The 57,069-nt window shown below is 69.3% G+C and carries 50 protein-coding genes, 1 pseudogene and 1 riboswitch (2 of these 52 only partly in view); of the genes and pseudogenes, 15 read left to right on the top strand and 36 right to left on the bottom strand.

Annotation, left to right across the window (positions count from 1 at the left end; translation table 11 throughout):
• The 12 genes from ACIA1L_RS17500 to ACIA1L_RS17445 all read right to left on the bottom strand — a co-directional run.
• On the bottom strand, positions 1-57 hold the start of the coding sequence (locus ACIA1L_RS17500) for an NADH-quinone oxidoreductase subunit G (protein ID WP_396073749.1). 2,466 nt of this gene lie to the left of the window's left edge; 57 of the gene's 2,523 nt are visible here — the first part of the coding sequence; its start codon is at positions 55-57; its stop codon lies beyond the left edge, outside the window.
• Positions 57-1,373, bottom strand: coding sequence for an NADH-quinone oxidoreductase subunit NuoF (gene nuoF / locus ACIA1L_RS17495; protein WP_396073748.1), 1,317 nt, complete (start codon positions 1,371-1,373; stop codon positions 57-59). The genes ACIA1L_RS17500 and nuoF overlap by 1 nt, the downstream gene beginning before the upstream one ends.
• Positions 1,370-2,536, bottom strand: coding sequence for an NADH-quinone oxidoreductase subunit NuoE (nuoE, locus tag ACIA1L_RS17490; protein WP_396073747.1), 1,167 nt, complete (start codon positions 2,534-2,536; stop codon positions 1,370-1,372). Before nuoE ends, nuoF begins: the two co-directional genes overlap by 4 nt.
• On the bottom strand, positions 2,537-3,862 hold the full coding sequence (locus tag ACIA1L_RS17485; RefSeq protein WP_396073746.1) for an NADH-quinone oxidoreductase subunit D: 1,326 nt from the start codon (positions 3,860-3,862) through the stop codon (positions 2,537-2,539).
• Positions 3,859-4,572, bottom strand: coding sequence for an NADH-quinone oxidoreductase subunit C (locus tag ACIA1L_RS17480; protein WP_396074068.1), 714 nt, complete (start codon positions 4,570-4,572; stop codon positions 3,859-3,861). Before ACIA1L_RS17480 ends, ACIA1L_RS17485 begins: the two co-directional genes overlap by 4 nt.
• 2 nt (positions 4,573-4,574) lie before the next feature.
• Entirely contained in the window at positions 4,575-5,246 is a 672-nt protein-coding gene (locus ACIA1L_RS17475) for a NuoB/complex I 20 kDa subunit family protein (protein WP_396074067.1), read from the bottom strand.
• Positions 5,247-5,251: 5 nt separating this feature from the next.
• A complete protein-coding gene (locus ACIA1L_RS17470) occupies positions 5,252-5,617 on the bottom strand; it encodes an NADH-quinone oxidoreductase subunit A (protein ID WP_396073745.1) in 366 nt (121 codons plus the stop codon).
• A 79-nt stretch (positions 5,618-5,696) separates the two neighbouring features.
• Positions 5,697-6,977 carry a geranylgeranyl reductase family protein gene (locus tag ACIA1L_RS17465; protein ID WP_396073744.1) on the bottom strand — a complete coding sequence of 427 codons (1,281 nt, stop codon included), beginning with the start codon at positions 6,975-6,977 and terminating at the stop codon, positions 5,697-5,699.
• Positions 6,978-7,075: 98 nt separating this feature from the next.
• On the bottom strand, positions 7,076-7,369 hold the full coding sequence (locus ACIA1L_RS17460; RefSeq protein WP_396073743.1) for a hypothetical protein: 294 nt from the start codon (positions 7,367-7,369) through the stop codon (positions 7,076-7,078).
• 122 nt (positions 7,370-7,491) lie between these two features.
• Entirely contained in the window at positions 7,492-8,187 is a 696-nt protein-coding gene (locus ACIA1L_RS17455) for a demethylmenaquinone methyltransferase (RefSeq protein ID WP_396073742.1), read from the bottom strand.
• A gap of 326 nt (positions 8,188-8,513) precedes the next feature.
• On the bottom strand, positions 8,514-9,749 hold the full coding sequence (gene mqnC / locus ACIA1L_RS17450; protein WP_396073741.1) for a cyclic dehypoxanthinyl futalosine synthase: 1,236 nt from the start codon (positions 9,747-9,749) through the stop codon (positions 8,514-8,516).
• 46 nt (positions 9,750-9,795) lie between these two features.
• Positions 9,796-10,542 carry a TetR/AcrR family transcriptional regulator gene (locus tag ACIA1L_RS17445; RefSeq protein ID WP_396073740.1) on the bottom strand — a complete coding sequence of 249 codons (747 nt, stop codon included), beginning with the start codon at positions 10,540-10,542 and terminating at the stop codon, positions 9,796-9,798.
• Between the two features lie 63 nt (positions 10,543-10,605).
• On the opposite strand from ACIA1L_RS17445, the gene ACIA1L_RS17440 reads away from it, so the two are divergent.
• From ACIA1L_RS17440 to ACIA1L_RS17430, 3 genes are read left to right on the top strand one after another with little or no spacing between them, the layout of a single operon-like run.
• Positions 10,606-10,986, top strand: a complete 381-nt coding sequence (locus ACIA1L_RS17440) for a VOC family protein (RefSeq protein WP_396073739.1) — start codon at positions 10,606-10,608, stop codon at positions 10,984-10,986.
• A gap of 51 nt (positions 10,987-11,037) precedes the next feature.
• Positions 11,038-14,079: an SNF2-related protein gene (locus tag ACIA1L_RS17435; protein ID WP_396073738.1), complete on the top strand. Its 3,042-nt coding sequence runs from the start codon at positions 11,038-11,040 to the stop codon at positions 14,077-14,079.
• A 1-nt stretch (position 14,080) separates the two neighbouring features.
• Complete coding sequence (locus ACIA1L_RS17430) at positions 14,081-14,911, top strand: SWIM zinc finger family protein (protein ID WP_396073737.1); 831 nt, start codon at positions 14,081-14,083, stop codon at positions 14,909-14,911.
• A gap of 1,090 nt (positions 14,912-16,001) precedes the next feature.
• Here the strand turns inward: ACIA1L_RS17430 and ACIA1L_RS17425 are convergent.
• Positions 16,002-17,594 (bottom strand): beta-1,3-glucanase family protein, encoded by a 1,593-nt coding sequence (locus tag ACIA1L_RS17425; RefSeq protein WP_396073736.1) that lies wholly within the window; start codon positions 17,592-17,594, stop codon positions 16,002-16,004.
• A 186-nt stretch (positions 17,595-17,780) separates the two neighbouring features.
• Between ACIA1L_RS17425 and ACIA1L_RS17420 the strand changes: the two genes are divergently transcribed.
• On the top strand, positions 17,781-18,734 hold the full coding sequence (locus ACIA1L_RS17420; RefSeq protein WP_396073735.1) for an aldo/keto reductase: 954 nt from the start codon (positions 17,781-17,783) through the stop codon (positions 18,732-18,734).
• Between the two features lie 55 nt (positions 18,735-18,789).
• Positions 18,790-19,923, top strand: a complete 1,134-nt coding sequence (locus ACIA1L_RS17415; RefSeq protein ID WP_396073734.1) for an alpha-hydroxy-acid oxidizing protein — start codon at positions 18,790-18,792, stop codon at positions 19,921-19,923.
• Here ACIA1L_RS17415 and ACIA1L_RS17410 read toward each other — a convergent pair.
• Complete coding sequence (locus ACIA1L_RS17410; RefSeq protein WP_396073733.1) at positions 19,914-20,768, bottom strand: menaquinone biosynthetic enzyme MqnA/MqnD family protein; 855 nt, start codon at positions 20,766-20,768, stop codon at positions 19,914-19,916. The genes ACIA1L_RS17415 and ACIA1L_RS17410 overlap by 10 nt on opposite strands.
• A 263-nt stretch (positions 20,769-21,031) precedes the next feature.
• On the opposite strand from ACIA1L_RS17410, the gene ACIA1L_RS17405 reads away from it, so the two are divergent.
• Together ACIA1L_RS17405 and ACIA1L_RS17400 are read left to right on the top strand one after the other, a co-directional pair.
• On the top strand, positions 21,032-23,185 hold the full coding sequence (locus tag ACIA1L_RS17405; RefSeq protein ID WP_396073732.1) for a HelD family protein: 2,154 nt from the start codon (positions 21,032-21,034) through the stop codon (positions 23,183-23,185).
• A gap of 131 nt (positions 23,186-23,316) precedes the next feature.
• Entirely contained in the window at positions 23,317-24,078 is a 762-nt protein-coding gene (locus ACIA1L_RS17400; RefSeq protein ID WP_396073731.1) for a VOC family protein, read from the top strand.
• Here ACIA1L_RS17400 and ACIA1L_RS17395 read toward each other — a convergent pair.
• From ACIA1L_RS17395 to ACIA1L_RS17385, 3 genes are read right to left on the bottom strand one after another with little or no spacing between them, the layout of a single operon-like run.
• Positions 24,068-24,832 (bottom strand): ABC transporter ATP-binding protein, encoded by a 765-nt coding sequence (locus ACIA1L_RS17395; protein ID WP_396073730.1) that lies wholly within the window; start codon positions 24,830-24,832, stop codon positions 24,068-24,070. The genes ACIA1L_RS17400 and ACIA1L_RS17395 overlap by 11 nt on opposite strands.
• Positions 24,829-25,890 (bottom strand): FecCD family ABC transporter permease, encoded by a 1,062-nt coding sequence (locus tag ACIA1L_RS17390; RefSeq protein ID WP_396073729.1) that lies wholly within the window; start codon positions 25,888-25,890, stop codon positions 24,829-24,831. The genes ACIA1L_RS17395 and ACIA1L_RS17390 overlap by 4 nt, the downstream gene beginning before the upstream one ends.
• A gap of 3 nt (positions 25,891-25,893) precedes the next feature.
• Entirely contained in the window at positions 25,894-26,814 is a 921-nt protein-coding gene (locus tag ACIA1L_RS17385) for an ABC transporter substrate-binding protein (protein WP_396073728.1), read from the bottom strand.
• A 66-nt stretch (positions 26,815-26,880) separates the two neighbouring features.
• Positions 26,881-27,023, bottom strand: a riboswitch (cobalamin riboswitch).
• A gap of 291 nt (positions 27,024-27,314) precedes the next feature.
• On the opposite strand from ACIA1L_RS17385, the gene ACIA1L_RS17380 reads away from it, so the two are divergent.
• A complete protein-coding gene (locus ACIA1L_RS17380) occupies positions 27,315-29,858 on the top strand; it encodes a YfhO family protein (protein WP_396073727.1) in 2,544 nt (847 codons plus the stop codon).
• Here ACIA1L_RS17380 and ACIA1L_RS17375 read toward each other — a convergent pair whose 3' ends face one another.
• The 6 genes and pseudogenes from ACIA1L_RS17375 to mqnE all read right to left on the bottom strand — a co-directional run bounded on the left by ACIA1L_RS17375 (position 29,859) and on the right by mqnE (position 34,862).
• Entirely contained in the window at positions 29,859-30,299 is a 441-nt protein-coding gene (locus tag ACIA1L_RS17375) for a GtrA family protein (protein ID WP_396073726.1), read from the bottom strand.
• A complete protein-coding gene (locus ACIA1L_RS17370) occupies positions 30,299-31,333 on the bottom strand; it encodes a glycosyltransferase family 2 protein (protein ID WP_396073725.1) in 1,035 nt (344 codons plus the stop codon). The genes ACIA1L_RS17375 and ACIA1L_RS17370 overlap by 1 nt, the downstream gene beginning before the upstream one ends.
• 228 nt (positions 31,334-31,561) lie before the next feature.
• Positions 31,562-32,851, bottom strand: a pseudogene (locus ACIA1L_RS17365) (M14 family metallopeptidase); the annotation flags it as partial.
• Between the two features lie 101 nt (positions 32,852-32,952).
• Positions 32,953-33,246: a DUF4229 domain-containing protein gene (locus ACIA1L_RS17360; RefSeq protein WP_396073724.1), complete on the bottom strand. Its 294-nt coding sequence runs from the start codon at positions 33,244-33,246 to the stop codon at positions 32,953-32,955.
• Between the two features lie 12 nt (positions 33,247-33,258).
• Entirely contained in the window at positions 33,259-33,687 is a 429-nt protein-coding gene (locus ACIA1L_RS17355) for a hypothetical protein (protein WP_396073723.1), read from the bottom strand.
• Positions 33,688-33,692: 5 nt separating this feature from the next.
• Positions 33,693-34,862 carry an aminofutalosine synthase MqnE gene (gene mqnE / locus ACIA1L_RS17350; RefSeq protein WP_396073722.1) on the bottom strand — a complete coding sequence of 390 codons (1,170 nt, stop codon included), beginning with the start codon at positions 34,860-34,862 and terminating at the stop codon, positions 33,693-33,695.
• Positions 34,863-35,206: 344 nt separating this feature from the next.
• Between mqnE and ACIA1L_RS17345 the strand changes: the two genes are divergently transcribed.
• A complete protein-coding gene (locus ACIA1L_RS17345; protein WP_396073721.1) occupies positions 35,207-36,961 on the top strand; it encodes an NlpC/P60 family protein in 1,755 nt (584 codons plus the stop codon).
• 239 nt (positions 36,962-37,200) lie between these two features.
• Here ACIA1L_RS17345 and ACIA1L_RS17340 read toward each other — a convergent pair whose 3' ends face one another.
• A complete protein-coding gene (locus ACIA1L_RS17340; protein ID WP_396073720.1) occupies positions 37,201-37,737 on the bottom strand; it encodes a hypothetical protein in 537 nt (178 codons plus the stop codon).
• 19 nt (positions 37,738-37,756) lie between these two features.
• On the opposite strand from ACIA1L_RS17340, the gene ACIA1L_RS17335 reads away from it, so the two are divergent.
• The 3 genes from ACIA1L_RS17335 to ACIA1L_RS17325 all read left to right on the top strand — a co-directional run bounded on the left by ACIA1L_RS17335 (position 37,757) and on the right by ACIA1L_RS17325 (position 43,185).
• Positions 37,757-39,955 (top strand): hypothetical protein, encoded by a 2,199-nt coding sequence (locus tag ACIA1L_RS17335; protein WP_396073719.1) that lies wholly within the window; start codon positions 37,757-37,759, stop codon positions 39,953-39,955.
• A 240-nt stretch (positions 39,956-40,195) separates the two neighbouring features.
• Positions 40,196-42,421: a DEAD/DEAH box helicase gene (locus ACIA1L_RS17330; protein ID WP_396073718.1), complete on the top strand. Its 2,226-nt coding sequence runs from the start codon at positions 40,196-40,198 to the stop codon at positions 42,419-42,421.
• 152 nt (positions 42,422-42,573) lie between these two features.
• The gene (locus tag ACIA1L_RS17325) at positions 42,574-43,185 is read left to right on the top strand and encodes a putative glycolipid-binding domain-containing protein (RefSeq protein ID WP_396073717.1); all 612 of its coding nucleotides are present in this window, start codon (positions 42,574-42,576) and stop codon (positions 43,183-43,185) included.
• A gap of 11 nt (positions 43,186-43,196) precedes the next feature.
• On the opposite strand, the gene ACIA1L_RS17320 is transcribed toward ACIA1L_RS17325, so the two are convergent.
• From ACIA1L_RS17320 to ACIA1L_RS17310, 3 genes are read right to left on the bottom strand one after another with little or no spacing between them, the layout of a single operon-like run.
• The gene (locus ACIA1L_RS17320) at positions 43,197-44,603 is read right to left on the bottom strand and encodes a hypothetical protein (RefSeq protein WP_396073716.1); all 1,407 of its coding nucleotides are present in this window, start codon (positions 44,601-44,603) and stop codon (positions 43,197-43,199) included.
• Between the two features lie 49 nt (positions 44,604-44,652).
• A complete protein-coding gene (locus ACIA1L_RS17315; protein ID WP_396073715.1) occupies positions 44,653-45,771 on the bottom strand; it encodes a PLP-dependent cysteine synthase family protein in 1,119 nt (372 codons plus the stop codon).
• A gap of 5 nt (positions 45,772-45,776) precedes the next feature.
• A complete protein-coding gene (locus ACIA1L_RS17310) occupies positions 45,777-46,238 on the bottom strand; it encodes an Lrp/AsnC family transcriptional regulator (RefSeq protein WP_396073714.1) in 462 nt (153 codons plus the stop codon).
• Positions 46,239-46,460: 222 nt separating this feature from the next.
• On the opposite strand from ACIA1L_RS17310, the gene ACIA1L_RS17305 reads away from it, so the two are divergent.
• A complete protein-coding gene (locus tag ACIA1L_RS17305; protein ID WP_396073713.1) occupies positions 46,461-46,736 on the top strand; it encodes a BldC family transcriptional regulator in 276 nt (91 codons plus the stop codon).
• Here the strand turns inward: ACIA1L_RS17305 and ACIA1L_RS17300 are convergent.
• From ACIA1L_RS17300 to ACIA1L_RS17290, 3 genes are read right to left on the bottom strand one after another with little or no spacing between them, the layout of a single operon-like run.
• Positions 46,733-47,368: a UbiX family flavin prenyltransferase gene (locus ACIA1L_RS17300; protein ID WP_396073712.1), complete on the bottom strand. Its 636-nt coding sequence runs from the start codon at positions 47,366-47,368 to the stop codon at positions 46,733-46,735. The two genes, ACIA1L_RS17305 and ACIA1L_RS17300, sit on opposite strands and share 4 nt — an antisense overlap.
• 3 nt (positions 47,369-47,371) lie before the next feature.
• Positions 47,372-48,268: a menaquinone biosynthesis prenyltransferase MqnP gene (gene mqnP / locus ACIA1L_RS17295; protein WP_396073711.1), complete on the bottom strand. Its 897-nt coding sequence runs from the start codon at positions 48,266-48,268 to the stop codon at positions 47,372-47,374.
• The gene (locus ACIA1L_RS17290; protein WP_396073710.1) at positions 48,265-49,725 is read right to left on the bottom strand and encodes a menaquinone biosynthesis decarboxylase; all 1,461 of its coding nucleotides are present in this window, start codon (positions 49,723-49,725) and stop codon (positions 48,265-48,267) included. Before ACIA1L_RS17290 ends, mqnP begins: the two co-directional genes overlap by 4 nt.
• A gap of 91 nt (positions 49,726-49,816) precedes the next feature.
• On the opposite strand from ACIA1L_RS17290, the gene ACIA1L_RS17285 reads away from it, so the two are divergent.
• Positions 49,817-50,716: a hypothetical protein gene (locus ACIA1L_RS17285; RefSeq protein WP_396073709.1), complete on the top strand. Its 900-nt coding sequence runs from the start codon at positions 49,817-49,819 to the stop codon at positions 50,714-50,716.
• Here the strand turns inward: ACIA1L_RS17285 and ccsB are convergent.
• The 6 genes from ccsB to hemL all read right to left on the bottom strand — a co-directional run bounded on the left by ccsB (position 50,713) and on the right by hemL (position 56,649).
• The gene (gene ccsB / locus ACIA1L_RS17280; protein WP_396073708.1) at positions 50,713-51,669 is read right to left on the bottom strand and encodes a c-type cytochrome biogenesis protein CcsB; all 957 of its coding nucleotides are present in this window, start codon (positions 51,667-51,669) and stop codon (positions 50,713-50,715) included. The genes ACIA1L_RS17285 and ccsB overlap by 4 nt on opposite strands.
• The gene (locus tag ACIA1L_RS17275) at positions 51,669-53,279 is read right to left on the bottom strand and encodes a cytochrome c biogenesis protein ResB (RefSeq protein WP_396073707.1); all 1,611 of its coding nucleotides are present in this window, start codon (positions 53,277-53,279) and stop codon (positions 51,669-51,671) included. The genes ccsB and ACIA1L_RS17275 overlap by 1 nt, the downstream gene beginning before the upstream one ends.
• A complete protein-coding gene (locus ACIA1L_RS17270) occupies positions 53,276-54,034 on the bottom strand; it encodes a cytochrome c biogenesis CcdA family protein (protein WP_396073706.1) in 759 nt (252 codons plus the stop codon). Before ACIA1L_RS17270 ends, ACIA1L_RS17275 begins: the two co-directional genes overlap by 4 nt.
• Positions 54,034-54,597, bottom strand: coding sequence for a TlpA family protein disulfide reductase (locus ACIA1L_RS17265; protein ID WP_396073705.1), 564 nt, complete (start codon positions 54,595-54,597; stop codon positions 54,034-54,036). Before ACIA1L_RS17265 ends, ACIA1L_RS17270 begins: the two co-directional genes overlap by 1 nt.
• Positions 54,598-54,661: 64 nt before the next feature.
• Positions 54,662-55,318, bottom strand: coding sequence for a histidine phosphatase family protein (locus ACIA1L_RS17260; RefSeq protein ID WP_396073704.1), 657 nt, complete (start codon positions 55,316-55,318; stop codon positions 54,662-54,664).
• Positions 55,315-56,649, bottom strand: coding sequence for a glutamate-1-semialdehyde 2,1-aminomutase (gene hemL / locus ACIA1L_RS17255; protein WP_396073703.1), 1,335 nt, complete (start codon positions 56,647-56,649; stop codon positions 55,315-55,317). Before hemL ends, ACIA1L_RS17260 begins: the two co-directional genes overlap by 4 nt.
• Before the next feature lie 146 nt (positions 56,650-56,795).
• Between hemL and ACIA1L_RS17250 the strand changes: the two genes are divergently transcribed.
• Positions 56,796-57,069, top strand: the 5' portion of a protein-coding gene (locus ACIA1L_RS17250; RefSeq protein ID WP_396073702.1) for an STAS domain-containing protein. Its footprint extends 56 nt past the window's final position; 274 of the gene's 330 nt are visible here — the first part of the coding sequence; the start codon lies at positions 56,796-56,798; its stop codon lies beyond the right edge, outside the window.

Here is a 57,069-nt window from a genome sequence, read left to right as displayed (position 1 = left end):
CTCGACGCCGTCGATGATGAGCGAGACCTCGTCGGCCTTCTTCGCTACGTCGGTCATCAGTGCGCTCCAACCAGGGCCTTGGCGGACAGCCGCGGGGCGGTCCGGCCCTCGATGTAGTCCAGGTAGTCCTGGCGGAAGAACTTCAGCGTGGACATGACCGGGGTCGCCGCGCCGTCACCGAGACCGCAGAACGAGCGGCCGAAGATGTTGTCCGCGGTGTCCTGCAACGTGTCCAGGTCCTTGACGGTGCCCTCGCCGGAGAGGATCCGGCGGTACGTCCGCACCATCCAGTAGTTGCCCTCGCGGCACGGGGTGCACTTGCCGCACGACTCGTGGTGGTAGAACTCGAGCCAGCGCCAGGTCGCGTACACCGGGCAGTCCTGGTCGGAGAAGATCTGCATCGCCGTGGTGCCCAGGATCGAGCCCGCGGCCGCCACGCCCTCGAAGTCCATCGCGGTGTCGATGTGCTCGGCGGTCAGCAGCGGCGTCGACGAGCCGCCCGGCGTCCAGAACTTCAGCTGGTGGCCGTCCTGCATGCCCCCGGCCAGCTCGATCAGCTCGCGCAGGGTGATGCCGAGGCCGCACTCGTACTGGCCCGGGTTCTTGATCCGGCCGGACAGCGAGTAGATCATCGGGCCGGACGACTTCTCCGTGCCCATGCTCTTCCACCAGTCGGCCCCACCGAGCACGATGTACGGCACGGAAGCGATGGTGCCGACGTTGTTGACCACCGTCGGGCTGGCGTAGAGACCGGCGACCGCGGGGAACGGCGGGCGCAGCCGGGGCTGGCCGCGGAATCCCTCGAGCGAGTCGAGCAGCGCCGTCTCTTCACCGCAGATGTACGCGCCCGCGCCACTGTGCACGACCAGGTCCAGATCGAACCCGGAGCCGAGGACGTTCTCGCCGAGGTAGCCCTTGGCGTACGCCTCCTTGACCGCGTGCCGCAGCCGCCGCGCCGCGTGCACGGCCTCACCGCGGATGTAGATGTACGCCCGGCTCGCGCGGATCGCGTAGGAGGCGATGATCGCGCCCTCGATCAGCGAGTGCGGGTCGTACGTCATGAGCGGCAGGTCCTTGCAGGTGCCGGGCTCGCCCTCGTCGGCGTTGATGACGAGGTAGTGCGGCTTGCCGTCGCCCTGCGGGATGAAGCCCCACTTGAGACCGGTGGGGAAGCCCGCGCCGCCGCGACCGCGCAGGCCGGAGTCCTTGACCAGCTGGATCAGGTCGTCGGGGTGCACGTCGAGCGCCTTGCGGACCGCGGCGTAGCCGTCCAGCCGCTCGTACGTCTCGATCTTCCAGGCGTCCGGCGAGAGCCAGCGCTTGGTGAGCACGGGGGTGAGCTTCTTGAGCACCTCAGGCCGTGGCTGGGTCACTTCTTCTCCTTGCCGCGCTTGCCGCCGTCACGCTTGCCGCCGTCGCGCTTGCTGTCACCAGCGGGCCTGCCGTCACCGGCGGGCTTGCCGTCACCGGCCGGAGCGTTGCCGGCCGCGCCTGCCGCCTCGGCCGCGTTCTCCGGCGCCTGCCCGGTTCGGAGCTTCCCCTCGTCGGGGGTCGGCGTGGAGGCGTCGGGGTTGCGGTGCTCCGCGGTGCGGACCTCGGGATCCTTGTCGTCGCCGGCCTTGACCGGCTCGCCCGCCTTGCGGTGCTCGACCACGGTCTCGGCCTTGTCGACCACGACCGCCGCCGCGTGCTTGACCGCCTCGGCCGCCTTCTTCGCCACGCTGGCGATCTTGCCCTCGGGCTTGGCGGTGGCGGGAGCCGTCGCGCTTCCCGGGCCCGGGTCTTTGACAGCCCGAGCGGACTCGTCGCGGGCGGGCTTGGTCGTCGCGATGGGAGTGTCGATGTCGAAGTTCGGCACCGCCACGCCGTGTTGCTGAGCGAGGGTCACGCCGCGCAACGTCGGGGCGCCCGCGGGACCGTCCGCAACCGCGCCGTCGCGCTCGTCGGCGAACCCGGCGAGCTGGAACTGCATCTCCTTGAGGCTGCACAGCCGGGCGCCGCGGCTCGGCGTGAGCTTCTCGCCCTTGCGCAGCCCCTCGACCAGGCCGACCGCGGAGTCGGGCGTGGCCTGGTCGATCGTGAAGTCGTAGTTGACCGTCACGACCGGCGCGTAGTCGCACGCGGCCAGGCACTCGGCGTGCTCCAGCGTGATCTTGCCGTCGGCGGTGGTCTCGTCGTGGCCCACGCCCAGGTGCTCGGTCAGGCCGTCGTAGATCTCCTGGCCGCCGAGCATGTTGCACAGGGTGTTGGTGCACACGCTGACCAGGTATTCGCCGGTCGGGCGGCGCTTGTACATCGTGTAGAACGTGGCGACCGCGCCGACCTGGGCCTTGTTGATGCCCAACACCTCGGCGCAGAACGCGACACCGTCCGGGCTGACGTGCCCCTCGGTCGTCTGCACGAGGTGCAGCAGCGGCAGCAGCGCCGACCGCTCCCGGCCCAGGGGATAACGGGCGATGATCTCGCGCGCGGAGTCGAGCAGCTTCTCCGCGAGCGGCGCGGCCGCGGGCGAGAAGTCCACTTTGGTATCAGACATCTATCGGTCACACCCACCCATCACGGGGTCCAGAGAGGCGCCGCCGGCGATGACGTCGGCCAGCAGGGCGCCTTCGGCCATCGCGGGGATGGCCTGGAGGTTCACGAAGCTCGGATCCCGCATATGTACGCGGTAAGGATGCGTACCGCCGTCGGAGACCGCGTGCACTCCCAGCTCGCCGCGCGGGTGCTCGATGGCGACGTAGACCTGGCCCGGCGGGACCCGGAAGCCTTCGGTCACGAGCTTGAAGTGGTGGATCAGCGACTCCATCGACTGACCCATGATCTTGGCGACGTGCTCGAGCGAGTTGCCCATGCCGTCGACGCCGATCGCGAGCTGGGCGGGCCAGGCGATCTTCTTGTCCGCCACCATGATCGGGCCGGGCTTGAGCCGGTCCAGCGCCTGCTCGACGATCTTCATGGACTCGCGGATCTCGGCCATCCGGACCAGGTAGCGGCCCCACACGTCGCCGGTCTGCGCGGTCGGCACGTCGAACTCGTAGTTCTCGTACCCGCAGTACGGCATGGTCTTGCGCAGGTCCCACGCCAACCCGGCCGAGCGCAGCACCGGACCGGTGACGCCCAGCGACAGACAGCCGGTCACGTCGAGGACCGCGACACCCTGGGTGCGCTCGTGCCAGATGACCTGGCCGGAGAGCAGGGCCTCGTATTCCTTGAGCTTCTTCGGCAGGTAGACCAGGAAGTCGCGGATCTTCTTGACCGCCGACTCCGGGATGTCCTGCGCGACGCCGCCCGGGCGGAAGTACGCGTGGTTCATCCGCAGGCCGGACGTCTCCTCGAAGATGTCGAGGATGTACTCACGCTCGCGGAAGCCGTAGAGCATCATCGAGATCGCGCCGAGCTCCATGCCCGTGGTGGCGATCCAGACCAGGTGCGAGGCGATCCGGTTGAGCTCCATGAAGAGCACCCGGATGGTGTTGGCCCGGTCGGTGATCTGGTCCTCGATGCCCAGCAGCTTCTCGACGGCCAGGCAGTAACCGGCCTCGTTGAACAGCGGTGCCAGGTAGTCGGCACGGGTCACGAACGTCGTGCCCTGGGTCCAGTTGCGGTATTCGAGGTTCTTCTCGATGCCGGTGTGCAGGTAGCCGATGACGGGCCGGACGTCGGTGACCGTCTCGCCCTCCAGCTCCAGCACCAGGCGCAGCACGCCGTGCGTCGACGGGTGCTGCGGGCCCATGTTGACGACGATCTTCTCGTTGCTGAGCGGATCGACGCTGTCGGTGACGGTGTTCCAGTCGCCGCCGGTGACCGTGAAGACGCGGCCCTCGGTGGTCTCCCGCTCGGTCGCGTAGCCCGACTGTGTCATTGGTAGACCCTCCGCTGGTCAGGAGGCGGAATTTCGGCGCCCTTGTACTCGACGGGTACGCCGCCGAGCGGATAGTCCTTGCGCTGCGGGAAGCCCTCCCAGTCGTCCGGCATGAGGATCCGGGTCAGGTTGGGGTGACCGGTGAAGATGACCCCGAACATGTCGTAGGTCTCCCGCTCCTGCCAGTCGGCGGTCGGGTAAACGCTCGTCACGCTCGGCACGTGGCCGTCTGCCGCGACGGCGACCTCGAGGCGTACCCGGCGGCGGTAGGTCATCGACATCAAGTGGTAGGCCACGTGCAGCCGGCGCGCGTCGGCGCCGAGGTAGTCCACGCCGGACACCGACGAGCACAGCTCGAAACGCAGCGACTCGTCGTCGCGCATGACCTGGCAGACCTCGACGATCTTCTCCGGCTTGATGTGCAGGGTCAGCTCACCGCGGTCCACGACCACCTTCTCGATCGCGTCGGCGAAGCCCGGGTAGGCCTCTTCCAGCGCGTCGTGCACCTCGTCGAAGTAGCCGCCGAACGGCCGGGGGCTGTCCGCGGTGGTCGGCCGCCGGCGGACCAGGCCGCCGAAGCCGGAGACGTCACCGCTGCCCTTCATGCCGAACATGCCCTTGTCGGGGCTGGGCGGCGTCTGCGCGGGAGCGCCAAGGTTCGCGCCGCCCGCCTGCGTTACCGGTACGCCACCGTCTGACCGGGGATCCATGCTCACTTGCCGCCCTCCCGAAGGTGCGGTTGCAGCTTCATCCAGTTCTCGATGCGGAGCTGCTCTTCGCGGCCTTCCTTGACCGCCTGCGTCCACTCGGCCCGGCGGGCCTTGTCCACGCGGTACGAGGAGGGCATCGCGCCGGGCGCCACGATCGGCACGTCGCCGCGCTCGATGCGGGCCGCCAGCATCTTGCGGCCGTTCGGGCCGAGCGGCTGGGCCATCACCTTCTCGCGCATCTTGAGGATCGCGTCGATCAGCATCTCCGGCCGCGGCGGGCAGCCCGGCAGGTAGATGTCCACCGGAACGATGTGGTCGACGCCCTGCACGATCGCGTAGTTGTTGAACATGCCGCCGGAGGAGGCGCACACGCCCATCGAGATCACCGAGCGCGGCTCGGGCATCTGGTCGTAGATCTGCCGCACGACCGGCGCCATCTTCTGGCTGACCCGGCCGGCGACGATCATCAGGTCGGCCTGCCGGGGCGAGGCCCGGAAGACCTCCATGCCCCAGCGGCCCAGGTCGTAGTGCGGGCCGCCGGACGCCATCATCTCGATCGCGCAGCAGGCCAGGCCGAACGTGGCGCCCCAGAACGACGACTTGCGGGCCCAGTTCGAAAGCTTCTCCACCGAGGTCAGCAGGATGCCGCTCGGGAGTTTCTCTTCGATTCCCATAGCACTCAGTCCCAGTTCAGGCCGCCGCGTCGCCACACGTACGTGTAGGCGATGAACACGGTGACGATGAAGAGAACCATCTCCACGAACCCGAACAGGCCCAGCGCCTCGAAGGACACGGCCCACGGGTAGAGGAAGATCGTCTCGATGTCGAAGATGATGAAGAGCATCGCGGTCAGGTAGAACTTGACCGGGAAGCGTCCACCACCGATGGGCTGGGGCGCCGGCTCGATGCCGCACTCGTACGCGTCCAGCTTGGCGCGGTTGTAGCGCTTGGGCCCGACGATCGGGGCGACCGACACCGAGAACAGGGCGAAGAGCGCACCGAGAATCAGTAGCCCGATGATCGGTACGTAAGGATTGAGCGTCATGCCTTCTCCTGCTCGACTGTTAGCCGCTTCACACTATTAATGCGCATTCGCCAGGCCTCGACCGGGGTGTCCCGAATACTCATACCGCAGGTGCAACCTTGGTCAGGCCGTTGATGATGCGGTCCATGGCGTCCCCGTCCCGCGGATCCGTCAGGTTCGCCAGGAGTTTGAGCACGAAGCGCATGAGCGTCGGGTGCGGCATGCCGTGCTTGGTGGCGATCCGCATGATCTGCGGGTTGCCGATGAGCTTCACGAACACCCCGCCCAGGCGGTAGTACCCGCCGAAACGGTTCTTCAACTCGGCCGGGTACGCCCGCAGCGCCCGCTCACGGTCCGGACCCGCCGCGCGGGCGAGCGCCTGGACGGCGACCTCCGCGGCCAGCTCACCGGACTCCATGGCGTACGCGATGCCCTCGCCGTTCATGGGGTTGACCATGCCGCCGGAGTCGCCGACCAGCATCATGCCGCGCGTGTAATGCGGCACGCGGTTGAAGCCCATCGGGAGGGCGGCACCGAGGATCGGCCCTTCGGCGTTCTCCTCGCCGCGCATGCCCCAGTCCTCGGGGGTCGTGTTGAGCCAGTCGCTGAGCATGGCCCGGTAGTTCGTCTTGCCGAACGCGCTGGACGAGTTGAGGATGCCGAGGCCCACGTTGACCCGGCCGTCACCCAGGCCGAAGATCCAGCCGTAGCCCGGGAGCAGCCGGTCGCGGTCCTGCGCGCTGCGCAGCTCCAGCCAGGACTCCAGGTAGTCGTCGTCGGCACGGACCGGCGAGTGGAAGTAGCGCCGGACGGCCACGCCGATCGGCCGGTCGTCGCGCTTGGCGAGCCCCATCGCGAGCGGCAGCTTGCCGGACACACCGTCCGCCGCGATCACCAGCGGCGCTCGATACTGGACGGGCTCCTTTCCGGGGCCCACCTTGGCTTCCACGCCGATGGCGTGCCCGTCGGCGTCCAGCACCGGACCGGTGACCGTCACTTGAGTACGCAGCAGCGCGCCCGCCGCGACGGCCCGCTCAGCGAGCATGTCGTCGAAGTCGAGGCGAGTGCGCACGAGCCCGTAGCTCGGAAAGCTCGCCAGGTCGGGCCAGTCGAGTTCAAGTCGGACTCCGCCGCCGATGACCCGCAAGCCTCGGTTGTGGAGCCACCCCGCCTTCTCCGACGTGTCGACGCCCATCCGCACGAGCTGGCGCACCGCTCGCGGAGTGAGGCCGTCGCCACAAACCTTCTCCCGCGGGAACTGCGTCTTTTCGAGCAGCAGTACTCTCAACCCGTGCCTGGCCATGTGGTAGGCCGCGGCGGATCCACCCGGCCCGGCTCCGACCACGATCACGTCCGCCTCGTCGGCGACGATCCCGTTCACGGCTCACCTCCGTCTCGCGCGGGCTCGTGAAACAGTTCACAAGCCAGCCCAGTCCGGAGTCTAAGACCGGCATTGAAGCGGATTAGGGTTAGGGAACCCTAACTATTTGCCGGCTTCGGAATTACTGCCGAACTTTCGCTGCCCGCCTCGCGGAGCGCCCGATCAGCGACCTCTCGCGTGACACCGTCCAGGTATTCCCGAAACGTACCGCCCATTGCCCGGTCCAGTTGGACGATCAGCTCATCCACCAGCCGTTGCGCTTGTCCCGGGTCGTAGGCGGCGACCGCGCGGATGCGCTGAGCCAGCTCCAGCGCGCGCCGTTCGCCCTCGTCCCGGTCGTCGATCGCGACATCGATGTCCGAGTCGTCGACGAAAAGGTCGATAGTCGTCATAGTCCTAGCTAACACCCCGGGAATGACGAAATCGGGCGAACAGCGATTTTCACCCCTTGCTTGGCATTTCCTCTATGCCGCAGCTTTTCGGAGCCCAGACTTTCCCGCTCTGGCGGCGCGGCCTAGCTCTTGGTGGCGCGGTGCAGCGCCACGATTCCGCCGCTCAGATTGCGCCAGGCCACCCGGTCCCACGGGCCGGCATCCGCGATGCGGGCAGCCAGCTCCGCCTGGTCCGGCCAGGCCCGGATCGACTCCGCCAGATACACGTACGCATCAGGGTTGCTGGAAACGCCGCGCGCCACCGTCGGCAGACTCCGCATCAGATACGACATGTAGACAGTGCGGAACGCCGCATTCGTCGGACTGCTGAACTCGCACACCACCAGGCGCCCGCCCCGGCGGGTGACCCGAGCCAACTCGCGCAGCGCCGCCTCGGTGTCGACCACATTGCGCAGGGCAAACGAGATCGTCACCGCGTCGAAGGCCTCGTCGGCGAACGGCAGCTTCAACGCATCCCCGGCCACCAGCGGCACAGCTGGGCGAACCCGGCGCCCGGCCTGCAACATGCCGGTCGAAAGATCTGCGCCGACCGCGAACGCCCCGGAGCGGTTCAGCTCCTCGGTCGAGACGCCGGTGCCGGCACCGACGTCCAGCACCCGCTCCCCCGGACGCAGGCCCAGCGCAGCGCGGGTTGCCCGGCGCCAGCCCCGGTCCTGCCCGAAGGACAGCACGGTGTTGGTGAGGTCGTACCGCTCGGCCACGCCGTCGAACATCTCGGCGACCTCGTGCGGCTGCTTGTCCAGGTCTGCGCGCGTCACGCTGCCACTGTGACATGGCGGGCATACAGAACGGGCGGGATGGTGACCCATCCCGCCCGTTCGTCGTGCGTTATATATACGACCGCCATCGGTCGGGTCCGAACCCACCGCCGGCGGTCAATAGCCTTCGGCGACGCTTGAGTACTGCTCGTGCTACCGGGTGTTACGAAAGCACCGTAACCAGCGCGAACACCGGCCGCACAGAGACACGCGCAGCTCGTTACCGAGGAGCAATCCGCCCCTGTTCGGACCACCGACCCACCGCTGACCGATCGGCCGATCCGGACTGCCGGACGGCCCATCGACACCCCTCAGTCGGCCTCGCCTCAGTTTGCCTCGACCAGCGGCAGGTTCTTGCGGCCACCCTCGGGCAGCGCGATCGACGAGAAGTGCGACACCACCCGCTCGTCGGTGGGGTCGTCGGCCTCGGTGTGGTGCACGGCCAGGTGCTGGTAGAGAGTGTCGCGCTGGGCTGGGATGCGGCCGGCCGTCCGGATCATCCAGATCAGCTCATGCAGGTTGGACCGGTGCCGGGCGCCAGCCGAGGAGATGACGTTCTCCTCGAGCATGATCGAGCCGAGGTCGTCCACACCGAGATGGAGCGACAGCTGGCCCACGTCCTTGCCCGTGGTCAGCCACGAGGCCTGCAGGTGGGCGATGTTGTCGAAGAACAGCCGGGATACCGCGATGAAGCGCAGGTATTCCATGGTGGTCGCCTGGGTGCGGCCCTTGAGGTGGTTGTTCTCCGGCTGATAGGTCCACGGGATGAAGGCCCGGAAGCCGCCGACACCGCCGTCCGCTTCGACGGGCGAGTCCACGTACCCGTTGGCGACGGCGAGGTCCTGCACCTCGCGGATCATCCGGATGTGCTCGATGCGTTCGGCGTTGGTTTCGCCCGTACCCATCATCATGGTGGCGGTGGAGCTCAGCCCGTTGCGGTGAGCGACCGCCATGACCTCCAGCCAGCGCGCACCCGACTCCTTGAGCGGGGCGATGGCCTTGCGCGGGCGCTCCGGCAGCATCTCGGCGCCGGCGCCGGCGATGGAGTCCAGCCCCGCGGCCTTGATCCGCACGACCGCCTCCTCGATGGAGACGTCGGAGACCTTGGCCATGTGCAGGATCTCGCTCGGGCCGATCGAGTGGATCGCCAGCTGCGGGTAGGCGGTCTTGACCGACGAGAACAGATTCTCGTAGTACTCGACGCCGTAGTCGGGGTGGTGCCCGCCCTGCAGCATCACTTGGGTGGCGCCGAGGTCGACGGCCTCACCACACCGATGGAGGATCTCCTCCATCGGGTGCGACCAGCCCTCCTTGTGCTTCGGCGCCCGATAGAAGGCGCAGAACTTGCACGCGGTGACGCAGACGTTCGTGTAGTTGATGTTGCGATCGATCAGGTAGGTGACGATGCCCTCGGGGAACCGTCGCCGCCGCACAGCGTCCGCCGCCTCGCCCAGGGCGTGGAAGGGCGCGTCGGTGTAGAGCAGCAGGGCCTCCTCGGGCGTGATCCGCCCGCCGTCGGCACCTCGCCGCAGAATGCTGTCGATCTCCGCGTTCACCGTCACGCTCCGAAGCCTACGTCGCCCGGGCAGCCATGGTCAGCGGCGCGGGTCACTGCTCGCGCCGGGCTTCGATCATGACGCCCAAGCCGTCGAGGACCCGCTCCAGGCCGAAGGCGTACGCATGCTCGGCATCGAACGCCGCACCCAGCTCGGCTCCCGCCGCCGCCCCGACCCGCACGGCGATCGGATATTTGTGCTGGTCAAAGACCTTTTCTAGCAGCGGCCCGCTCTCCTCCCACCACTCGGCATCGGTCTGATCGGTGCGTTCTGCGACCGCGCGCGCCGCCGCGGCGGCCCGGGATGAGTGCTGCACGAAGCCCAGGACGAAGGTCAGCGCGGAGTCGGTTTCCACGTCGTCAAGTCCGCAATCCGCGAATGCCCGCAGCTCGTGCTCGTATTTCGCCATCAGCCCCGGCCCGAGCGGCGGCCGGCTCGCCGAGATCTCCGCCGCCCACGCATGGTCGTCGTAAAGCCGCCGGTTCTCCGCGGCGACCGCACCGACCCGCTCCCGCCAGCCCGGCCCACCCCCGTCCGAGCGCGGCATCCGCAGATAGAGCGCATCCAGCATCAGATCAAGAAGGGCCGCCTTGTCCGGTACGTACGTGTACAGCGTCATCGGCACCACGCCGAGCTCCTGGGCCACCCGCCGCATGCTGACCGCGTCAAGCCCCTCGGCGTCGGCCAACGCGATCGCCGCGTCCACCACCTGGACCAGCGATAACCCTTTCCGGCGCCCACGCCGGCTCTGCGGCTCCTCGAACCACAACAGGTCGATCGTGCGTCGCGCCTCCGCCACGGGGTGGCACCCCTTTCTTGTACGGTGTATCTTATACGGCGTTCTACTAATTCGGGAGACACCATGCGCATCTCTTCTTCCGTCGTCTCACTCACCGTCGACGACGTCCCCGCCTCCAGCAAGTTTCTCGCCACCCACTTCGGCTTCACCGAGCGGATGTCCGCCGACGGCTTCGCGGCCCTCAGTCACGACGACGCCGCGATGGACATCTGCTTCCTGCGCCGTGGCCTCGAGGTGCTGCCCGTGGAGCTCCGGCAGCAGACCGCCAGCGGCACGATCATCGCGTTCGTGGTGGACGACCTCTCCGCGGAACACGAGCGCCTGCAAGCCGGGGGCGCCCCGATCACCCTTCCGCCTCGCGAAGAGGCCTGGGGCGAGCGGCTCTTCATGGTCACCGACCCGAACGGCATCGCCTACGAGCTCGTCGAGTGGGCCACGCCGTGATTCACCGGCCGGGTCGTTAACCTCGATGGGTCGATCGGAATCGGAGTCGCCTTGCTCGTCGTACATGGGGTCTGGGTCGCTGGTGAGTCCGCACCGGGACGGCTGGTTCTCTGGGCGGAGGATCCGACCCTGCCGCTGACCGCGGCCTCCCGCGCGCGGCGCCGTCCGCACCCCTTCGCCGCGTCGGCGGCCTCGCTCGCGACCACACTGGCCGGGTCCGCCGACGATGTCCGCGACGCGCTCGCCAAGGCGGACGACACCTCCCTCGCACTGCGGCTGCCCGGCACGCCGAAGGGACCGCTGCCGTCGCCCGAGACCGGCAGCGAAGCCCCACCGCGAGGGTTGCGGTTGTCGTCCTGGGAGACACCCGCTGTGGCCGTGCCGGGCGACCATGCCCTCGTCGCGCTCGGAGCGCTCGGCGACCCCGACCCGGACGGCCCCTGGGCAGCAGCCGCATCGCTGCGCTATCTCTGCCTCCTCGCCGGCCACGCGTGCGACCTGGCCCGCCGTGGCCGCATGCTGCCACAGCTCGTGCGCGAAGCGGGCGGGCACGCCGCACGCTGGCGGCCGGTGCTGACCGGTGCCGACGCGGCAGCCTTCCGGGAGTTCGCCGAGGCGATGCCGCCCGTCTGTCGGGCGGCGGCCGAGCCGGACGCCGGGGCAGCCCGCACCCTGCGCGACGCACTGCACGCGCTCGTCGACTCCGCCGCCCGCGCGATCCTGCCCGAGCGCCTCTTGCTCGGTGCCCGCCCAGGGCTCAGGACCCCGCTCCCCGACCGGTGGATCTCCGCCCTGACCTCGGCCGACGCCGCTCTGCCGGGAGCCAGCGCCACCGACGCGGCCGAGCTGGCCAAGCCCCTCGAGGCCTGGCTGCGCGCCGCGCACGAGGCGAACGGACCGGTCCGGGTCAGCTTCCGCCTGGTCGAGCCGGCGCCGGGTGAAGACGACTGGGCACTCGGCTTCGCACTGCAGTCAGCCGACGACCCGAGCCTCTATCTGCCGGCGGAAGAGCTGTGGTCCGGCAGCCGCATGCCCGGGCTCACCGGCCAGGCCGACGAAACCCTCCTCGCCGGGCTGGGCCGCGCGGTTCGGCTCTTCCCCGCCCTGCACGAGGCACTGCTCGACGCCCAGCCGGATGGCATGACGCTCAGCACCGCGGAAGCTCACGAGTTCCTGCGGCAGGCGGCGCCACTCCTGCAGGCGGCCGGCTTCGGCGTCCAACTGCCGGCCTGGGCGGGACGCAAGGCGGTCGGCCTCAAACTCACCACCCGGGCCAAAAGCACCACCCCGTCCGGCAAAGCCGCCGCCGAGTCGGGTTTCGGCCTCGAGGAGCTCGTCGACTTCCGCATCGACCTGGTCATCGGCGAAGGCACCGTCAGCCCGGAGGAACTGGCCGAGCTGGCCCGCCTCAAGGTGCCGCTGGTCCGGGTGCGCGGCCAGTGGGTCGAGCTGGACGAGCGACAACTCAAGGCGGCCCTCAAAGCGGTGAGCAAGCGCCGCGAGGGCGAGCTCACCATGGGCGAAGTGCTGCAACAGGTCGTTGACGGCGGCGAGGATGACCTGCCTCTGGTCGACGTGGATGCCGACGGGCGGCTGGGTGACCTCATTTCCGGGGAAGCGGCGCAGCGGCTCACCCCGATGCCGACGCCCGCGGACTTCCAGGGGATGCTTCGGCCGTACCAGGAACGGGGTTTGTCCTGGCTCTTCTTCCTGGGCCGGCTGGGCCTGGGTGGCATCCTGGCCGACGATATGGGGCTGGGAAAGACCGCGCAGACACTCTCGCTGCTGCTCACCGAACGCACGGGCGGCCAGACGCCGGCACCGACACTGCTGATTTGCCCCATGTCGCTAGTCAGCAACTGGCAGAAAGAAGCGGCCCGCTTCGCCCCCCGACTGCGGGTCTACGTCCACCACGGCGGCACCCGAAAGCGGGATGCCGAGTTCCTCCTCGCTGTCCGCGAGTCCGATGTGGTCATTACCACCTATGGCACAGCGTTACGGGATCTCGGCAATCTGCGGAGCGTCCACTGGGGACGAGTGGTGTGCGATGAGGCTCAAGCAATCAAGAACAGCGGCACCCGGCAAGCCCAGGCAGTGCGCGCGATTCCCGCTCGCACCCGCCTCGCCCTGACCGGCACTCCCGTCGAAAACCACCTCGCCGAGCTCTGGTCCATCATGGAGTTCGCCAACCCGGGGCTACTCGGCCCGGCAAAGCGGTTCCGCAAGCGCTTCCAGGAGCCCATCGAAGTGCGCGGCGACGCCGACGCGACAGCCGCACTGAAGCGGGCTACCGGCCCGTTCGTGTTGCGGCGCCTCAAAACCGACAAGTCGATCATCAGTGATTTGCCGGAGAAGAACGAGATGAAAGTGTGGTGCACCCTCACCGCCGAACAGGCCACCCTCTATCAGGCGGTCGTCGAGGACATGATGGCGGTCATCGAAAGCACCGAGGGAATGCAGCGGCGCGGCAACGTGATTGCGGCAATGACCAAGCTGAAGCAAGTCTGCAACCACCCAGCACACTTACTCAAGGACGGTTCCCGCCTGCCCGGCCGCTCCGGCAAGCTCGCACGACTCGAAGAGATCACCGAAGAGGTCATCGCGGAGGGCGACAAAGCGCTGATCTTCACCCAGTACGCCGAGTTCGGCACGATGCTCCAGCCTTACCTAGCTGCGCACCTGGACCGTCCAGTTCTCTGGCTCCATGGTGGACTGTCCAAACCCAAGCGTGACGAGCTGGTCGAACGATTCCAGTCCGACCCCGAACCCATGCTGTTCCTGCTCTCCCTGAAAGCAGCCGGCACCGGGCTCAACCTCACCGCCGCCAACCACGTCATCCACGTCGACCGCTGGTGGAACCCCGCCGTCGAGGATCAGGCCACCGACCGCGCATTCCGCATCGGACAGTCGCGCAACGTGCAAGTGCGCAAGTTCATCTGCGCCGGCACACTCGAAGAGAAAATCGACGCCATGATCGAACGCAAGAAGGCACTAGCCTCCACAGTGGTCGGCACCGGCGAAGACTGGGTCACCGACCTCTCCACAGACCAACTCCGCGAGTTGTTCGCCCTCGACCCGCTGGCGGTGAGCTGACATGCCGGTCGACCCGGACGGCCGCTGGTTCGACTCCACAGGACCCATCCGCGTCGACGGCGGGCTGACGGTCCGCGCCCAACGCGGCAAAATCGGCGAGCAATGGTGGTCCCGTCGCTTCGTCGACATCCTGGAGCGCACCTGCGCACCCGGCCGACTCGCCCGCGGACGCGCGTACGCCCGCAAAGGCCAGGTCATCGACTTCGAAATCAGCTCCGGCTCGGTGACCGGCCGAGTGCAAGGCTCCCGACCTGATCCCTACCAGGTCACCATCACCATCCCCGCGTACGACGAAGCACAATGGACAACGGCATTGGCCGCGCTCGGCGCCCAAGCGCTGTATCGGGCCGCCCTCCTCGCCGGCGACATGCCCCACGAGATCGTGACGCTCTTCGACGAGCTCGACATGCCACTCTTTCCGTCCACACTCGACATGCGCTGCACCTGCCCCGACTGGGGCATCCCCTGCAAGCACGTCTCGGCGATCCTCTACGTCCTGGCCGAAGCCTTCGACGACGACCCCTTCCTGGTCCTCGCCTGGCGCGGCCGAATCCGCGACGACCTCCTCACCGCCCTCCGCGGCATCCCCGAAGCACCCGACACCGCCGACGACCCCCTGGCCATCGACGAAGTCGCCCTCGACACCCGCCTCACCGACTTCTACACCCCCGCCACGCCGCTAAGTCGCCTCCGAGACCGCCCACCCCGCCTGACCGCACCCCCCGAACTCCTCCTCCGCGTCCTCGACCCACCCCCCGTCCGAGTGCGCCACATCCCCCTCGCCGACATCCTCCGCCCGGCTTACCGAGACCTCGCCAACCCGCCCGCCTAACCCGTCCGCCCCGCACCTAGCTGTTCCGCACCCAGGTGTTCCGCACCCAGGTGTTCCGCACCCAGGTGTTCCGCCCCTCGCCGGTTCGACGCCCACCCCCGCGGGTCTACTTCCCACCCGAGTGGCTGCCCCCGCATCCTGGAGCGTCGAACATCCCACCTCTGTGCGACTGTCCCGTCTGCCCTGCGCGCCTGTCCCCTCGCCCCCAAACCCCTGTTCCCTCGCCCCGGGAGCTTCGCTCCTCAGCCCTGGGTGCCTGTCCCTCACCCCGGGCGGCCCGCACCCTCCAGGCGGCGCATCACCCCGGGCGGCCCGCACTCTCCGGGCGGGGCATCACCCCGGGCGGCCCTCACCCTCCAGGCGGCGCATCACCCGGGCGGCCCTTGACCCACGTGGTCATTCCAGGTGATCACCAGCCGGCTCGGGCGGGCACTACCCCGTGCGGCCCTCACCTCGGACGCCCTCTCACACGGGGCCGGCCCCATCGCCACTAGGCGGTCCCGTCACCGGACGGGGTCCCACACCCCGGGGGACGCACCTCACGTGCTGGGTCTCGGTGCAGTTCAGGCGCACGGAAACGCCGTGCGTCCGGGCGATCCCGCGCCGGACACGGTGCTCTCCTCAGCCGCAGCCTTGGTCGCCGCGACGGCTGTACCGTCAGCTCTCACCCGGCGCCCTTTCCCTAGCTCGGGGCTGTCCCATCACCCGGCGGTCCCCCATCACCCGGGCGACCCCCATCACATGGCGGTCGCGGCAGCAGCTCATCCATTCGTTGGCCGGCAGCCATCCATTTGCCGTTTGCGCCGGGAGATTTGTTGGTGGCGCCGAAGGGTGCGACGGGACGCAAGGTTTTCCAGCGCTAGTGCGCAAGTGTCGTGCGGACCGGATCGCTCCGGCAATCCACCGTGCTCCCGGTGATTGGCGGTGCAGGCGATTGTGCCCTTCCTCCCCGGGCTGCTGATGGGCGGCTGTGCAAGCGTGCTCAATCCACGCACGCTGGACACCGCGCTGTGCAGCACCGCCAGCCAGTGGGTAGGCGGAGGCCGTGTCCCTTCCCGCTCTGGAAGGGACACAGCCCTGGAGTTCCAGCTCAGCCTTTGTGCCATTTTTGGTTGGCGGTGCCGGCACATTCCCAGAGCTGCAGGCGGGCGCCGTCAGCCGGGTTCCAGTCCTTGATGTCGACGCACTTGTTGGCCTGAGGGTTGACCAAATCACCAGCACCGGAGAGAACGAACTGCTGGGCGGCGCTGCCGTTGCAGGTGTAGAGCTGCACCGCGGCGCCGTTGGCGGTGGAGCCGGCCGCTACGTCCATGCATTTGCCGCCGGCTTGCCACGTACCGTTGCTGGGGGTCCATTTTTGGGCGCCGGAACCGTTGCAGGTCCAGGCCTGCAGCGGTGCGCGGTCGACGAAGTTGCTGCTCGGGACGTCGACGCACTTGCCGTTCCAGTCGCTGACTACCGGCGCTGCGCCCGGGCCGGGATTGGGTCCGCCCGCGTCGAAGGGTGTGAGGATCAGGCCGGCAGAGCGGGGATCGCCGCTGTGGACGAGGGATTCGAAAGCACCGACGTCGTCGAAGGCGAATGCGTACGCCCGGCCGTCCGCCATGTTCTGGTGAATGATTTTGGCGTACTGATTCGTCGGATTGTTCTGATAGAACTGCGCGGCATTTGTGCTGGGCTGGGTGTCGATCGTGCCCAGGGTGCCACGGTTCAGGGCGGCGCAGAGGGTGCGCGAGATGGGGCCTACCACCAGGTCGTTCGGCGCTGGCAGGTCGCCGTCGCAGCCCCAGACCGACGCCGACGAGGGGCGGTTGAAGGAAGCCACCCGTTGCCCCGCCGAGTTGGTGAAATGCAGGACCGTTCCGGACGTACGCCCAAAGTATCTGGTGTTGGGTTGATCGGTGAACGGCACCACCGTCAGGGTCTTGGTGGTGTACGCGTTCCAGGCCGCAGCGATGTAGGAATCGAGATATGTGGCGCTCATCAGGCCGGCACCCGCGGCTTTGCCCGGGGCCAGGACGCGCAGCACGGTTCCGTCGGATCTTGTGTGGACGGTGTTCGCCCAGCCGGGCTGGGATGTAATGCCGTTGATCACCGCGTTGCGACCGTTGTTCACCGGTTCGCCGGTTTTCGTCGTGACGCCGTTTGCTCCGGTCACCGTCACGGCGTGCGGGACGGCGAACATGTCGACCTGGGAACTGTTCAACCACAGGCCGGCATCGTTGTAGGTGAACTCACTCCAGTCGAACAGGATGTCGCGGTTGGCGTCGCCTGCCGCCCACGGCGCGGGCTGGACCAGACCATCCGGGGTGAGGAAGAACTTCAGCTTCGCCCCGAGGGAGAAGTAGACGCGCCCGGAGAAGCCGCGCGGGAATTGGATCGTCGTCGCGCCGCCGTTGCCGGCGCCGGGGATGGACGCGTCGGGGGCTGGGGACGGGGGGAGCTGTCCGGCGGGCCACGGGTGGAAGGTGCCGTTCTGGGTGACGTACCCGAGGCGGTTGGTGTTCAGGTTGATGCCGATGACATACAGATGAACGGCCTCGCCGCGACCGGTGTTGTTCGTGACGGTGACGGGCAGCAGGGCTGGACCGACAGCCTGGGCAGGTGCGGCGGCCGAGACGGCCATCGGGACCGTGACCAGCATGGCGGCTAGCGCTCGTAACAGCTTTCTCCTGGTACGCACGAAGACTCCTCGGGGGATTTCGGCGGAGTACGAGGTGGGGGACGATGCGCGAGAGAGCGCTCTCACAGCATCAGATGGTTACGTCTGTGCGTCAATAGACAACCGGTGATGTTTCAAGCTGGTCACTAAATTGACTATCCACAGGCCTGCCGCAGCCGCGGACCGGAGCGGCATAGGGTCGTGACCATGAGCGAGATGAGCTACCGCCGACTCGGCACCTCCGGGCTGGTCGTCTCCGTCGTCGGGATCGGCTGCAACAATTTCGGCCGCAAGCTGGACCTGGCTGAGACCCGCGCCGTCGTTGACGCAGCCTTTGACGTCGGCATCACCCTCTTTGACACCGCCGACATCTACGGCACCCCGCACGGCAGCTCGGAAGAGTGCCTCGGTGCCGCCCTCCAGGGCCGCCGGGACGAGGTCGTGCTCGCCACCAAGTTCGGCATGGACATGGAGGGCCTGAACGGCAACGACTGGGGCGCACGCGGCTCCCGGCGCTACCTCGTGCGGGCGGTCGAGGCGTCGCTGCGTCGGCTCGGCACCGACTACATCGACCTCTACCAGCTGCACGAGCCCGATGCGGCCACCCCGATCGACGAGACCCTTTCAGCACTCGATGACCTGGTTCGCAGCGGCAAGGTGCGCTACCTGGGCAACTCCAACTTCGCCGGCTGGCAGATCGCCGACGCCGACTGGACCGCCCGCACCGCCGGCTACGCGCCCTTCATCAGCGCCCAAAACCAATACAGCCTGCTCCACCGGGAGGCGGAGGCCGAGGTGGTGCCCGCCTGCGAGCAGTTTGGACTCGGGCTCCTGCCATTCTTCCCGCTGAACAGCGGCCTACTCACCGGCAAGTACCACCGCGGACAGCAGCCGCCCGAGGGCACCCGGCTATCCCTCGAGCGTTACCAACGGTGGCTCGACGGCGCCGACTGGGACACGATCGAAGCCTTGACCGCCTTCGGCAAGGAACGCGACCGCTCGCTGCTCGACGTCGCTATCGCCGGCCTTGCCGCGCGACCCGCCGTCACCAGCGTGATCGCCGGCGCCACCAGCCCGGAACAGGTCCACGCCAACGCGACAGCGGGCACCTGGTCCCTGACCGTCGAGGACATCGCGGCTCTCGAGGAGATCCTGCGCTGAACAACAGGCAGCGCTGAGCAACTAGGGACCCCGGCGGTTGTCGGTGGGAGAGGCGATGGGACAGGTAGATGGCGAGCTCGACCGGCCACATGTGTCGATGACCCAGCAGGGAGCGGCATACCGGTCAGGCGCGCAAACGGACCGGACCGAGGTGCAACTGATCGGACCCGGGAAGGCGATGACGGCCGGGCAACCCGAGGTGTCGGTGGCCGAGCTGGAACGACGAGCGCGGTCGGTGCTGCCGCCGGACGTGTTCGACTACTACTACGGCGCGGCGGGTGCGGGGATCAGCCGGGATGAGGCGACGGCCGCCTGGCGGGGATGGCGGTTCGTCCCTCGTCTGTTCCGGGACGTGTCGAGCGTCAGTACCGAGATCACGCTGTTCGGCACGACGCTCGCCGCGCCGGTGCTGGTGGGGCCGACCGCGTTACACACGCTCGCGCATCCGGAGGGTGAGGTGGCGACTGCGCGGGGTGTGGCGGCGGCCGGGTCGCTGTTGGTGCAGTCATCGCGGGCGGGTCTGCCGATCGAGTCGGATCGTTGGTGGTTCCAGGCATATGTGTTGCGGGACCGGTCGTTGACCGAGGCGCAGGTGCGCGATGCTGCCGCACGCGGGGCTCGGGCGATCGTGCTCACCGCGGATGCCCCGTACGTGCACCGGAGTGCGGTTCCACAGGCTGGGGCAGCCGCGCCGGAGAATCGGCCGCTCGGGCAGCGGCAGGATCCTGCGCTCGGGGTGGCAGCGATCGGGTGGCTGGCGGAGATCTCGGGCCTTCCCGTACTCGTCAAAGGGGTGTTACGGCCGGAAGATGCGCTTGCTTGCGTGGCGGCGGGAGCGGCTGGGGTGATCGTGTCCAACCACGGCGGGCGGCAACAGGACCGGGTGGTCGCCTCGGCGCGGGCTCTTCCGGCGGTGGTCGCGGCGGTCGGTGGGCAGGTTCCGGTGCTGGTCGACGGCGGTATCCGGGACGGCTCGGATGTGTTCACCGCGCTCGCGTTGGGGGCCCGGGCCGTGCTGCTCGGACGGCCAGCGTTGTGGGCGCTCGCCGCGGGCGGGGCGGAGGGTGTGCGTGATCTGCTGGATGGGCTTCGTGGCGACTTGAGCAACACGATGGCCCAAACGGGGGTACGAGATGTAGCAGATGTGGACAGTTCACTGGTGACGCCGACTTGGCAGCGTCAGAGCTGAGCGAAGATCGGGCCGTCTGCCGTCAGGGGCGGGGCTTCGCCCCGTTCGGCGGCACGCCGGGCGAACTCCCGCACCCCGGCGATCTGCCGCTCCCCCAGCGAGAAGTCGAGGGCGCGGAAGTAGGTGGCGAGGGTCGCGGCGTCGAACGGCTCCCAGCGGGCAGCCGACTCGGCGACCGCGTCCAGCTCGTTGAGGCAGAGGTCGCGGGAGCGCAGGAACGCCTCGTGCACCTCCTTGACCATGCCCGGCTGCGCGGCGGCGAACTCCTTGCGGACCGCCCAGACCGCGAAAACCATCGGCAGGCCGGTCCATTCCTTCCACGCCTCGGCCAGGTCGGTGACCTCGAGCCCCAGCGCCGGCGCCTCGTAGAGGGCACGCAAGGCCGGGTCGCCGATGAGCACGGCGGCGTCGGCTTCCAAGAGCATCTGGTTGAGCTCCGGCGGGCAGCGGAAGTATTCGGGGTTGGCGCCGTAGCGCTCGGCGAGCAGCATCTGGGCCAGCAGCACGCCGGTGCGGGACGTCGAGCCCAACGCCACGGGGCGGCCGTCGAGCTCGGCGGGCGGTCGGGTGGAGACCAGGTGCACCGACAACACGGGGCCGTCGCTGCCGACCGCTAGATCGGGCAGCAGCAGCAGGTCGTCGGCATGCCGCAGGTATTCGACGAGGGAGATCGGGCCGATGTCCAGATCCCCGGCGACCAGCGCGGCGTTCAGCCGGTCCGGGGTGTCCTTGTACAGGTCGACGTCGAGCAGCGCACCGGACCGCATGAGCCCCCAGTAGATGGGCAAGCAGTTGAGGAACTGGATGTGTCCCACCCGGGGGCGCTGCACGGCGACGTCGCTCATACCACCGACGCTATCTCCGGCAGGCATCCCGTACGGCGTCTCGAGCGAGCCGGAGCGAGCTATCTCACGTTCGATGCGCAGTGCTCAGCCGACGGAGAGTCGCTAAATGGGTCGTGAGCAGGGTCGGCGGGGCGTACCCTGGTGGGCTCGCCCGCGGGGACCGCGCGCATTCCCTAACCGGGCACTGCCGACACCGCATCCTGCTGGAGCGCCGGGCGGCCCAGGTCAGCTCACGCACACACCGACGCCGGAAGGTCCTTCGGATGACGCTGCCTGCCCCTATCGACCTCGATGACGACCTGGCCGCGGAGCGGCGGCATCTCGCCGCCTCGCGGGACGCACTGCGCCGGATGCGCGGCCGGGCCGAATCGCTCTTCTCCTCGTCCTCCGACGTCGCCGGGGACGCGTTCGCCGCCGAGACGCTCGGCCGGGCGCTGTCCCGCCGGGTCGCCGAGCTGGCCGACGATCCGAACACCCCGCTGTTCTTCGGCAAGCTCGACGTCCAAGCCCATGGCGCCGACGCCGCCGGCAAACCGCAAGGCCAAGCGCTCAACGTCCACGCCGATAGCGCCGGCGCAGGCAGCAAACCGCAGGGCCGAGCCGGGGACACCGAGCATCGGATCGCGGGCGACCAGATCGCGTACCACATCGGGCGGCGGCATGTGACCGATGATGCCGGGGAGCCGATGGTGCTCGACTGGCGGGCGCCGCTGTCGCAGTCGTTCTATCGGGCCAGCGTGCGGGATCCGCAGGGAGTGTCCACGCGGCGCCGGTTCGGCTTCGTCAAGGGGGAGCTGACCAGCTTCGAGGACGAGCATCTGGACCGCGGCGAGGAGTTGGGCACGAGCAGCCGGATTCTGACCGCGGAAATCGAGCGGCCGCGCGTCGGGCCGATGCGGGACATCGTCGCCACCATCCAGCCGGAGCAGGACGAACTGGTCCGGGCCGAGCTGGAGGATTCGATCTGCGTCCAGGGCGCCCCGGGTACGGGAAAGACCGCGGTGGGCCTGCACCGGGCCGCCTACCTGCTCTACGTGCACCGCGAACGGCTGCGGCGCTCCGGAGTGCTGATCGTCGGCCCGAACGCCGCGTTCCTCTCCTACATCTCGGCGGTGCTACCGGCGCTGGGCGAGGTGGAGGTGCAGCAGTCCACGGTGGATGACCTGGTTGCGCGCGTACCCGTCAAGGGAAGTGACGGCGACGCGGCCGCCCTGCTGAAGCATGACGTGCGGCTTGCCGAGGTGCTGCGCCGGGCGCTGTGGGGGCGACTGGTCGAGCCGACCGAGCCGATCATGGTGTCGGACGGGTCCTACCGGTGGCGGATCGACGCCGAGCCGCTGCGCCGGATCGTTGACGAGGCTCGGCGCGAGGACCTGCCGTATGCCGTCGGTCGCGAGCGGGTGCTGGCGCGGGTGGTGGGGCTGTTGCAGCGGCAGTCGGAATATCGGACCGGGAACTCGCCGGGCGAGGGCTGGCTGCGCAAGATGGCGAAGGTGGCGCCGGTCCGGGAGTTCCTCGACGCGGCGTGGCCCGCAGTCACGCCGGAAGCCCTGGTCGTCGCACTGCTGACCGACGAGGCGCTGCTGTCCACCGCTGCCGAGGGCATCCTCACCGCCGAGGAGCAGGCCACCCTGCGGTGGGCGAAAGCGCCAAAAACGCCGAAATCAGCGCGGTTCAGCGCCGCGGACCTGATGCTGCTGGACGAGGCCGCGGGGCTGTTGGAGCGTGCGGCCAGCTTCGGGCACGTGGTGGTCGACGAGGCACAGGACCTCTCCCCCATGCAGGCCCGCGCGATCGCACGGCGCAGCGAGCACGGCTCGATCACGCTGCTCGGCGACCTTGCCCAGGGCACCGCGCCGTGGGCCGCCGCGCAATGGCAGGACACGCTGGCACACCTTGGTAAGCCGGATGCGGCCGTGGTGCCACTCACCGTTGGCTTCCGCGTACCCGCGGTGGTGGTCGCGCTGGCGAACCGGTTGCTTCCGGCGCTGGCTGTGGACGTACCCGAGGCGGTTTCCTTGCGGCGGGACGGCGACCTGGCGGTGGTCGCGCTGACCGACCCCGGCGAGGTTGATGCCGCGACGTTGGTCGAGGTGACCGCGGCGCTGGAGCATGAGGGCTCGGTCGCCGTGATCGCGGCGGACGCCGCGGTGGACCGGCTGCGCGGCCACCTCACCGCGGCCGGCCTCACGGCCGCGACGCCCGGCGACGTCGACTCCGAGGCGCGGGTCACCGTCGTGCCGGCCACGATCGTCAAGGGACTCGAGTACGACCACGTGATCGTCGTGGAACCCGCGGAGATCGTTGCCGCCGAGCCGCGCGGACTGCACCGCCTCTATGTGGTGTTGACCCGCGCCGTGTCCCGGCTGTCGGTCATTCACGCGGCGCCGCTGCCTGAACCGCTGCGCACCGAATAGACGAAGGTGGATCAATCCGACAGGCGGGTGGGTCGTCGGCGGTTCGGTTGAACTTCCGACTGACCGCCCGCCCGCGGCGTATCGCGGTGCAACGATGGGTCGGTCGTCTGCCGCGAATGCGAGGAGCAGTCATGATCCAGCCCAGTCCTGGGGTGCCGACCTGGATCGACCTGGCTACCGCTGATCTGCCGGACGCGACCCGCTTCTACACCGAACTGTTCGGCTGGGAGGCCGACGTTTCCGGCGACGAGTACGGCGGCTACACCACCTTCCGCCTGGACGGCCACGCCGCGGCGGGAGCGGGGCCGTTGTTCGGCAAGGGGCAGCCGACCGCGTGGAGCACGTACGTGGCGACGGACGACGCCGACGCCGTGGCGGACCGGGTGGAGGCCGCCGGCGGCAAGGTGTTGGTCGCGCCGTTCGACGTGATGTACCAGGGCCGGATGGCCGCGTTCCTCGACCCGGGCGGCGCGCCGTTCAGTGTGTGGCAGCCGGGGAGCATGCGCGGGGCCGAGGTGTTCGACGTGCCTGGCGCGTTGACCTGGAACGAGTTGGCAACCCGGGACGCGGAGCGGGCCGCGGCGTTCTACGGGGCGGTGTTCGGGTGGCTGGGTCGGGAGATCTCGGTGGGTGGCCGGCCGTACCTGGCTTGGGAGTTGGGCGGGGAGATCGTGGCGGGGATGCGGGTGCTGGACGGGTCCTGGCCGGCGGACCTGCCACCACACTGGATGGTCTATTTCTCGGTGATCGACTGCGCCGAGGCCGCCGGGTACGCCGGTTCGCTGGGTGGCCGCGTGCTCCGAGCGCCGGCGAGCCTGCCGATCGGCCGCTGCGCGCTGCTCGAGGACCCGCAGGGCGGCGCCTTCGCCCTCCTGCAGAGCGCTAGTTCCTGACCGGCACGACGAGGGGGCCATGCTCGCCGTCGATGACGCGTACCCGGGCCAGGTAGTGCTGGGCTAGCAACTCCGCGGTCAGCACTTCACGGGCGGTGCCTTTGGCGACGACCTTGCCGCCGGCCAACAGGACCATCCGGTCGGCGTATTCACCGGCCGAGGTCAGGTCGTGCATGGTAGCCAACACGGTCAGGCCACGTTCCGCGCGTAGCCGGTCGACCAGTTCGAGCACCTCCTGCTGGTGCCCGATGTCCAGCGCACTGGTCGGCTCGTCCAGCAGCAGGATGCGCGCCTCCTGGGCCAGGGCGCGCGCCAGGAAGACGCGTTGCCGTTCGCCGCCGGAGAGCGTGTCCAGCCGGCGGCCGGCGAACGGTTCCAGGTCGAGCGCGGCCAGCACCTCGTAGACCTGGGCCAGATCGGACGCCGACTCGCGGCCCAACGGCGGGATGTGCGGGCTGCGGCCCAACAGCACATAGTCGAAGACCAGCATGCCCGACGGCACGATCGGCGACTGGGCCACCGTGGCGAGGGCCCGCGCCCGTTCGCGGCGGGACAGCTGGTCCAGGGCGGTGCCGTCGAGCAGGATCGAGCCGTCATAACCGACGAGGCCGCCGACTGCCCGCAGCACTGTCGACTTGCCGGCGCCGTTCGGGCCGATGACGGTGACCCATTCGCCGTCAGCGACGTCGAGGTCCACACCGTCGACGATCAGCGCACCGCCGAGCCGGATCCGCAGGTCCCGCACCGCGATCATGTCTGGGTCCGGCGCAGGACGATGGCGAAGAACGGCGCTCCGAAGAACGCGGTCACCACACCGATGGGGATTTCGGCCGGGGCTGCCACGGTCCGCGCCACCAGATCGGTCAGCGCCAGAAACGCTCCGCCATAGAGCAGCGCCAGCGGCAGGATCGACCGGTAGCTCGGCCCGGCGAGCAGCCGCAGCGTGTGCGGCACGATGATGCCGACAAAACCGATCAGCCCGGAGACGGACACGGCCGCCGCTGTGCCCAGCGACGCGGCGATCACCAGCAGATAGCGGCTGCGCTGTGGATGCAGCCCCAGGCTGGTGGCTTCCTCGTCGCCGACCGTCAGGACGTCCAGCTCGCGGCGGTGGATGAGCACGATCACCCCCGTCACGACGGCGTACGGCAGCACGACCAGCACATCGTGCCAGCCGGCGGTGGCGAGCCGGCCGAGCAGCCACGCGTACACCTCGCGCAGCGACTCGGTGTGCCGCTGCATGAGGAACGTCTGACCGGCCGCCAGGAACGCGGAAACGGCCACCCCGGACAAAATCAAACTCGATGGGGTACGCGCGCGCCCGCCGGAAGCCCCCAGCAGCCAGGTCAGCGCCACCGCCGCCACCGCACCAATGAAGGCCGCCAGTGGCACACCCATCGGCAGGTTGGCGGTGACGTCACCGGTGCCGCCGCGGAAGGCGATGACCGCGGTGACCCCCAGCCCGGCGCCGGCCGCGACGCCGAGCAGGTGCGGGTCGGCCAACGGATTGCGGAAGACCCCCTGGTAGGCGGCACCGGCCAGCGCCAGCAGCGCGCCGACCAGGAGCCCGAGGACGACCCGCGGCAGGCGTAGCTCGGTGATGATCGCGACTTCGCGCTCGGTGAGACCACTGTCCAGGCGTACCCCGGGAATCAGGTTGAGCAGCTCGGCCGCGACTGCGGCAGGCGGCAGCACGACCGGCCCGATCGCGACCCCCACGACCAGGGCGACCGCCACGGCGACGATGCCCCCGACCAGCCAGCCGGCCCGCAGGCCGGCGGGCCGGACCGGCACGCGGGAGGTTGCCGGCATTGGTTACGGAGCCTTGGCGACCGCGTCCGCTACGGACTGCACGAGGTCCACGACGCGCGGCCCCCAGCGCGAGGCGATGTCGTCGTCCAGGGCCACGACCTGCTTGTTCTTCACCGCGGCGATCCCGGCCCAGCCCTTGCGCTTGGCCACGGTGTCCGGCGACTGCGCGCAGCACTTGCTGTCCGCCAGGAACACCATGTCCGGGTCGGCGGCGATCAACGCTTCCTGGGAGAGCTGCGGGTAGTCGGTCTTGGCGCCGTCGGCGACGTTCTTCAGGCCGAACATGGTGAAGACCGAGCCCACGAAAGTTTTCGACGTCACGGTGAAGAACGTCGGGTCCAACTCGTAGTAGTAGGTCAGCTCCGCGGTGCGCGCCGGCACGCTCTTGACGATCTTGTCGATCTGCGTCTTCATCTGCTCGACCAGCGCCGTCGCCTCGGCCGGGTGCCCGGTCAGCGTGCCCAGCTCAGTGATCTGCCGGTACGAGTCGTCCAGCGTCTTCGCCGCGGGCGTCACCAGCACCGGGATCTTCAGCTTGGTCAGCTGCTCCACGATCTTGTTCAGGTCGTCGGAGAGCACCACCAGATCCGGGTTCTTAGCCGCGATCGCTTCGGCGTTCGGCTTGAAGCCGGACAAGTCCGACTTCGGGGCGTCCGCCGGGTAGTTGGACTGGTCATCGACGGCCGCGACCTGCTTGCCCGCATCGATCGCGAACAGCATCTCGGTCGCGGTCGGCGCCAGCGAAACGATCTTCTCAGGCCGCTTGTCCAGCGTCACCCCACCCGCTGTCGCGGGGAAGGTGCCAGCCGCGGCACCCGCACTCGCCGTGGGCTTGGTGTCCGCACCCGTCTCGGTGCCGCTGCCACCGCAGCCGCCGAGCATCAGAGCGGTAGCCGCGATAGCAGCCGTCAAAAGCCGTCTCATCCAAACCTCCTGCCGGGCATCGCCGGCCGGGCTCGGCAGGCGAGGCGCTCTTCCAACGAGAGCGCGGAATCGCGACCGACGCGCAGGCGACCTGGCTTCGCCCGGGAAGAGGACTTCACAGTTGCGGGACAGCGCCGGAATCACACCGACTTCGCTGCTACGCGGTCAGGTTGACGCTATCCCACGCCCCCGCAGCCCGTTCAGCAGACGCCGCCTCCCGCCCGTTTCGGAGCACCCTGCCGCGATCTTCCGGCGCGCCCGAAATGGCGCGGCATGACCGCCCGGCAACCTCCGACGTGAGCCGGCAAACAGCGGCAGCTTTGGGCCGCGAGGCGGTGGCGGGTATGAAGTAGGGTCGCGGCGCACCTAGAAGCTGGACAGCACCACGCGGGGGAGTGGCTTTGTCGCGCACCGAATCCATGGACGTCGCACGCGCAGGCCGCGGCTGGTCTGTGCGAAAGTCCGAAGGATGCGCGGCCGCCTTCGGTGCGGTCCTGGCCATGGCCGCCTACTGCGTCGCGCTGTACGCCCGCAACACGTACCCGTTCGGTTCCGAGTCGCGGGCCGTGAACGATCTGGCCAACCAGTTCATCCCCTTCCACGCCGTTCTCTGGGATCTGGAGCACGGCGAGGCCAGCGGGGACCTGCTGTTCAGTTGGAGCAGCGGCTACGGCGTGCCGTTCCTCGGCGAGTTCTTCACCTACCTCGGCAACCCGTTCTCCTGGCTGGTCGGGATCTTCCCCCGGGACATGATCGACCTACCGGTCTTTCTGGTGACGCTGTTCAGCATCGGCCTCGGCACCGCGCTCATGACTGTCTTCCTCGGCCGCTTGCAGCCCGGTTCGCCGTGGGGCCGGGCGCTGCTCAGCGTCGGCTATGGACTGTCCGCCTGGGTGGTCAACGACGGCACCTACGACCCCATGTGGATGTGGGGCATTGTCGGCCTGCCGCTCATCCTCCTCGCGATGGACCGGTGCCTGAAGGGACGCAACTGGGTGGTGGGGAGCCTCCTAGTGGCACTCGCCTGGGCCGGCAACTTCTACACCGCGGCCATGGCAACGATCGCCGCCGTGGCGGTGCTGCTGGTGCGGCTGATCCTCGCCGACGACCCGCTGACGGACCGGCTCCGCATCCTGTTCCGCGCGGGACTCATGACCGTGACCGGGGTGCTGCTCACCGCGCCCGTGCTCACCGTCGGCATGCTGGCCAGCAAGGGTTCCCAGCCGCCGCCACCGGCGTCCTTCCGGGGCACACCCGATGCTCTCGCGGTGCTCGCTCAGCTCCTCCCAGGCGGCCGTGCCGACCAGAGCATGCCGAACTTCTTCATCGGCATCCTGGGCCTGCTCCTGGTCGCGGCCTTCCCGTTCCACCGCAAGGTCACGTGGCAGGAGCGAACGGCCTGGCTGGCTCTTCTGGTGCTGGTCACCGTGTCCCAGCTCTTCGAGCCCGGCGTCCTGCTATGGCACGGGTTCGCCCTGCCCAACGGCAGTCCCTTCCGAGCCGCTTTCGCCGTCTCCGGCCTGCTCGTCATGATCGCCTGGCTGTCCCTCGCCCGGCGGCCGGGCCCCGTCGCTGTACTCGCCGGCGGCGGCCTCACCGGGGCCATCCTGCTGCTCTGCCAGAACCAGGGCTCGGTCCGGGAAGGCACCTGGCTCACCGTGCTGGTGGGTGGCCCGGTGCTGATAATCGCGCTGCTCCTGCTGCACTGGCGGCGGGCGGACCGGCCACGGCTGACCGCCTGGTCCCGGGCCACAGCGGCAGTGCTCTGCACAGTCGGCGTCTTTCTCGGCACGGCCTATTCCGCGTACGTGCCGGATGCGATCCGCGCCGACATCCCGTTCTTCAACCCGTTGCCGAGCATGACCGAGGCGTCGACCCGCGCGGCGTTCGCCGACGTGCAGAAGTCACGCCAGTGGCCGCAGCAGCGGACCGAGACCGGGCCGCACCGGTTCGCCAACAACGATCCCGCGCTGCTTCGCGCTGAGGGCTCCCGCTACTACAGCAGTTACCTGCCCGCGGTGACCGCCGAGGCGCTCCAAGGACTCGGCATCAGCTGGACCATGAACGGACGGCACATCCACAGCCCGGAGGATCCAGTCACCCGCGCGCTCATGGGTGTGGGCGGCTATCTCGAACGCTCATCGGGACCGCAGGGCTACACCCTGATGCCCGGCGACCCCGCCGCGCCCCTGGTCACGGTGCGTCCCGCCGGCACGGCGAGCGACGCGGTCGGAGATTCCGTTTTCGCCCGACAACAGGCGCTGCTGGGCGCCTCCGTGTACGACATACCCGAATTGCGGCACACCGACGGGCCGGTCTCCGTGCGGACCCCGGGCGGCTGGCAGATCCCGGTCGTCAACAAGGGAGAGCGCCGTACGGTGCTGTCGGCCCGCTGCGCGCCCGGCAGCGAGGCGTTCTTCTACGCGAGATGGTTCGCCGGTTGGGTCAAGGGGCCGAAGGGCGATGCCAAATTCGACGGCACCCAGTCGATGAACAGCAATCCCCTGCAGTCGCTCGGCATCGTGCCCGCCTCGGGAGTGGTGCGACTCGAGATGAGTTCCTGGCGCACGGCCCAGGAGGTGCCGGCCGGCGTACTGGGTTGTCTCGATCGCGGCAAATTGACGGCTGCCGTGGCTCGGCTGCGCGCGACCGGTGCGACCCGGGTCGCGGCGGGCGGGCACACGATCAGCGCGGACCTGCCTGCCGGCAGCACCGGGACGGCCGTGTTGGCGGTCACCGCCGTCGAGGGCTGGAGCTGCTCGGTTGACGGCGGCAGTGCCGTCACGCCGACGTCCTTCCACGGATTCATGAGCGTGCCGCTGACCCGCGGAGCCTCCCGGCTGGACTGTTCCTACCAGCCGCCGGGCTTGCGCATGGGCCTGATCGTCAGTGGGGCGGCGCTCGCATTGCTGCTGGCGGCCCTGTTGCTGAACCGGTTCGGGCGGCGGTGGACAACCGCTGCTGCCGGCCCCGAGATGCCGGGGCAACGGCGGCCCGGGCACGACACCGCAGCGGACGAGCAGAGCGTCAGCGTCGGGGCCTGATCAGCGTACGGGGTCGGGACCCGGGACGAGACCGTCGGAGTGGTCCCGCTGGTGCGGCACCTCGGCGGCATCCCGGTGCGTCAGGATGCGCCGGGACAGCAGGAAGGTCACCGGGATCGCGGCCATGGCGGCGGCCAGCGGAGCGATCCGCTCGTTGACTCCGAACCACTCGACCAGCACGAAGACGCCGACCGACGTGACCACGAAGTTCGTCAGGTTGGTCAGCGGGAACAGCAGGAACTTCCGCCAGGTCGGCCGGGTGCGGTACGTGACGTAGGTGTTGAGGAAGAAGGAGCCCACCATGCTGATCAGGAACGCGATCACGAACGCCGGGTAGTAGGGCAGCCAGGAGTGCAGCGCGAGGTAGAGCGCGTAGAAGGTCCCGGTGTTGATCACACCGACCACGGCGAACTTGATCAGCTGAGCCAGCTGGACCGGCATCAGCGAGCCCGCCCCAGGGTGGCTACCCGGCTGTCGCTCTTCGGCCCTTGCGGGGCCGTCGCCCGCTGCGAGACGAACGCGAGGCTGCCCGCGCCCTGCCCCCGGAAGGCTTCGCGGGGCACGTTCGTCTCCTTGATCAGGAAGTGCGGGCGCCGCTTCGACTCGTAGTAAATGCGTCCGATGTACTCGCCGACCAACCCCAGCATGGCCATGTGCAGCCCGCCGAGACCCACGATAGCCACCAGCAAGGTCACATAGCCGGGCGTCTCGATCCCGCCGGCGACCGCGGCCACCGTGATCCAGGCGGCGTAGAGGCCGGCGAGCGCGGCCAGGACGAAGCCGATGTAGATGCCCAGTCGCAGCGGGCGGTTGTTGAACGAGATCAGGCCGTCGATGCCGTAGTTGAGGAGGGCGCCGAACCGCCACTTCGTCGCGCCGGCCTCCCGCGCGACGTTGCGGTAGTCGAAGGTCACCGTGTTGAAGCCGATCCAGGAGAACAGACCCTTGGAGAAGCGGTTGTACTCCGGCAGTGACAGCAGAGCGTCGACCGCAGGACGGGAGAGCAACCGGAAATCGCCGACACCGTCGGTCAGCTCGACATCGACCATCCTGTTGATGAGTCGGTAGTACATTCGGCTCAGCAGGCTGCGCACGAACCGGTCGCCTTCACGGGTCCGCCGCGCCACCACCTGGTCGTGGCCCTGGTGGTAGAGCTCGAGCATCCGCTGGATCAGCTGCGGCGGGTGCTGGAGGTCGGCGTCCATCAGCACGACGGCGTCGCCGGTGGCCTCCCGGAGGCCGGCCAGCATGCCCGCTTCCTTGCCGAAGTTGCGGCTGAACGACACGAAACGGGTGCCCTCGTGGCTCTCCGCCAGGGCCCGCAACCGGTCCAGCGTCGCGTCGGAGCTGCCGTCGTCGACATAACACAGCTCGTACTCCACGCCCAGGTCGTCCAGCGTCGCGCGGATGCGTTCATCGAAGAGCTCGATGACGTCTTGCTCGTTGAAGCACGGAACGACAATTGACAGGCGCATGGAGTCACTTTCGAAAGACTTACGGTCCCCGCGGAAGGCGGCCCTACCGTGCCGCTCCTGCCGTGGCACGATACACACGGCGATCCAGTCGCGAACGCCGTCGCCTCGCGGCGCTGCGCAGACTTGCCCACTGTCGACAGATCGTCACTGCGGGTCACCGCCCGCACCAAAGCGAAACCACCTGACGCGGCTGGCGGGCCGCGGCAGGTGGTTCGCCGGCACGGGTCAGCAGTAGGTGGACTCCTTGCCGATCACCTTGTAGGGGCAGTCCGCCACCTCGGCGAGCATCAGCACCGCCTCACGGTTGCGCGCCGTCTCCCGGTTGATGACGCTGCCGGGCGGATAGAAACCGCCGCTCAGCGAACTGCGCGGGTACAGCTCGAAGGTGTACGCGAAGATCCGGTGCGTACCCCACAGGTAGTCCAGCGAGTCGCCATCGGTGACGTAGAGGTCGCTGGACTGCTGCGGGGTGTAGCCGTTGGTAGCGGCCATCTGCCGGCCCAGCGTGGCAAATGTGTTGTTCTGATCGGCGTTCATGCCGGTCGTGGTGTTCGCCGTGGTGTGCCCGAACGGCCACAGGACCAGCTCCGAGTACGAGTGGAAGTCCAACGCGGCCTTGATCTGCTGGACGCCACCGACGATCCGACTGGTGACGAAGTCGCGGATCACGCGGGTCTCCGGGGCCGAGAACGCGGACGGCCCACGATAGGTGTCCGAGCCCGGGTTGCCCGAGGAACCGCCACAACAACCCCACTTGTAGGAGTAGTTGCGGTTGAGGTCGGTGCCGACGTACGAAGAACCGGTGTTGGGCTGGCGGTTCTTGCGCCACGAGCGGTAACTGCCGGTCGCGATGTCGTACTCCGCGCCGTCCGGGTTGACCGACGGGATGATCCAGAGTTCACGGCTGTCCACCACGTTGCGGATCCGGGCGTCGCTCGCATAGTTGTCCGCGTACAGGTGTGCAATGTAGAGCGCCATCTCCACGGTCAGGTGCTCGCGTGCGTGGTGGTTGGCGTCGTAGAGCACCTCGGGCTCGTTCTCGTCCGTGCCGACATTGTCGGAGATCTTCACAGCGACAATGTCCCGGTTCTGGTACGTCTTGCCGAGCACCCGCTTGCTGGCGATGCTCGGATACCGAGCGACCAGCGCGTCGACGTCGGCGACCATCTCGGCGTAATTGTGGTAGGCCTGGTCCCGGGACGGAAAGTCCTGGATGGACACGCCGGGGGCCAGGTCCGGCGCCTCGATCTTGTTGACCGTGAAGCCGAGCGCCCGCAACGTCTTGACCTCACCGAGCGTCGCGGTGACCTCGACAACCGCGTGGTCCACAGCGTCGATGGCGACACCGGTGCTGGCGATCGTGTTGCGCTGCGCCAGGGTACGCACGTCGTGGATCTCGTACTGGGCCGAGCTGTCGGCGCGAAGCACCGCGGTCGCGGGCTGGGCGGTGGCGGAAGCGGCGATCAGGGCCAGGCCGGCGGTTGCTGCCGCGACCAGGCCGGTGACACGTCGTCTCATTGAACGACCTCCGGGGGTGTCAGAGGGTTCGGACCCTCACTGCACCACCCCGGCATCGACGAGCGACAATGCCAAGTTGCCCCTACCGCGATGTGATGACGTCAGCCCTTCTCTGTCGCCGGGGTGGCCCGGTCTCCCGCGGCAGCCGCCTCCTCGTCACCAGCCAGTGCGGCGCGCAGCCGGACCTTCTCCGCGGAGCGCCGCTGCGCGACGCCCCCCAGCTGCTCGGCCATCTCGGTGCGCCACTTCGCGAGCAGGAAGTAGGAGAACGCGGCCGAGGCGACCAGCGCGATCATGGCCCGGACCAGGATGTGCAGCGGCACCGGCAGCAGCATCACGAAGACCACGACGAACAGGCCGAAGCGGCCGAGCGTGTATTTGAGAGCGGGACTCATCACGAACTCCTGTCAGCCGGCCCGGTGGCTCAACCACCGCAAACCGTAGAACCAGACCAGGCAGTAGACCACGGTGAGGCCGAGCGCCCCGACCGCCCCGCTGACCAGCGCCGGGAAGATCGGCGCGACCAGATTCGCGAGGGTCATGCCCACCGCGACGCCGAAGCCCGCACCCAAAGCCGCAACCACGATTCTGTACGCGCCATAGCCGGCCGCCCGGAACTCCTCGGTGAACAGCCACACGGGCAGCACCACAGCGATCCACCCGCTCGCGCCACCGAACTCGGAAACCCGGAGCAGCGACATCACGCCCTCGAAAATCAGCAGCACGACGAGGCCGGCGACCAAGCCGGCCAGCGCCACTCCCAGCAGGTCCTGCGCGGTCGTCAACCGGCCGTCCGCGTCCCGGCGCGGGCGGCGCACACTGCGAGTTTCCGTCATGACTCTCAGGCCCACACCTGCTGCGGCTCACTGCGGCGCTCGGCCAGCGGAGTCGGCTTGTCGTACTCCCGGACCACCTCGTAGCGGGTGTTGCGCTCGACCGGCTGGAAGCCCGCGTCCCAGATGAGGTGCAGCAGGTCGTCGCGGTGCATGGTGTTCGGCGTGCCGTACGAGTCGGCGTCGTGGGTGATCTTGTATTCGACCACCGAGCCGTCCAGGTCGTCGACGCCGAAGTTCAGCGAGAGCTGCGCCACAGACAGGCCATGCATGACCCAGAAGCACTTCACGTGCGGCACGTTGTCGAACATCAGCCGGGACACCGCGAAGGTCTTCAGCGACTCGGCCGGCGCCGCCATCGTGGTCTGCGCCTGGATCCGGTTGCGGATCTTGCCGTCCGCCGAGTCCACGAAGTCGTGCTGGTAGCGCAGCGGGATGAACACGGCGAACCCGCCCGTCTCGTCCTGCAGCTCGCGCAGGCGCATGACGTGGTCGACCCGGTGCCGCGGCTCCTCGATGTGGCCGTACAGCATGGTCGCCGGGGTCTTCATGCCCTTCTGGTGGGCCAGGCGGTGGATCCGCGACCAGTCCTCCCAGTGACAGGCGTGGTCGACGATGTGCTGCCGGACCTCCCAGTCGAAGATCTCGGCGCCGCCACCGGTCAGCGACTCGAGCCCGGCGTCCATCAGCTCGTCGAGGATCTCGCTGGCCTCCAGGCCGCTGATCTTCTCGAACCACTGCACCTCGGTGGCGGTGAAGCACTTGAGCTTGACGTTGGGCAGCGCCGCCTTCAGCTCGCGCAACACCTTGGGGTAATAGCGCCAGGGCAGCGTCGGGTGCAGCCCGTTGACGATGTGCAGCTCGGTGAGCTGCTCATCCTCCATCTCCTTGGCCTTCCGCACGGCCTCGTCGATGCGCATCGTGTACGCATCCTTCTCACCCGGTTTACGCTGGAAAGAGCAGTACGCGCAGCTTGCCGAGCAGACATTCGTCAAGTTCAGGTGCCGGTTGACGTTGAACATCACCCGGTCACCGTTCAGATCGGTGCGCTTGTGGTGCGCCAGCCGGCCCAGCCACGCCAGGTCGTCGGTCTCGTAGAGGGCGATGCCGTCCTCGCGCGTCAGCCGCTCGCCGGCGTAGACCTTGGCCTCCAGCTCACGCTTCAGTCCGACATCCATCTGGGTTCCCCTCACGTTCGCGGTGGGTCGAGCGTACGTCCTGCCCCCGACAGAACGCCGCGCGTGTCCGCTACGGGGCGGCGCAGCTCACGCGAAACCCCTACGCTTTCCCAAGGTCCGTACATCCATTCTCAGAATCCTCACATCCGCGAACCGATCGACAGCGGTACAGGTCTTGCGGTAAGACCTTTAAGGGGAAAACAGCAGCCCGCCTTCGGCGGCTGTGGGTAAGGACGGCAGTCGCCGGACGAGGACCGTTCACGAACGGGGAGCGCATGGCGAAGTTGAGGCAGGCCGCACGGCGAGTCGCAGGTCAGGCACGCCCCTGGTGGCGTCCGCTCGCGATGTCAGCCGCGACCGCCACCGCCATCGCCGCCCTGTTCACCCCGATCCCGGCCGCCGCCGTGCCGGTGACACCTCCGGGCGGGACAGCCGCCGTGCCCGACACCGGCTCCCGCCCGATCGCCACCGGCACGATCACCCTGCCCGGCCAGCGCCCAGGCACCAGCACACCGGCCCCGGCAACCACCCTTCCGGTCGCCGCCGGCGTGCCCAGCAGCCCGATCCTCAGGAAAATCGAAGCCGGCCGCGCCGCGATCGCCACCAAGGGCGAAGAGCTCGCCAAACTCGACGAAGACCTCGCGCTCACCCGCACCCAGCTCGCCACCGCCGAACAAAAGATCCTGCAAGCCAAGACCGCGGTCACGGCAGCCGAGCAAGAGGTCGCTTCGGCGGCAATTTCTTCCGTACGCGACGCCGCCGCACTGCCGCCCGGCACCCTCGGATCCGGCCTGCAAGACCTCGACTCCCTCGCCCGCCTCCAGCGTGGGCAATCCGCCACCGAGCAGGCCGCCAGCCGGCAGCTCAGCATCGTCCAGGCAGCGCACACGACAGCCATCACCGAGCAGGCAAACCTCCGGGCCAAGCTCGACACGGTCACCGCCGACCACGCCGCGCGAAAGACCGCCCTCGGCAAGATGACCACCGCCCAGCAGAAGCTCGAGCAGAAACACGCCGTCGAGCTCAACGCCGCCGAATCCGTCCAGGCCGCCATCGACGCCAAGGCCGGCACGGACTACCTGGCCGGCGAAAACGCCGGACGCGGCGCCGACCCCCGGGCCATCGCCGCACTCCAGATCGCCCTGGCCCAGCGCGGCGACCCGTACGTGTGGTCCGAGGAAGGCCCGGACCAGTTCGACTGCTCGGGACTCATGTACTACGCGTACCGCTCCGACGCCGCCGGCAACTTCCCGCTCAACCGGGTAGCCAACGACCAGTACTTCCAGACCCGCGGCAAGACGGTCGACCGCTACTCCCTGCTCCCCGGCGACCTGCTCTTCTTCAACACCACCTCCAGCTGGACCACCATCCACCACGTCGCCATGTACGCCGGCAAGGGCATGATGATCGAAGCCCCCCGCGCCGGCATGGACGTCATGCTCACCCCGATGCGCTGGACCCAGCTCTTCGCGGCAACCCGCGTCTACGGCTCCGTCGAAGGCAAGGTCGAAGGCCCCAACCTCGGCAAACCAGACCCGGAACAGCCGAGCACCCACACCCCCACCAAGCCGACCGACCCCACCAAGCCGACCGACCCGACCCAGCCCGGCACTCCGGGCCAGCCTTCGACGCCGGGTCAGCCGTCCACGCCGGGTCAGCCGTCCACTCCTGGTCAGCCTTCTACTCCGGGTCAGCCGTCTACTCCCGGCCAGCCGTCCATTCCTGGTCAGCCGTCCACTCCTGGTCAGCCGTCTACACCGGGTCAGCCGTCCACTCCTGGTCAGCCGACCACCGGGGAGCCATCCCCGACTGGCGAGCCCGACAACACGGGTGAGCCGCCTACCTCCGGCGAGCCACCCGCGGGCGGCAGCAACCCGCCTTCGGGCTCCACCGACGCATCTGCACCGGCGTCGGGCTCGGCTGACGCGTCGCCGACTGGCACGGCGGCGGCCTCGGCATCGGCGTCCTCGGCATCGGCGTCCTCGTCTGCGTCGGCCGCGGCGGCGAAATCTAGTGCCTCGGCGGCCGGAGCACGCACCGCGGAGCCGTCCGCTTCCGCCGTCCAGGCCGCCGAAGCGAAACAATCCGGTAACGGCTGAGCTCAGACCCGATCTTTACCTCGCAACCGGTGGACGCCGGGTGTGCTCACGAGCGCTGATGTGGCACGGTAGGGGCGAACGCCCGGCATCCGGCTTGCCCGGCGTCCGTTAGTGACGTCGCCACACCGGGTGGTCGGCGATCGGGAGGGTCCCATGGACGAACAGCAGGCGGCACCGGCCAGCGAGGGCACCCGCCCACCCGCTGCACGGACCCCCGCCGATGGTTCCGAACCCCAGGGCTACCAGCTCCCACCACCGCCTCCCGAAGGCGCCCTCTGGACACCCGCCGGCACCGGTTCCCGCTCAGCGACCGCTTCGGCACCGGTTTCAGGGTCGGCGGCTGTTCCTTCGGCCACCGCAGCGCCCGGGTCGACCCCTTCACCGACTCCGGTATCCGGGTCGGCTCCTGCAGCTCCGACGTCCGGGGCGACTCCTTCCGCAGCCCCGACGTCCGGGGCGACTCCTTCGGCGGCTCCGGTATCGGGGTCGGCTTCTGCAGCCCCGACGTCCGGGGCAACTCCTTCCGCAGCCCCGACGTCCGGGGCGACTCCTTCGGCGGCTCCGGTATCGGGGTCGGCGGCTGTGCCTGGCGCCGCGGCGCCGGCGAAGGCTGTCTTTGCCAGCGGGGCTGCCGCGGTGCCGGGGGGTGCGACCGCCAAGCGGGATTCCGGATCCGCATCCGCGCCGGTCAGCGGCGGTGCCGGCCGAGCGTCCGTGCCGGTGGACCGCTCGGCCTTCTTCCCCCGCAGCACGGCCAAGCCCGCTGGCTCGGCCACGCCGGTCAGTGCCGCCGGAATGAGCGGCTCTGCAGCCCGGGCTTCCGTGCCGGGCTCCGGCGCCCGCAACGGCCAGGCCAAGGTCTACGGCACTCGCATCGTCGAGGAGCCAGCCAGCCCCAAGGTCGACGCCGAGCAGACCAGCACCGAGGCAGACCCGGACTCGGGCGACAAAACCACGCCAGCCGCCACACCGGCCGAGGTCAAACCCAGTCCCGAGGTGGAACCGGCCAGCGCACCGGGCCCCAACCTGGTCACCAATATCGAGCCGGCCAGCACCCAGAACACCGACCCGGAGCCGACCGACAGCACGGCCGCTAGCGCCCACGACGCCGAGCCGGCAACGATCGTCGAGGCGGCTGTCGCGAAGATCGACGCTCCCACCGCGAGCGACGCCGAGCTGGAAACCACAGCGGAGCCGGTTGGCGTTTCGGAGGCCGACCCGGACAAGGCGGCAAAGCAGCCGGCCGGGTCGAACGATTCCGAGCGTGACGTGCCGACAGAGCAGGCCGCCGAGCCTGACCTGCCGGAACCGTCGACTCCTGAGCCGCGGCCCGCCAAGCCGGAACCGCCCAAGCCAACCCGGCCCGAGCCGGCGCCATTCCCGACGCCGTCGCCTGCCCCCGACCCGGCCGCGCCGAAGCCAGTTCCTCCCGCGCCCGCTCCGGACCCGGTGCCGCCCGCTCCGGGACCGGACCCCGTGCCGCCGCCTCCCGGTCCTTCGCCGGTGCCGCCCGCTCCGGGCCCGCACCCGGTACCGCCCGCCCCGGGGCCGCACCCGGTACCGCCAGGACCTGGTCCGTCGCCCGTGCCCGGCCCGCCCCCGGCGCCGTTCCCGGCCCCGCCGGGCTTCCCTGTTGCTACGAGCGAAACCGCTGCCGCGGCAAGCACGTCCGTCGCACCTTCGAGTGCTCCGGCCAGCGCCGAGCCCACGGCCACAGTTGACGCCGCCGCGTCGAAGTCTCCGGCGCCGTCCGTGCCGGTCAATCCGGGTCGCCCGGCAGGCACCGGTCTGCCCACCTACACGGTCCCACCGACCCAGAGCAGCGCCGCATCGGCCTTCGCCGCCCCGGCCCCGGCCCCGGCTCAAGACGACGCCACCACACCACTCACCGCGCAGGCCCCGGCCCACAGCGACGCCACCACACCACTCACCGCGCAGGCCCCGGCCCACAGCGACGCCACCACACCACTCACCGCGCAGGCCCCGGCTCAGGACGACGCCACCACACCACTCGCCTCACCGGCTGTGGCCCAAGGCGCCACCACCACGCCGTCTGCCCCGCAGGCCCCGGCTCAAGACGACGCCACCGCACCGCTGGCCGCGCAAAAGCCGGGCCACGGCGGTGCGGAGTCAGATGAAGAGGCCACTACGCCGCTCGGCGCGAAGCCTGCCTCCTCCAACGAGGCCACGACGCCGTTCGCGGCGCAAGAGTCAGTCCGAAATGGGGCCGCGCCATCGGCCTCGCCAAGCCCGGCGCAGAACGACGTCACCACGCCGTTCGGTACGCAGAGCGAGGTAACGAAGCCGTTCGGTGCACAGCGGGCGCCCCAGAGCGACCCGACTATGCCCATCTCGGCACAACGGAGCCCGCAGAGCGACCCGACCATGCCCATCACCGCTCAGCGGACCCCGCACATCGACCCGACCATGCCTATCAACGCTCAGCGGACCGCGCAGAGCGACGTCACGATGCCGTTTGCCGCTCAGGGAGCGGTCCACGGGGCGAACGCGCTGGGGGCGGGCGGTTCCGGGGCCGGGCAGAGCGAGGCAACGATGCCGTTCGCAGCGACTGGGCTGCCGCAGCCGCCCGCCCCGTACGGGGTAGGCACATCGGGCGGCACCCGGCAGCCGTTCGGCGGAGGTAACCCGCCCGGGGATAGCCCGTCCGCGCGACCCTCGACGTATGGGTCAGGTTCCGGACAGGGCGTCCCGCATCAGCGCGGCGAGGGCACGGTGTACGGCGGTCTGGCCGACTACGCGCCGGTGGACATGACGATGCCGATCATGACCAACGCGGTGGAGAACTCGGGATCGCTGACCGGCCACATCCTGGCCCAGGGCTGGCGGGACGGGCCGGAGACTCAGCAGAACAGCAACGTCAAGGTCGTTGTGGCGATGCTGGCCGTGCTGGTGTTCCTTGTCGGTGCGAGCATCGTTTTTCTGTTCACTGTCGGGGACGCGTTCAGCGACATGATCGGCGGAGTCTTCTCCTGAAGGTTGCCCACGGGCCGGTGCACGCCTAAGCTGGCGAGGTTGCGCCGAGGGTGAGTCTGCCCACTACCGGTGCGGAATGCGGGCAGTGTCTGCGACGTTGGCCCGTACACTGATGGCAGTAATTGACCTGGCGTGCCCTTCTGGAGCACGCCACGGGCGTTCTTGCGGGCAATTCAGCGGCAGGCTCAGGACAGCCGCGGCGGGCCATTCGCGAGCATGCGCCCCCGTAGAGAGGTTCTCTTGACCACTTTCGCTGATCCCAGCACGTTCCCGTCCGTCTTCGACACCGCCGACAGCGTCGAGAAGACGACGGTCAGCAACGACGAACGCACCACCCCTGACACCGCCGCGACCGGCGCTGAGAACGCGGACACCACCGCGTCCGCCGCCATCATGAACGACGCCGCGGAGATCGCGCCCGCACAGACCGTTACCGCCGAGACCTTCGCGGTCGAGAGCGCAGCGGATGAGGTTGCGGAGGTCGCCGCCACGGAGGTCGCCGCCACCGAGACCGCTGCGGAGGTTGTTCCCGGCGACTTCGATGCCGAAGTCGCCGCCGACCTCGACGCCGCGATCGTTGAGGCCACCAAGAGCTTCGCCGACCTCGGCCTCCCCGCCGAGCTGGTCCGCGTGCTCAACCGCGAGGGCATCACCACCCCGTTCGAAATCCAGGCCGCGACCATGCCCGACGCGCTGTCCGGGCGCGACGTGCTGGGCCGCGGTCAGACCGGTTCCGGCAAGACCCTGGCGTTCGGCCTGCCGCTGCTGGCCCGCGTCGCCCAGGGTGGCCGGGCGCTGCCGCACCTCCCCAAGGCCCTGATCCTGGTGCCGACCCGGGAGCTGGCCATGCAGGTTGCCGATTCACTGATGCCGCTGGGCCGGTCCGTGGGGGTCTTCCTGAAGACCGCCGTCGGCGGCGTGCCGTACGACCGGCAGATGGACGCGTTGCGCCGCGGCGTCGAGGTCATCGTTGCCACGCCGGGCCGGCTGGGCGACCTGATCGAGCGGGGCGCCTGCAAGCTGGACGCTGTCGAGGTGACCGTCCTCGACGAGGCCGACCAGATGGCTGACATGGGCTTCCTGCCCGAGGTCACCGAGCTGCTCGCCAAGACCCCGGCGGACGCGCAGCGCCTGCTGTTCTCGGCGACGCTCGACGGTGACGTCGACACGCTGGTCAAGCGGTTCATGAACGACCCGGTGACGCACTCGACGGCCCCGGCCGAGGCGAGCGTGTCCACCATGGACCACCACCTGCTGCTGATCCCGCCGCACGACAAGTTCCCGATCACCGCGTCGATCGCCAACCGGGCGGGCAAGACCATCGTCTTCGCCCGGACCCAGATGGGCGTGGACCGGCTGGTCGAGCAGCTCGCCGCCGTGGGTGTGCGCGCCGGTGCGCTGCACGGCGGAAAGACCCAGCGGGTACGCACCCGCACGCTGGCCGAATTCAAGGAAGGCCGCACAAACGTGCTGGTCGCCACCGACGTCGCCGCCCGCGGCATCCACGTCGACGGCATCTCGCTGGTCGTGCACGTGGACCCGCCGAAGGACCCGAAGGACTACCTGCACCGGGCCGGTCGCACGGCACGCGCGGGCGAGTCGGGTGCCGTGGTGACGCTCGTGCTGCCCAAGCAGCGTCGCAGCACCCAGGCGATGATGACGAAGGCAGGCGTCGCGCCGGCCGAGCTGCGCGTGCGGCTCGGCGACGAGAAGCTGGCCGAGGTCACCGGTGCGCGCGAGCCCAGCGGTGTGCCGGTGCGGAACGAGCCGGAGCCCCGCCGTGAGCGCGGCGACCGGGACCGCCCGCGCCGCTTCGGCGACCGCCCGCAGCGTGGCGGCTTTGACCGTCCCCGCGGTGGCTACGGCGACCGGGACCGTGGCTACGGCGACCGGCCGCGCAGCTACGGCGACCGCGACCGTTCCTTCGGTGACCGGCCGCGCAGCGAAGGCGACCGCCCCCGCAGCTACAGCGACCGGCCCCGCAGCGAGGGCGACCGCCCCCGCACCTTCAGTGACCGGCCGCGCAGCGAAGGCGACCGCCCCCGCAGCTACAGCGACCGGCCCCGCGGCGAAGGTGACCGCGGCGGCTACAGCGACCGGGGTAGCTACGGTGACCGGCCGCGTGGCGAGCGGACCTACGGCGACCGGCCCCGCAGCGAAGGCGACCGCCCCCGCACCTTCAGTGACCGGCCGCGCAGCGAAGGTGACCGGCCGCGCACCTTCAGTGACCGGCCGCGCAGCGAAGGTGACCGGCCGCGCAGCGAAGGTGACCGGCCGCGCAGCGAGGGCGACCGCCCCCGCAGCTACAGCGACCGGCCCCGCAGCGAAGGCGACCGCGGCGGCTATGGTTCCCCGCGCAACGCCGGTGACCGTCCGGGTGGCGGCTTCCGCCGTGACGGCGGCCGCAACGACCGGCGCGAGCCGGGCAATGGCCGCTACCAGGGCCGCCCGGCTCACTCCCACTGATCACACAGGTGGATCAGCCGGGCAACGGCCGCAGCTGAGCAGATAGATCCTTTGAGAAAGGGCTCCCCACGGGGGCCCTTTTTCGCATTCCGAGCATTCCGAGCATTCCGAGCCGGTGGTTCCGGTCCGCGTCGGGCGGGTATGCCGGACTCATGTCCGTCCTGCCGGGTTCGTTGTTCTGGGAGCGCCGGGACACCACCGGTGCCGAGCACGTGCTGGTTGACGTGCGGAGGGGCCTGCACGCCCGCGGGGTGGCGTTGGCGGTCGATCCGATTCCGTACACCGCCACCTATGAGATCCGCACTGATGCGGAGTGGCTCACGACGGTTTGTGAGGTGCGGGCCGCGGGCGAGGGCTGGGTCCGTACGGTGACTATCTCTGCAGCGGGGGTGACCGCCGCGGAAGAGGGTGACCTGGACGCGGCTTTGACCGCTGCGGGGCATCCGAGTGCCGGGCTGCCCGGTGCTGAGGAGCCCGAGCTGTTGGTGGGTGTCTTTGATGTGGATCTGACCGGGTCGCCGCTGACCAACACGTTGCCGATTCGGCGGCTGGGGTTGCTGCGGGCCGAGCCGGGGGTGGCGCATCGGGTACGGGTGGCGTGGGTGCTGCTGCCCAGCCTGGAAGTGGTGCTGGCGGATCAGATCTACACGATGCTGGACGCTGGGCGGGTGCGGTTCGCGAACGAGACGTTCAGCGCCGATCTGACCGTGGATGCTGATGGTTTCGTGCTGGACTATCCCGGCCTGTGTACGCGGCGGCTCTGAGGCGCGGAGCTTTAAGCTCGGTCGCGGATCCAGTTCATGCAGGTCTGGTCGACGGCTGCGAAGGGTTTGCCGAAGGCTTCTTGCGCGGCGGGGTCGAGGTCGCGGTCTTCGCGCAGATAAAGCCGGACGAAGGTGAACAGGGCGCGTTCGCCGTATTTGGTGGCGAGGCAGTCGGCGGCGTAGTGGCTCAGGCCGTAGAAGGTGTCGCCGTCGTCGTTGTCGGCGTTGTCGCCCAGGGCGGCAGCGGCGATGGTAGTGGGTGGCCGGCTGCTGTGGACGGCGGAGCTGACGGCGGAGCTGCGCCAGCTGGCGGTGGCGGGGCGGGGGTGCCAGGCGATGTATTCGGCGATGCCTTCTTTGAGCCACATGTCGTTGCGGCTGCGGGCTGAGTGGCGTACCCGGCCGACGGTGACGACGTGGGCTAGCTCGTGTTGGACCGTGGTGGCGAGGAGTTCATCGTCGTTTTCTAGTTTGGCGAGGTTCAGCACGACGTCGCTGCCGGCCTGGTTGCGGGGCAGTGCGTAGCCGACGACCCACTCGTCGGTGATGCCGCCGTACCAGGATTTCCAGTGTTTGGGGCCGGCCAGGTAGATGCGGTAGCGCTGTTGCGGGTTGCCGACGAGGCTGGCGTACCGGTCGTTGACCGTGGCGGCTCGCTCGGCGATGGGCAGGAGCCGCTGCAGGTTCTTCTGCTCGGCGGGTATGCCGGCCAGGGTGACGCGTTGGCCGTGGACGGTCACGATCTCGTTGTTCTCCCAGGGGGCGGGCTGCCGGTCCTGGTCGCGTCGGGTGGTGTTGACCGAGGTGATGAGCCAGCGACCGGAGACGATCTTGAATTTGAGCGTCTGGGCTGAGGTGGGCGGCCCGGCCGAGTCGGTGCTGCGCTCACAGTTCTCGCCGGTGAAGCAGTGCTCGACGTCGGCGAAGATGCCCAGGCTGTCGCTTTTGCTGTTGTGGATGGTGGTCCGGTACGCGAAGTGCTCCACGCCGAGCGCCCGCAGCGACCGGAACATCGTGCGATAGCGGGCGCGCAGCTTGGGTTGGCGCGGGTCGACCGGGGCCAGCCAGCCCGCCTCGTCGCCCCGGAGCAGGGCCGCGGCGTGCTCTTTGAGGGCCAGGTTCGCCTGCTCGAACGGGGTGAGTGTCGGCTTCGGCGGTGCGGCTACGGCCACGGTCTCGAGGGGTTCGGTTTGCGCGACATAGGCGGCACCGGCACCGACGCCCACGGCAGCGGCCAGGGCGAGCACTCCGAAGAGCACGAGTTTGCTGCGGCGGCGCGGCGGCGCGGGTGGGAGCGGCAGCGGCGCTGCGCCGGGGACCAGGGCGAGCGGCGGCAGGTCGGCTAGCTCGATGGGGTGCGGCGCACGCGGGGCGGGCACGAAACCGCCCGCGGTGGTGACGTCGTCGCCGGGAGACACGGCCGCTCCTAGAAGGGTGGATCGGGATGCGGCACCCATCCTCCCAGGTCTATATGTGCGACGCCGCCCCGGGGACGGCCGGCTGCCACTCCCCCGTGGTCAGGAAGTTGTCGATGGTGGCTAGCGGCTGGTCCAGGGACATGCCGCGGGACTGCACCCACTCGTCGGAGTAGTAGGTGTCGGCGTACCGCTCGCCGCCGTCGCAGATGAGGGTCACCACGGAGCCTTTGCGTCCCTCGGCGAGCATTTCCGCGATCACCGCGAAGGCACCCCACAGGTTTGTGCCCGTCGAGCCGCCGACCTTGCGACCGAGCACGGCGGAGCCGGCCCGCATGGCGGCCAGGGAGGCCGCATCCGGCACGTGGATCATGCGGTCGACCACGGACGGCTGGAAGGACGGCTCGACCCGGGAGCGCCCGATTCCCTCGATGCGCGAGCCACGACCGGTGCAGATCGTCCAATCTTGGCTTTGGTACGCGGGCCAGAACGCCGATCCCTCCGGGTCCACCACACACAGCTGGGTGGCGAGCCGCTGGTAGCGGGCGTACCGGCCGATGGTGGCGCTGGTGCCGCCGGTGCCGGCGCCGACCACGATCCAGGCCGGTTCGGGGTGGCGTTCCAGGGCCAGTTGGGCGTAGATCGACTCGGCGATGTTGTTGTTGCCGCGCCAGTCGGTGGCCCGTTCGGCGTACGTGAACTGGTCCATGAAGTGTCCGCCGCGCTCGGCTGCGAGCGTCTGTGCGGCGGCGACGACCGTGGTCGGGTCGTCGACGAGGTGGCATTTGCCGCCCTGGAACTCGATCAGCGAGATCTTCTCCGGCGACGTGCTGGCCGGCATGACGGCGACGAATTCGAGGCCGAGCATCCGGGCGAAGTACGCCTCACTGACCGCGGTGGAGCCGGAGGACGCCTCGACGACCGGGGTGTCCGGGCCGATCCAGCCGTTGCAGAGGGCGTACAGAAAAAGGGAGCGGGCCAGACGGTGCTTGAGGGAGCCGGTGGGGTGGGAGCTCTCGTCTTTGAGGTAAAGGTCGATGCCCCACGCGGGTGGCAGGGGGAAGGGCAGCAGGTGGGTGTCTGCCGAGCGGTTGGCGTCGGCTTCGACCCGGGCGATGGCGTCGCTCGCCCAGGCCCGCATGCCGGCGTCGCCCCGGTCAAGTTGGACCATGGATCTCAACCTACCGCCGGGTCGCGGCCCGGTTGGGGCCGGTTCTCCCACTTGGCGGAGAGCGCGATGGCGGTGCGGGTGGAGGCCACCCCGGCGGTGCGGTTGATCCGCACGATCAGCTGCTCCAACTCGGCGATCGTGCCGACCCGGACGGTGAGCTGATAAGACTCGACGCCCGCCATGAAGTAGCAGGACTCGATCTCGGGCATGATCCGCAGCGCGGCGAGCACGTCGTCGGTGTCGGCGCCGGAGTCTTCGATGATGCCGATGAGTGCCGTGACGCCGAGGCCGACGGACTCGGGCTCGATCTCGGCCCGGTATGCCCGGATGGTCCGCGCAGCTTCCAGCTTTCCCACGCGTTCGTGTACGGCCGGGGCGGATAGGCCGACCTGGCGGGCCAGTTCGGCGTAGGAAGAACGGGCGTTGTCCCGTAGCAGGTCGATCAGGCGCAGGTCGATGGCGTCCATGGCTTCAAAGGTTAGTGCGACCCGTCCGGGTAGTTCACGCCCGGTAGCGGGCAACCACCGCCCGGCCGAGCCAGGATAATGGTCAACGTCGCAATCAGGGCTTTTTCCGCATTTCAGCGACTTGCTGTTTTTCCCGATGCTCTAATGGCTGTACGTCCCGATCGAGCACGCCGAACACGCACCGTGACCGCCGGCGCTCCACAACGACGCAGGGAGAGGGCCGTGGACACAGGAGATCGACTGCTGACGCCAGGGGAGGTTGCCGCGCTGTTCCGGGTCGACCCCAAGACCGTAACGCGCTGGGCAGCAGCTGGACGCATCGGCAGCATCCGGACTCCGGGTGGCCACCGCCGGTTCCGGGAGTCAGAGGTACGCGCACTGCTCGAGGGCGATGGCGTCGTCGAGGAAATGCGCGAGGACGATGCGGCTAATCGCCCCCGCAACACCGGCCCGGTGAATCCGGGCGCGGGCTACGGCCCACCCAACGGACTGCGCTAGTTCTTGCCGCCACCGCCACCTAGCTCTCCCCGCCACCGCGTGAAGAGCTCGTGCGGCACGCCCAGTGCGTCAAGAACCTTGCCCGCTACGAAGTCGACGAGCTGTCCTGCCGTCGCGTCGGCGCCCGAGCCGTAGAAGCCGGGCGACGCCGGTAGGACTACCGCTCCCGCATCGTGCAGGGCGATCAGATGTTCCAGGTGGCTGCGGGTCACCGGGGTCTCGCGCGGGACGACGACCGTACGCCGGCGTTCTTTGAGGTTCACTTCGGCGGCTCGCTGCAGTAGGTCCTTCGAGAGCCCGATCGCGATGCCCGCGCAGGCCGCCGTGCTGGCCGGGACCACCGCCATGCCTAACGCCTGGTACGAGCCGCTGCTCGGTCCGGCGGCCAGGTCACCGGCGGGCCAGTAGGCCAGGTCGGCGTTCCCCAGGTCACGGCCCAGCCAGGCGCCGACGTCGTCCTTCCAGTGCGCGTCCCGCACGGTCGCCCCGGTCTCGTCGAGCAGGGTGAGCCGGGCTGCGCGGGAGATCACCAGGTCCACCGCTTCGCCCGCGTCGAGCAACGCGCCGAGGACGGCTCGGGCGTACGGCGTGCCGGAGGCCCCGGAGACGCCGATGATCCACGGAGTGCGCATCGCTCAAGAATGCAGGACGAGATCGAGCAGGGCGAAGACAAACAGCGCGATGCCCACGAAACCGTTCGCCGTGAAGAACGCCCGGTTGACCTTCGACAGGTCGGTCGGCGTCACGATGATGTGCTGGTAGACGAAGGCCGCACCGGTCAGCGCGAGCCCGATCCACCACAGCCAGCCGAGTCCGACGACCTGGCCGAACCACACGAACAGCCCGAACGTCAGCACGTGCGTCACGGTCGACAGGTGCAGCGCGAACGGCACACCGAACCGTGACGGCGTCGAGTGCACGCCGATCTGCCGGTCCACCTCGGCGTCCTGGCAGGCGTAGATCAGGTCGAAGCCGCCGATCCACAGACCCACGGCCACGCCGAGCAGCCAAGCCGGGCCGGAGCCCTCGAACGTGCCCGTGACCGCCAGCCAAGCCCCGACCGGCGCGACCGACTGCGCGAGCGCCAGGACGTAGTGCGGGAAGTTCGTGAATCGCTTCGCGTACGGGTAGATGATCAGCGGCAGCACCGCAAGCGGCGACAGCAGCAGGCACAGCCAGTTCAGCAGGCCCGCGGCGAGGAACAGGAACACCAGCGAGATCGCGGCGCCGGTCCAGGCCGTCCGCAGGCTCACCGCGCCGGTGACCAATTCTCTGTTCTGCGTACGCGGATTGAGCGCGTCGATCTTCCGGTCGAGGATCCGGTTCGCGGCCATGGCGAACGTGCGCCCGGACACCATCGCGACCGTGATGAGCAGCAGGTCGAGCCAGTTCACCGAGCCGGCCCGGTCCATCGCCACGGCAGCGGAGAGGTAGGCGAACGGCAGCGCGAACACCGAGTGCTCGATGGCGACCAGCCGCAGGAACGCCTTGACCTTGCCCGGCTGCTCGGGTGCGGACGCGACCGCCGTCATATGCCGTATTCCTTCCACCGCTTGTCCACCAGCGAGACCACCTCGGGCGCCATGGTCATCTCTTCCGGCCAGCCGCGGGTGTATCCCTCGGTGGGCAGCTTACGGGTGGCGTCGATGCCCGCCTTGCCGCCCCAGAACTGCTGGTAGGAGGCGTGGTCCAGGTGGTCCACCGGGCCGGTGGTGAGGAAGAGGTCGCGGTCGTAGTCGACGTTGCCGAAGGCCCGGAACGCGACCTCGTGGTAGTCGTGCACGTCGCAGTCCTCGTCCACCACCACGATGAGCTTCGACAGCGACATCAGGTGGGCGCCCCAGATCGAGCTCATGACCTTCTGGGCGTGCTTGGGGAAGCGCTTGCGGATCGAGACGATCACGCAGTTGTGGAAGACGCCGGCCGCGGGCATGTCGTAGTCGACGATGTCCGGCACCATCATCCGCAGCAACGGCAGGAAGATGCGCTCGGTGGCCTTGCCGAGCCCGTGGTCCTCCTGCGGCGGCTTCGACGTGATGATCGAGTGGTAGATCGGCTTCTTCCGCATGGTCATGCACTCGATGTGCAGCACCGGGAACGGCTCGACCGGGGTGTAAAAACCGGTGTGATCGCCGAACGGGCCCTCGGGCAGGCGCTCCCCCGGCTCCAGGTAACCCTCCAGAATGATCTGCGCCTCCGCCGGGACCTGCAGCGGCACGGTGAGGCAGTCGACCATCTCGACCCGCTCGCCGCGCAGGAAGCCCGCGAACAGGTATTCGTCGATGTCGCTCGGCAGCGGCGCGCTGGCCGCGTAACTGACGACCGGGTCGCAGCCGATCGCGATCGCCACCGGCAGCCGCTCGCCGCGGCGCTCGGCGATCGCGTGGTGGGCGGTCGAGTCCTTGTGGATCTGCCAGTGCATGCCCAGCGTGTTCTTCGAGTGCTGCTGCAGGCGGTAGAGACCCAGGTTGCGCTTGCCGGTCTCCGGGTCCTTCGTGTGCGTCAGGCCGTAGTTGTGGAAGATGCCGCCGTCGCCGGGCCACACCCGCAGGCCGGGCACCCGGTCCAGGTCCACCTCGTCGCCCTTGAGCACGACCTCCTGGCACGGGGCCGTCTTGACCTTCTTCGGCGGTAGCGACTTGAGCTGCAACACCTTGCCGATGCCCTCGCGGATGCCGGACCAGCCGACCGGCAACTCCGGCTTCAGCATCGCGCCGATCCGGTCACCGACCTCGTCCAGCGCCTGGACGCCGAGTGCCATCGCCATCCGCTTCTCCGTACCGAAGAGGTTGACGACGACCGGCATCTCACCGCGAGTGGGCTTCTCGAACAGCAGGGCCGGGCCGCCGGCCCGGACCGTGCGAGTCACGATCTCGCTGATCTCCAGCGTCGGATCGACCGGCACGCGCACCCGGCGCAGCTCACCCGCCGCCTCCAACGCCGAGATGAAGCTCTGCAGATCGGGGTACGGAAAGCCTTTCGCAGCCATGCCCCCAGTCTGTCACCCGTCACTCGGTGATCTCGCCCGGCGTTGAGTCAGCGGTTGATTAGGTGCGACACATTCGCAGGGAGATGGCGGCGTGAAGTTGCGGGGCTTCGCACGGATGTGTGCGCTGGCAGGCCTGATCACGGGCGTGGCGATCGCCGCACCCGCATCCTCGCACCAGAGTGGGCGGCTGCCGGTGTGCCCAGCCGGCGGGGCATCCACGAAGGCTCCCACCGGTCCGGCCGGACCCCAAGCGAAGAACGCCTGCCAGGCTTCGGCCCGGGTGCTCGAATCCGGCGTCCGGCTGGACCGGATGCGCGAAACCGCCACCCCCAGCGGCTACCACCACCTCGGCGCCGGCACCGGCGGCGAGTGGAGCGGAGTCGCCGGCCGACTCGCGGTGGTCGACGGAGCGGTACGGCGCAACACGTACGACTTCGTGGCGAGCCGGTTCATGGTCAAGCGCGACCTGGGCGGCGGAAACATCGCCTGGCTGGAAGCCGGCTGGGCGGAGACCGGCTGGGCGGGACAGGGTCGCCAGACCATCTACACGTTCAACACCAACACGAAGACCTGGCAGTTCTACGGCCAGTACCGGCTCAAGCCCGGCGACAAGCTGTGGCTGGACCTGCACACCGACGGGAACGGTGTGTGGCAGGCCTGGCTGTGGTGGAACAACCGCTGGAACCTGCTCACTGCCCAGAAGCTGCCCATCGGCACCAGCGCGTACGTCGAGCAGTACGTCGAGGTGCACGTCGACTCCGGCAAGGCAGCCCGGCTGCGGGTGCCGCCGGTGACCGTCGACAACGTGCAGCTGCGCCCGGCCGGCGGCGGTCAGGGCCGGTTCTGGCGCGAAGACGTGGCAACGCTCAGCGCCGACGTGGCCCAGCAGCGCGGCGGCGGCTTCTGCCTCAACTGGATCACCCGCTGGGACACCTGGACCGCCGGCGACTGCCCCGCCGAAACCGGCCCCGGGAAAACCCGGCGGCGCTAGCCCGCGTTGGCGTAGCTGTGCAGGCCGCCGGCGAACAGGTTGACGCCGAACAGGTTCATCAGCATGGTGGCGAAGCCGAGCAGGGCGATCCAGGTCGCGACCGACCGCTTGACGCTCGGGGTGGCCCGGGCGTGCAGGTACGCGGCGTACACGATCCAGGAGATGAACGCCCAGACCTCCTTGGGGTCCCAGCCCCAGTAGCGGCCCCACGACGCCTCGGCCCACAACGGCCCGGCGATCAGCGCACCGAAGGTGAACAGCGGGAACGCGAACGCGTGCAGGCGGAAGGTCAGCCGCTCCAGCACCGCCGCGGCCGGGGCTTTCTCGCCCAGCGAGTAGGGGAAGTTGCGCTTGCCCTGGTCGTAGCCGGTCCGGATGAGGAACATCGCGGCCGGGACCGCACCAATGAGCAGAATGCCGCTGGACACGCTGATCGTCGAGACGTGGAAGATGAACCAGTACGACTTGAGGGCCGGGACCAGCGGACCCACCGGCGTGTAGGCGACCAGCCCGACCACGCCGAGCAGCAGGACCAGCGCCAGCGTGGCGAACAGGCCGAGATGGCGCAGGGCCGGCTTACGGGTCACCACGCCCAGCCACACCGCGGCGCCGACCAGCGTCACGACCAGGCTGAACTCGTACATGTTGCCCCAGGGCATGCGGTCCGCCGCGATGCCGCGGGTGGTCGCGGCGCCGAGGTGCAGCGCGAAGCCGAGCCAGGTGAGGGCGAGCCCGATCTTCCCGAGGAGCAGCCCGCGGTCGCGCTGCGGAACGGCCGCTGGCGCGGGGGCCTCGACGGTTTCCACGGGTGCGCCGGCGCCGACGAGCTGGCGGGTGGCCGCGCGGCCGATGTGGCTCTTGTTGCCGAAGGCGTACTCGGCGGCGTGGCAGACCATGGCGGCCAGGTAGGCGAGGACCGTGAGGGCCATCAACTGATTCGACAACTCCGCCATCACGGCGTCCCTTCCCGATGACCGCGGGCCGCGCCCACGATCTGCTCGAACTCCTCGTCGAAGCCCGGATAGTCGGTGCGCGGCAGGCCACCGGCCTCCATCAAACTACCGGACCCCTCGCGCGGGCTGACGCGGAACCATAGCCGCCGCCGGCGACCGCCCAGCGACAGCATCAGCCCGAGCAGCCCGGCGATCGCGCCGCCCAGGACCAATGGCTGCGCCGGGTCGGATCGGACCGACAGGGTGGCGAACGGCCGGGTGCCGACGAACTCCACCACGGTGTGGTCGTCCAGCGTCGTGGACTCGCCGGGCACGAGCCGCAGCGGCCGCTCCCCGCTGACCTTCTTGAGCTTGCCGTTCGCGATCTGCACCTGGTCCAGCGCGTACACCGAGCCGGGCAGGCCGGCGTCGAGACCGAGGTTGCCGCGGTAGGCGCTGAGGAACAGCACCGGTTTGTTCTCGGCGGGGAACACCGAGGCCGGGCCGCCGTTCGGGTCCACCGTGGGCACGTACACGCCTTCGAAGCCGATCTGTAGGGCGTCGTCGCGCTTGTCCGTCTTCGGAGCGATGTTGACGTCCGGGAACTGGGCGACGCCCTCGCTGGTGAACATGCCGTCGCGGGGCAGGAACGGGACGACCTTGGTCTGCTGGGCGCCGTACCGGTCGGTGTAACGCAGCTCCACCGCGTAGCCGTGGCCGAGCAGGTGCACGTTCGCCCCCGACAGCCGCAACGGGTCGTTGACCGTGAACCTGCTCGCGCGCCAGGCACCGTCCGGCCGGTCCTGCACGTCGACTGCGGCGTTGAAGACCTTCGGCTGGCCGCTGGGCTCGAACGCGGCCGTGAAGTCGCGCAGCCGCAGGCAGAAGTACGGCAGGTCAGCCGCGTCGATCCGGGGGCCGAGCGTCCACTCGTCGTATTGCGTGACCGAGTTACAGAAGCCCTGGTCCGAGCCCTGCACCAGGAGGCGGTTGCCGTGCCAGCCGTACCAGTGGCCGAAGCCCACGCCGACCAGGACCAGCAGCAGGGCCAGGTGGAAGAGCAGGTTGCCGGTTTCCTTCAGGTAGCCCTTTTCGGCCGACACCGTCCAGGTGCCGTCGGCGCCCTCGCGCACAACCGTCCGGAACCGGCGTTTGCGCAGCGCCGCCTTTGCGGCTTGCACAGCCGCGGCCGGATCGTCGTCGCGCTCTGCTGCCGCGGCGAACTGCGGCAGTCGCTCCAGCCGCCGAGGAGCATCCGGGGGTACGGTGCGCAGCGCCCGCACGTGGTCCACCAACCGCGGCAGCACACACCCGACCAGCGATGTGAACAGCAGCAGGTAGATCGCGGCGAACCAGGGCGACGCGTACACGTCGAAGGCGCCGAGGTGGTCCAGGACCGGCGCGAGGTCGGGGTGCTCCCGGAAGTAGCCGGCGACGTTCTCTTCGCCGAGCGGCCGTTGCGGCAGCACCGAGCCGGGGATCGCGGCGACGGCCAGCAGGAAAAGCAGCACCAGGGCCGTACGCATGCTGGTGAGCTGCCGCCACGAGTTACGCAGCAACGCCCACGCGCGGTTCGGCCGGCGCGGCGGCGGTGCGGCAGCGGGCACGGGACGCTCCTCGACGATCGTCACAGCAGCGTCTCGACCACGGGGAACTGGACGAGGAGCCAGGTGAGGAAACTGTTCCAGCCGCCGGTGACCAGCGCGATCCCGACGATGATCAGCATGGCGCCGCCGATCCGGGTGACCCAGCGACTGTTGCGGCGCACCGCCGCGAAGACGCCCAGCAGCCGCCGGAAGAAGAGCCCGAAGAGCACGAACGGCACACCCAGCCCCAAGCTGTACGCCAGCGCGAGGGTGACCGCACGGTCGGTCTCCCCGGCCCGGGCGGCCAGGCCGAGCACCACCCCGAGCGTCGGGCCGGTGCAGGGGATCCAGGACAGCGCGAACAGCGCGCCGAAAACGGGCGCGCCGAGGAGGCCGGCGTTGGGCAGCCAGCTGATCCGGAACTCGCGCTGCATGCCGGGGATGAGCCCGAGGAAAGCGATGCCGAGCACGATGACCAGGACGCCGAGCACGATGTCGAGCATCCGCTTGTGGGTCTGCAACGTGATGCCGATGTTCGACACCAGCGCTGCCCCCAGGCTGAAGACGACGGCGAAGCCGAGCACGAACAGGCTGGTGCCGGCCAGGATCCGACCCTTGACCCGCTTTGTCTCCGTGGCGTCCAGGTCAGATCCGGCCAGACCGGTCACATAGGACAGATAGCCCGGAATGAGGGGCAGTACGCACGGCGAGAGGAAGCTGACCAACCCGGCGATGGCGGCGGTCACCACGGCTAGCAGCAGCGGTCCGCTCTGTGCGGTGTCCGCGAAGAAGTCCCCCATCAGCCGTTGCTCTCAGCGGCGATCCGCTCCACCACCGGTTGGAGGACGGCGATGGTGGTGGCGCCGCGGATGCCCGCCGCGATCCGGCCCTGCCGGTCGAGGATCAGCGTCGCCGGGGTGCTCACCTGGGTGACGTCGAACTTCAGTGCCACGCTGCCGTTCGGGTCGAAGATGCTCGGGTAGGTGACCCGGCCCCGCTCGAACGCCTTCGCCGAGTCCTTGTCGTCGCGCGAGTTGACCCCGATGAACGTGACGTTCTTGGCCTTGGTCGCCTGGTAGGTGCCCTCGAGGTCGTCCGCCTCGGCCCGGCACGGGCTGCACCAGGATCCCCAGAAGTTGACCACCACGACCTTGCCGCGGTCCTGACTGATGTCGTAGGTGCCGCCGGTCAACAGTTCGCCGGTGACCTCGCGGGCCTCAGGTCGCTGGTCAGGCGCGCACTCGATGACGTTGTCAGCGTTCGTCGTGCACTTCTTCTCCCAGCTCTCCTCGCCACCGCAGCCGGAGAGCACACCGGCGGCAAGAGCGGCAGCAACCAGGACGGCCGCAACCCGGCGAGGCACTGCGGTCAGGCTGTGCTCGCTGTCGGCGTGCCGTCGCGGCCCTCGCTGCGCTCGGTGCACTCCGTCACGCCCCCTTGGCGGACCCGGCACCGGGCGACATCGCGATCAGGGCGGCGGCCGGCTCGGAGTAGTCGATGCCGACCACCTTCGCGCCCTCGAAGCGGATCGAGGTGAGGCTGGCGAGCCCGCACTGCCGCTTGCGCGGGTCGTGCCACAGGCGCTTCTTCTCCACATAGCGGCGGAGCGTCCAGATGGGCAGCTGGTGGGACACGCAGACGGCTTCGTGGCCCTCGGCGGCGACCCGGGCGGCCTGCACCGCGGCGAACATCCGCTGCGCGATCACCAGGTAGGCCTCGCCCCAGCTCGGAGTGATCGGGTCGCGCAGCACCCACCAGTGCCGGGGGTTGCTGAACGCGCCGTCGCCGACCGACACCTTCTTACCCTCGAAGAAGTTGGCGCTCTCGATCAGCCGGACGTCGGCGGCGATCTCCAGCCCGAACTGCTCGGCGAACGGCTGGGCGGTTTCCTGGGCGCGCTCCAGCGGGCTCGCCACGACGTGCGTGATGTCGCGGTCGGCGAGGACCTCGGCGGCGGCCTTCGCCATCTGGTGGCCCAGCTCGGAGAGGTGGAAGTCGGGCAGGCGGCCGTACAGAATCTTCGCGGGGTTGTGCACCTCGCCGTGCCGCAGCACGTGCACGGTGGTCTTCGTCGGCTGACTCAATTGCTACCTCCCGCTGCCGCGGCGGCACGGGCCGCTTCGGGCAGTGCCGCGCCGATCGTCTCCAGGGCTTCGTCGGTCAAGGCCGTCGACACGAACCACGATTCGAACGCGCTCGGCGGCAGGTAGACGCCGCGGCTGAGCATCTCGTGGAAGAACGCTTTGAAGGCGGCCGCGTCCTGCGTCTTCGCCGAGTCGTAGTCGTGCACGTCGGCGTCGGTGAAGAAGATCGAGAACATGTTGCCCGCGTACGCGAGGCGGTGCGCCACGCCGGCCGCGGTCAGCGCCTCCGACGCGAGCTTGCCGATGGTCGCGGAAACGTCGTCGAGGCGCTGGTAGACGGCCTGGTCGGCGAGGCGCAGGCTGGTCAGCCCGGCCGCGCAGGCCAGCGGGTTTCCGGACAGCGTGCCGGCCTGGTAGACCGGGCCGGCGGGAGCCAGCCGAGACATGATCTCGGCGCGACCGCCGAAGGCCGCGGCGGGCAGACCCCCACCCATGACCTTTCCGTACGTGTAGAGGTCGGCGTCGACGGGTTCGAGGCCGGCCCAGCCGCCCGCGGACACCCGGAAGCCGGTCATGACCTCGTCGATGATGAGGAGCGCGCCGTTCGCGTGCGCAATCTCGGCGAGCCGCTGGTTGAAGCCGTCCCGCGGCGCCACCACGCCCATGTTGCCGGGCGCCGCCTCGGTGATGATCGCGGCGATGTCGTCCTGCGCCGCGAAGATCGCTTCCACCGCGGCCACGTCGTTGTACGGCGCGACGATCGTCTCACTCGCCGCCGCACCGGTCACCCCGGGCGAATCGGGCAGCCCCAGCGTCGCGACGCCGGAGCCAGCCGCGGCGAGCAGCGCGTCCACGTGTCCGTGATAGCAGCCGGCGAACTTCACGATCTTGGACTTGCCGGTGAAGCCGCGGGCCAGTCGGATCGCCGTCATGGTCGCTTCGGTGCCGGAGTTGACCAGCCGCACCTGCTCGACCGGGGTACGCCGGACGATCTCCTCGGCCAGCGCGACCTCACCCTCGGTGGGGGTGCCGAAGCTGGTGCCCCGGGCGGCGGCGGCCTGGACCGCGGCGACGATCTCCGGGTGCGCGTGCCCGTGGATCAGCGGACCCCACGAGCAGACCAGGTCGGCGTAGCGCCGGCCGTCGGCGTCGAACAGCCACGGACCCTCGCCGCGTGCCATGAACCGTGGTGTCCCACCGACGGCCCGGAACGCACGCACGGGTGAATTGACCCCGCCGGGCACGATGGCCTGGGCGCGGTCGAACAGAGCCTGGGAGACCGGGGCGTCCTGCGGGTACGGGGCGCCGGCGGTGCGGTATGAGGTGGTCACGGCGGATCCTATTCTGTCAGCGCGGCGCAGGCGGTATCCGCCCAGCCCCGGACGAGCGTTGTTCACATCACCCCGGCGGCCGCCGGGCGGCGGTGCTAAATCGCGCCGGACAGGCCGGATTCGACCACCCGCGATAGGGTGACGTGGTGGAGCGACCCGAGCTGTCCATCACGCTTGAGAGCGCCCCCGACGAGGTCGTGTTCCATCTCGCCGGGGAGATCGACGTGCTCACCGTGGCGAAGCTGTCGGCGATGGTGAACGAGGTCCTCCAGGAGCCACCGGCCCGCATCGAGCTGGACATGGCCGGCGTGACCTTCTGCGACTCCCAGGGCCTCGGCACGCTGGTGGTGCTCAGCCGCAAGGCACAGCACGCCCGTGCGGTCCTGTCCCTCACCAACGTGGGCGACTTCCTGATGCGGG

The sequence above is a fragment of the Actinoplanes sp. NPDC051859 genome, assembly GCF_044452725.1.
Taxonomy (GTDB): Bacteria; Actinomycetota; Actinomycetes; order Mycobacteriales; family Micromonosporaceae; genus Actinoplanes.
Note: the sequence above shows the minus strand (reverse complement) of the source record. Positions and strands in the feature narration are given on the sequence as shown.

Excerpts from the sequence above, each read along its gene's own strand:
- ACIA1L_RS17300 (WP_396073712.1), bottom strand. The coding sequence starts at position 47,368 with ATGCGCACTCCGTGGATCATCGGCGTCTCCGGGGCCTCCGGCACGCCG.
- ACIA1L_RS17470 (WP_396073745.1), bottom strand. The coding sequence starts at position 5,617 with ATGACGCTCAATCCTTACGTACCGATCATCGGGCTACTGATTCTCGGT.
- ACIA1L_RS17485 (WP_396073746.1), bottom strand. The coding sequence starts at position 3,862 with ATGACACAGTCGGGCTACGCGACCGAGCGGGAGACCACCGAGGGCCGC.
- nuoE (WP_396073747.1), bottom strand. The coding sequence starts at position 2,536 with ATGTCTGATACCAAAGTGGACTTCTCGCCCGCGGCCGCGCCGCTCGCG.
- ACIA1L_RS17335 (WP_396073719.1), top strand. The coding sequence starts at position 37,757 with ATGAGCGGCTCTGCAGCCCGGGCTTCCGTGCCGGGCTCCGGCGCCCGC.
- ACIA1L_RS17395 (WP_396073730.1), bottom strand. The coding sequence starts at position 24,832 with ATGATCGCGGTGCGGGACCTGCGGATCCGGCTCGGCGGTGCGCTGATC.
- mqnP (WP_396073711.1), bottom strand. The coding sequence starts at position 48,268 with ATGACGGCGGTCGCGTCCGCACCCGAGCAGCCGGGCAAGGTCAAGGCG.
- ACIA1L_RS17380 (WP_396073727.1), top strand. The coding sequence starts at position 27,315 with ATGGCCGCCTACTGCGTCGCGCTGTACGCCCGCAACACGTACCCGTTC.
- ACIA1L_RS17480 (WP_396074068.1), bottom strand. The coding sequence starts at position 4,572 with ATGGATCCCCGGTCAGACGGTGGCGTACCGGTAACGCAGGCGGGCGGC.
- ACIA1L_RS17325 (WP_396073717.1), top strand. The coding sequence starts at position 42,574 with ATGTCCGTCCTGCCGGGTTCGTTGTTCTGGGAGCGCCGGGACACCACC.
- ACIA1L_RS17290 (WP_396073710.1), bottom strand. The coding sequence starts at position 49,725 with ATGGCTGCGAAAGGCTTTCCGTACCCCGATCTGCAGAGCTTCATCTCG.
- ACIA1L_RS17400 (WP_396073731.1), top strand. The coding sequence starts at position 23,317 with ATGATCCAGCCCAGTCCTGGGGTGCCGACCTGGATCGACCTGGCTACC.
- ACIA1L_RS17430 (WP_396073737.1), top strand. The coding sequence starts at position 14,081 with ATGCCGGTCGACCCGGACGGCCGCTGGTTCGACTCCACAGGACCCATC.
- ACIA1L_RS17410 (WP_396073733.1), bottom strand. The coding sequence starts at position 20,768 with ATGAGCGACGTCGCCGTGCAGCGCCCCCGGGTGGGACACATCCAGTTC.
- ACIA1L_RS17355 (WP_396073723.1), bottom strand. The coding sequence starts at position 33,687 with ATGACGGAAACTCGCAGTGTGCGCCGCCCGCGCCGGGACGCGGACGGC.
- ACIA1L_RS17270 (WP_396073706.1), bottom strand. The coding sequence starts at position 54,034 with ATGGGGGACTTCTTCGCGGACACCGCACAGAGCGGACCGCTGCTGCTA.
- ACIA1L_RS17405 (WP_396073732.1), top strand. The coding sequence starts at position 21,032 with ATGACGCTGCCTGCCCCTATCGACCTCGATGACGACCTGGCCGCGGAG.
- ACIA1L_RS17390 (WP_396073729.1), bottom strand. The coding sequence starts at position 25,890 with ATGCCGGCAACCTCCCGCGTGCCGGTCCGGCCCGCCGGCCTGCGGGCC.
- ACIA1L_RS17360 (WP_396073724.1), bottom strand. The coding sequence starts at position 33,246 with ATGAGTCCCGCTCTCAAATACACGCTCGGCCGCTTCGGCCTGTTCGTC.
- ACIA1L_RS17310 (WP_396073714.1), bottom strand. The coding sequence starts at position 46,238 with ATGGACGCCATCGACCTGCGCCTGATCGACCTGCTACGGGACAACGCC.
- mqnE (WP_396073722.1), bottom strand. The coding sequence starts at position 34,862 with ATGGATGTCGGACTGAAGCGTGAGCTGGAGGCCAAGGTCTACGCCGGC.
- ACIA1L_RS17385 (WP_396073728.1), bottom strand. The coding sequence starts at position 26,814 with ATGAGACGGCTTTTGACGGCTGCTATCGCGGCTACCGCTCTGATGCTC.
- ACIA1L_RS17420 (WP_396073735.1), top strand. The coding sequence starts at position 17,781 with ATGAGCGAGATGAGCTACCGCCGACTCGGCACCTCCGGGCTGGTCGTC.
- ACIA1L_RS17475 (WP_396074067.1), bottom strand. The coding sequence starts at position 5,246 with ATGGGAATCGAAGAGAAACTCCCGAGCGGCATCCTGCTGACCTCGGTG.
- ACIA1L_RS17460 (WP_396073743.1), bottom strand. The coding sequence starts at position 7,369 with ATGACGACTATCGACCTTTTCGTCGACGACTCGGACATCGATGTCGCG.
- ACIA1L_RS17440 (WP_396073739.1), top strand. The coding sequence starts at position 10,606 with ATGCGCATCTCTTCTTCCGTCGTCTCACTCACCGTCGACGACGTCCCC.
- ACIA1L_RS17375 (WP_396073726.1), bottom strand. The coding sequence starts at position 30,299 with ATGCCGGTCCAGCTGGCTCAGCTGATCAAGTTCGCCGTGGTCGGTGTG.
- ACIA1L_RS17315 (WP_396073715.1), bottom strand. The coding sequence starts at position 45,771 with ATGGTCCAACTTGACCGGGGCGACGCCGGCATGCGGGCCTGGGCGAGC.
- ACIA1L_RS17370 (WP_396073725.1), bottom strand. The coding sequence starts at position 31,333 with ATGCGCCTGTCAATTGTCGTTCCGTGCTTCAACGAGCAAGACGTCATC.
- ACIA1L_RS17345 (WP_396073721.1), top strand. The coding sequence starts at position 35,207 with ATGTCAGCCGCGACCGCCACCGCCATCGCCGCCCTGTTCACCCCGATC.
- ACIA1L_RS17415 (WP_396073734.1), top strand. The coding sequence starts at position 18,790 with ATGGGACAGGTAGATGGCGAGCTCGACCGGCCACATGTGTCGATGACC.
- ccsB (WP_396073708.1), bottom strand. The coding sequence starts at position 51,669 with ATGGCGGAGTTGTCGAATCAGTTGATGGCCCTCACGGTCCTCGCCTAC.